Origin of the sequence: Cohnella luojiensis, assembly GCF_004564235.1 — a bacterium.
Lineage (GTDB): Bacteria > Bacillota > Bacilli > Paenibacillales > Paenibacillaceae > Cohnella > Cohnella luojiensis.
In genome coordinates this window covers 1-51,704 of record NZ_SOMN01000038.1, presented here as the reverse complement: position 1 = coordinate 51,704, position 51,704 = coordinate 1, and the positions used below count along the sequence as shown (strand labels likewise).

Here is a 51,704-nt window from a genome sequence, read left to right as displayed (position 1 = left end):
GGAACGGTGATGCCTTTCTCGCGCGCTTGTTTAACGATCAGGCCTCCTTCGTTGTACAAGCCGCCGAAGAAGATAAAGTCCGGCTTTTTGCTCAACACTTGGTTCAATACGCCGTTGAAGTCTTTTTCGCCGACGGTAATGCCTTCATAACCGGCAATCGTTGCGCCCAGTCCCTCGGCCGCGGTCTTAAACGCTTCCGCCAATCCTTGACCGTATGAAGTCTTGTCTTGAATAACGAAAATATTTTTCGCGCCGACCGTTTTCACCGCATATTCAGCGCCGGCCGGTCCTTGGAAGTCGTCGCGAGCAACGACCCGGTTCACGACTTTCAACTTACGGTCGGTGACCTCCGTAGCCGTATTAGCCGGGGAAACCATCGGGATTTTGTATTTCTCATAAACAACGGAGGAAGGAATGGAAACTCCGGAGTTCATATGTCCGAGCACGGCTAGAATCGCCTTATCGGCGCCGATCATTTCGGCGTTTGCAACCCCTTTTTTCTGGTCGCCTTGGTCGTCGTATGGAACGAACTGCAGGTCGAAGCCAAGCTTCTTAAATTCTTCTTTCCGTTCGTCGAGCGCCATTTGCCCTCCGAGCTTGATCGCTTCCCCTTGAACCGAGCTTCCTCCTGACAGAGGGGATTGCGATGCGATTTTGATGACGGTCAGATCGCCGCCCGATCCATCGGAATCATTCGTTCCACATGCCGCTAATATACCGATCATAAGTACGGAAATCATAAGTGCCGATAATGTTTTTTTCATCTTCATATAAATCCTCCTAAGTATGAATATACTTCTAGTAGTCGCTTCAGCTTTGTCGGCGACTTTGACGCTGCACTGCCAATGCCCGCTTAACCGGTTTAGAAACTTATCACCTCGACATCTCCAGGTTTGTAATCAATAAAAAATGGACTTCGCGTTAGAAACGGAATTATCATGTAAATCCGACTCTATTCGCGCTGTCCCTTGTACCTGATAGTAATACCCGGATCTGACTTGTCGATTGATGTCACATTATGTAACTAAATATATCAAACACTTAACATAGTATTAATATATTTCGTTAATATTATTATTACATGAGTAAAAATAGGTTTGTCAATGTATTATTTTTGAGATACGCTAAATTAAATGTCATGTTATATAACATGAAACAAAAAAAATGACCCGCAAGAGAGTCACTTTAATAAGTGTCCATCTTACGGGTCTCTTAATTGCGCCTTGAAAAAAGCATCGAATATCGACCGTACCCTTCCCTTTCCAGATCCTCCATCGGGATGAAGCGAATGGAAGCCGAGTTTATGCGGAAATGCAGCAGGGAGGGTTCCGGACCGTCGTGAAATAAGTGTCCCAGATGAGATTTCGATAGTCTCGCTCGCAAGGCCGTTCGCACCTGTCCATCGCTCAAATCCGCTTCCTTACGAATCAAGCCCTCGTCAAGCGGCTTCGAGAAGCTTGGCCATCCGGTGCCGGAATCGAACTTATCTTCGGAACTGAAGAGCGGGTCTCCGTTGACGACGTCAACGTAAAGTCCTTCGCGATCGTTATTCCAATATTCGTTCTGAAATGCGGGCTCGGTTTCGTTATTCTGGGTAACCCTATATTGCAGTTCCGTTAATCGCCGGCGCAATTGTTCTTTGTCCTTCCTATTATTCCAATTACGTCGGGCATAATCATCGCGGCCGGAGCCTTCCCGATAGAGGTTGTACTCTCTCCGATGAGTTTTGTAGTAATTCTGATGGTAATCCTCCGCTGGGTAAAACAGCCCCGCGGGCACGATTTCCGTCACGATCGGACGTTTGAAGCGTCCGCTATCCTGCAGCGCGCGTTTGGAAGCTTCCGCTTTCAAACGCTGTTCCTCGTTATGAACGAAAATCGCAGTACGGTACGAATGGCCACGGTCATGGAATTGTCCCCCTGGATCGGTGGGATCTATCTGCTGCCAGAAGAGTTCAAGCAAGCGCTCGTAAGGGAACAATTCCGGCTGAAACGTAATTTGGACAGCTTCGGCATGCCCCGTCGTTTCGGTGCCTACGTCCTCGTACGTCGGATTTTCCGTGCGTCCGCCCGTATATCCTGAAACGACCGATACGATTCCCGGAAGCTCGTCGAACGGCTTTACCATGCACCAGAAACAACCTCCCGCAAATGTAGCGAGCTGCTTACTCTGATCCGCGTCTTTCAACCTTATCCGCACCTCCTAATTTACTATTTGGTTACTCGCGCCTCGCCAGTTCATGGGCGTCTTTCAGGAGGGCTTTGACCGACTGCAACGTTTGCAAATAATTGGACTCCGTTTTACACAGCTCCGTAAAAATATCTTTCGAAACGTTCATCATTTGTTCCTTTAGAGATATGCCCTTCTCCGTCAGTCCGACTTCTACTTTCCGTTCATCTCCGGTCGATCGCCTTCGGTAAATCAACTCCGCTTCCTGCAGTCTCTTCAATAATGGCGTTAAGGTTCCGGAATCGAGCAGCAATTTGTCGCCGAGCTCCGACACCGTACTGTCGCCGAATTCCCACAGAACGACCATGACCAGATACTGAGGATAGGTTAGTCCGAACTTGTCGAGAACGGGTCGATATAAGCGGGTGATTTCGCGGGAAGCCGCATAGATCGAAAAGCACAGCATATTTTCAAGCTCAAACATCTCTTGCTTCGCTGACATCTCAAGCACCTCCTTGTACCATGCAATGTAGTAGTAAACAACATTATAATTCCTTATTTAATTTTGCACAATTTATTTAGGAGGCTCCTAAGATTACATATTTTCTCAATTCATATTGTACAAAATATAATTGACAGCAATATTGAATGGGGATATACTCATGAAAGTAAGATTGTGAGCAATACAATTTAGCAAAATACATTCATAGAGAGGGAGTAATCGGGATGTCGGTTTACGACCACCAAGTAAGAACGGTCAAAGGCGCAACGAAATCGTTAAACGAGTACAAAGGCAAAGTGTTGCTTATCGTCAACACAGCGAGCAAATGCATGTTCACTTCGCAGTACAAGGAGCTTCAAGGTCTTTATTCGAAATACAAGGACAGCGGGCTCGAAATCCTAGGCTTCCCTACTAACCAATTCGGCAAAGGGGAAAAAGGGACGAACGAAGAAATCCAAAGCTTTTGCGAAATCAATTTCGGAGTCACTTTCCCTCTTTTCGAGAAAATCGAGGTCAATGGAGACAATGCCCATCCGCTTTATCAATATTTGAAAAACGAAGCTCCCGGAGTTCTCGGTTCCAAATCGATCAAGTGGAATTTCACCAAGTTTCTCGTCGATCGCAACGGGAAAGTGCTTAAAAGATTCGGATCGGCCGAAAAGCCTTCCGATCTGGAAAAGGATCTCGCTACATTGCTGTAAAGTTCGCGATTTGATTTAAAGCAGGGAACAAAAAGAGCAATCGGCAGATCCCCTGCCCGATTGCTCTTTTGCTATGAGTGACTTCGACCGCTTGTCAGAAAAAGGTATAATTTCAACTTCAAAACACCATAATAAGGCGAGTTATTTTTCTTAGACAGGTGGTACGTCGTCATATGCTCCCCAATATACATAAGGCTCTAAGAGAGATATCAAAATCAAGCGATTTTGTACAAACAACCATTACGGTACAAGGCAAGCTTCTTCATTTCTCTTACTATGCTTCGCTTATAAACCATGAACAATTCCATCATGATTTACTCTCTTTTATTCAAACCACGAATTGTGAAATTGAAAATTTGGATGATTTAAAGGCTTTAATTCCCATTGAGGAAATCAAGGCCTCATCGGACCTGAAACAAATTTCACTTAGCTTAACCAAAGGTTCAATCTTTCTTCAAATAGATCCCCATCTCAATGAAGGTCTAGTAGTGAACATTGCGGATTTACAACTAGGTCTCCGTACTAATAATGATACTGAAAATGAATACAGCGTAATTGGCCCGAAGGTCGGATTTGTAGAAAATATTGATACCAATATGAATTTACTTAGAAAAGGGCTTGTATCTGAAAAACTTATATTTGAGGAACACACCATTGGTTCTGTTTCAAAGACAAGAGTAGCTATCGCTTATTTAGAGGGTATTACAAATCCTCAGCATGTTAATACGGTAAGGCAAAGACTGTTGGATTTGGATTTCGAGGTGATTTTCGACAGTTCGTTTCTCGACCAAATCATAGCAGACAACTCGAATACTCTCTTCCCTTTATTAATATCCACTGAACGTGTAGACAGAATAAAATACAGCTTGATAAGCGGGCAAGTAGCCATATTAAGCAACGGTTCTCCTTACGTGCTATCAGGACCTACCACCTTATTCGACTTTTTAATATCGCCGGAAGATTATTATTTACCATGGATTTTGGGTTCTTTCTTTCGACTTATTCGTTATTTTGGGGTCGCTTTTTCAATCCTGGCAACCTCCTTTTATGTTGCGATTCTTACTTTTCATTACACCGTCATTCCCAAAGAACTATTAAGCCCGATAATCGAATCCAGAATCAATGTTCCCTTCCTTCCTCTTCTCGAAGTCTTGTTCTTGGAAATAACCATCGAGCTGTTACGCGAAGCAGGGTCCAGATTGCCTACGAAGGTTGGTCAAACGTTGGGAATCGTAGGAGGTATCGTACTTGGGCAAGCAGCGGTGCAAGCCGCTTTAACCAGTAATATTCTGCTCATCATCGTTTCTCTTTCGGCATTGGCTTCCTTTACTACGCCTATCTTTAAAATGTCCAACACGATACGGTTTTTGCGTTTTCCATTGATTGTCTTGGCATCCTTTTGGGGCGGCTTAGGAATAATGATTGGGATCATGTTTATTTTAGGCCATTTAATGCGATTGAAATCATTGGGTTCGCCATATCTTGTTCCCCTGTTTCCTTTTCGTTACAAGGATTACAGCGACAGCTTTATCCGCTCTTCCTTTACCCTTACTTCGAATCGAAATAAGTATTTACGTCCGATCTTGACCAAAAGGTATTCCTTACAAGAAGGTAAAGATATTGGAGATGACTATAATAATGAATAGATTTCTGTATATCCCCGTTCTATTCTTCTGCTGCCTGTTATCCAGTTGCGCGCAAGAACGAATAATTGATCAGATAAGAATCATACAAGCAATTGGCTTAGACATCGAAGGAGAGAACATTAAGATCAGCGCCTCTTATCCTAGTTATAAAAGTGCTTCTCAGAAATCCTTGTTAACCGCGGAGTCGAAATCGATTAACGAAAATTTCACAATTATAACTACAGAGTCATCGCAGCCTGTCGAAATCGGTCAAATGCGGACATTGGTTCTTAGTGAACAATATGCAAGAAAAGGCATCTCGGAAATTGCCGACATCATCAATCAAGAATCCCTTAAAAGCGGCAATGCTACCATTGTAATATCAAAACAAACCGCAAGCTCGATTATATCCGAAACATTTAAAAAACCTCCCTATTTCTTATCGGAACTAATCGAACAAAACATGCACAATGGGAATACCCCTAAGACAAATTATCATTCATTCGTAAACCAGTATTATGGAGAAGGTCAAGATGTTTATTTACCTGCCATAAAGAAAGATAAGGGCTTATTGCATATGGTCGGAATCGGTGTCTTTAAGGAAGACAAATTAAAGCTTTGGTTAACCAACAAAGAAGGATTATATATTAAACTCCTGAAAGAGAAAGCCTTAACAGGCACATATGAATTCACGACCGGTCAAAAAGAGAAGTATTCCATTATCATTTTATCCGGAAAGAGAAAAATAGCTATGCAAAATGAAAAAGCAGCGATATCCCTTAAATTAACCGTCCAGCTGAGAGAATTTCCGACAAAAATAAACATCTTACAGAAGGAGGTTATATTTGGAATAAAGAAGAAAATCGAGGGTAAACTTGCATCCGAAATCGAAGCCATGCTAGTCCAGCTTCAGAAGAATAACGTCGATACTATCGGCTTTGGAGAGCAATTCAGAAAGCAGAATAGACATTATAACCAGAACGAATTTGATGAAAAAATATACCCGAAAATGGTTTTTGACGTAAATGCGGAAGTTATTATTTTACACTCAGGAGTTGGGCATTAGTGCAGAACCGGGTTAAGGAAAATTACACGATATCCGGATCCTTTGTATTTTTCTTAATCGGCGTTTCCCAAACTCCCGGCATCGTGTTGAATTTTCAAAGTCTAGCCCTTAGGGATGCCGGTCAAGATGCTTGGATATCGATTATCCTAATGGGTTTGAGCCTGCATTTTATTATTTGGATGATTTATAAGATGCTCGGTTATCCCGCTAAAGACGTAATTGACGTACATCGAACGATATTCGGCAACTTCATAGGCAATACCGTTTCACTGCTATTAGTCGGATACTATTTCATATTAGCTTTATTTGTCTTCCGAAATTACATTGAAATCATTCAAGTGTGGGTATTTCCAACTCTTAAGACGTGGGTAGTGGGAGGGGTCTTAATCTGCATCATTTATTATGCGGTATCCGGCGGGTTCAGGATATTAACCGGATATAGTTTTTTCGGGGTTCTTGCCCCAACGGTATTAATCTTTGCCCTTTACTTTCCGATTCGACAAGGCAATCTCAATAATTTATTGCCTGTATTCAATCACTCTTTTCTTGATTTGCTTAAAGCATCTAAATCTTCTAGCTTTATTTTCTTCGGAATTGAAACTTTGCTTATTTACTTCCCCTTCTTAAAATTACCCGAAAAAAACGTAAAGTGGGCGCATTTCGCCTTGCTCTTCACTACATTCAAACATACGTCAGTGATTATCGTAACCCTTATGTATTTTAGTCAGGGACTGCTGAAACATTCGTTGTGGCCGACTTTGGGGATGACGAAAATTATAGAATTATCCTTCATTGAAAGGTTTGAATATCTTTTTATTTTCATGTGGCTAACGGTTATCATCCCTGCAATTTGCATTCCCATTTGGTGCTGCACGAGAATTATGAAAAGAGTTGCTAAACTTAAACCCCGGTTGTCTTTGCCTTTCTTACTGGCAATCCTTTTCATCGCCGCGCTGATGTTCAACGAACGTATAAAGATCGATGCATTTGAAAAATTCTTAATCGAGATGGGATTTTATTTTATCTTTGTCTACATCCCGTTCCTCTTTATCATTTATGTTATTAGAGCTAAGATTGGACTTAAACGGAAATAAGGGCTGCCACATGACAGCCCCTAAAGGATTTATGTTACCTCTACTCTTAAAGCTTCTTGTCATCGACACCGCTCAACCAATTGTCTATGTCCCCCATGACGGATACGACACAGCCATCTTCGAACGGCGAAATAAGACCAGCCACCTTGACGAGTTCCAGGAACGACTTGCTACCGCCTTGCTGGCATAATTTCAAATAATCGGCCCAAGCGGCTTTGTAGTCTTCGTTCATCCGCTTCCAGAACTGGAACGCGCAGATTTGCGCCAGGGTATAATCGATGTAATAAAACGGCGAGCGAAAAATATGCTGCTGCTTCTGCCAGAAACCTCCGCGTTCCAGGTAGTCGTTTTCGTCGTATTTGCGGTGCGGCAGGTATTTCTTCTCGATTTGGCGCCATGCTGCTTTGCGCTCGTCCGGCGTCGCTTCCGGATTGTCATAGACAAAATGCTGGAATTCATCTACCGAAACGCCATACGGAATGAATTGCAGCGAGCCCGCCAGATGATTGAAACGGTATTTATCAGTATCCTCTTTAAAGAACAGTTCCATCCACGGCCAAGTGAAAAACTCCATGCTCATCGAATGGATTTCGCATGCCTCGTAAGTCGGGAACCCGTATTCCGGCACGTCGTAGTGGCGGCTCTCGAATACTTGGAAGGCATGACCTACTTCGTGCGTCAATACGTCGATGTCACCCGAAGTACCGTTGAAGTTGGAGAAAATGAACGGGGATTTGTAATCCGCCAAATAAGTGCAATAGCCGCCGCTCTGCTTGCCTTTCTTGCTGACCAGATCCATTAATCCGTTATCCTGCATGAAGGTGAAGAATTTATCGGTCTCCGGAGACAATTCCCGGTACATCTTAGCGCCGTTCTCCACGATCCAGTCGGGATCGCCTTTAGGCGTAGCGTTGCCGGTTTTGAAGCTGAACCCTTCGTCGAAATATTGTAATTGGTCGACGTCGATTCGGCTGCGTTGACGCTCTTTGAGCTTGGTGGTCACCGGTACCATATATTGAGCCACTTGATCGCGAAAATTTCGAACCATCTCGGCATTGTAATCCGTACGGTTCATCCGTGCATATCCAAGTTCTACGAAATTACGGTAGCCCAGCTTCTTGGCGATTTTGGTACGCACTTTGACCAGATCGTCATAAATTTGGTCCAATACGGGTTCATGCCCCGCCAGGAATTGATATTTGGCATCCGATGCCCGATGCCTCATCTCCCTGTCGGTCGACAACTCAAACGGAGTCAACTGAGCGAGCGTCCGTTCTTCTCCTTCGAACGGAATTTTCGCGGACGCGATGAGCTGGCTGTACTTCGTTGACAATTTGTTTTCTTGCTGCAGATCTTCAATAATTTCCGGGCTGAAAGTCTTGAGCGACATTTCCGCAAGCCGGAAAAGTTGCGCCCCCCATTCAGCCTCGAGCTCCTGACGGAATTTCGACTGGGTTAACGCACGATAGTAATCCGTTATGTACTCTTGAATGACAGGATTGGTTTCGTCGAAATAATCTTGCTCGGCCTTATAGAATTCGTCTCTAGTATCTACGGAATGGCGAATGGAGACCAGCGTCTCTTGCGTATTGTACTCGTTGCGCAATTTATTGATAGACACTATCGCTTGGTTTTTCTGTTCGACGTTTTCCGCTTGGTTGAACGACTCTATCAGTTCCTTAAACCTCTGTTCGATCTTTTTCGCATCTGGACGTTCATAGCGATACTCATTGAATAACATGAATCCGACCATCCTCTCTATTCTTGTTCAAGTTTGAACCCCCGTTACAACGGAAAATGACAAGCCGCTTGCCGATCATCGCCTGCCGGCTCCAGAAGCGGTTCTTCGATCCTGCACTTCTCTTGGACGAATGGGCATCGGGTATGGAATCGGCACCCTGACGGCGGGTTGGCCGGGGAAGGCACTTCCCCTTCCAGGATGATCCGTTCCGTCATCCGATGCGGCGTCGGCTTGGGAATCGCGGAAAGCAGCACCTTCGTGTACGGATGCCTCGGATGAGCAAATAAGTCCTCGGTTCGTGCGATCTCTACCATTTTACCCATGTACATGACGCCGATGCGGTCCGAAATATGCCGAACGACATTCAGTCCATGCGCGATGAACAGATACGTCAAACCAAGTTCCTTCTGAAGCTTCTGCAGCAGATTTAGCACCTGGGATTGTACGGATACGTCCAGTGCCGAAACTGCTTCATCCGCCACGACAAATTTCGGATTAAGCGCGATGGCTCTGGCGATGCCGACCCGCTGGCGCTGCCCACCGGAGAACTCATGGGGGTAACGGTTGCGGCGGGAGACGTCCAACCCGACAAGCTCCATCAGCTCCACGACTCGGGCGTCCACATCCTTCGCAGACATCCTGCGGTGCGTGCGGAGCGGTTCCGCAATAATATCCTTGACCAGAAACCGCGGATTCAGGGATCCAAAAGGGTCTTGAAAGATAATCTGCATCTCCTGGCGGAGTTTGCGCAAATCCGAGGAACCGACCTCTTGAATGTTCTGTCCCTCGAAACGAATATCCCCGTCCGTCGCTCTCTTGAGCTTCAGCAGGACGCGGGCCAATGTGGATTTGCCGCAGCCGGATTCTCCGACCAATCCGAAGGTCTCCCCCGCACGGATCCCGAAAGAAACGTCATCGACGGCTTTCACTTGGCCGACTACCCGGTTGAACAGCCCGGTTTTGATCGGGAAGTACTTTTTGACATGTTTGGCTTCTAGCAAGTACTCATGGGTCACGGCTGCGTCACCTCCGGCCTTGTTCCGATCGTCACCTTGGCTTCCCTGTTGTTCGGCTTGGCGGGCCTCGGATCGTCCGCTCCCGTATCGTCCAGCCAACAGGCGGCTTTGTGTCCTGTCAACGATTGGCTGAGCGGCGGTTCATTGGTCCGACATACGTCCATCGCATAAGTACAGCGGGGATGAAACCGGCAACCCGAAGGAATCTTGCTCATGGGAGGGATCGACCCTGTGATCGTATACAATTCCCCTCCTCGTTCCCCTTCCAGTCCGGGAATCGACTTCAGCAATCCTATTGTATAAGGATGGCGTGGGCGCTCGAAAATTTCCGCCACCGTCCCTTCCTCTACGACGGCTCCGGCATACATGACCGCGATGCGGTCGGCGACTTCGGCCGCAACGCCCATGTCGTGGGTAATAAGAAGCATGGACATCCGGAATTCCTTCTTCAGTTGCAGGAGAAGTTCCAAGATCTGGGCCTGAACTGTCACATCGAGCGCAGTTGTCGGTTCGTCGGCTATGAGTAGTTCGGGGTTGCAGGCAAGCGCCATGGCAATGACGACCCTCTGGCACATGCCGCCGGACATTTCGTACGGATATTGCCGCGCCCGGATTTCGGGATCGGGCATTCTCACCCGCCGCAGCATTTCCACGCTTTGCCTCCAAGCTTCTTTGGAGGTCAATTTCTTATGGGTCCGCAGCGATTCGGCGATTTGCTCGCCGACCGTGAAGACGGGATTCAAAGCGGACATGGGATCCTGAAAAATCATCGTTATCCGGTTTCCGCGAATATTCAGCATATCCTGCTGCCGCATACCGATCAAGTCCTGCCCGTTAAAAAGCACTTCGCCCTCCGTGATGATGCCGCCTGCATAATCGATCAACCGCATGACCGACAAGGCGGTTACGCTTTTGCCGCTTCCGGATTCTCCGACGACGCAGAGGGTCTTTCCTTTCTCCAAATCGAGCGAAACCCGGTCGGTTGCCTTGACCATGCCTTGGTCCGTCAGAAAGCCGGTCGTCAAATTCCGGATTTCGAGAATTTTTTCCGCCATTGGTCCAGCCTCCTTCGGGGAATCGTCGTTTTCCTAGGATCCATTGCGTCCCGAATTCCGTCGCCGATGAAGTTGACGGCCAGTACGACAATCAAGATACATAGACCGGGATACAGGGCTTGCAGGGGATCGGTCAGCATGAATTCCTGGGCATTGCTCAGCATCAGGCCCCAGCTCGTATTCGGAGTCTGTATTCCCAACCCCAGGTAGGAAAGGGCCGATTCGCTCAGAATCGCGCCGCCCACCATCAAGGTTGCGGTTACGATAATCGGAGCCGAAGAATTGCGAAGCAGATGTCCGAAGATGATGCGCCAGTCGGAGACCCCGATCGCCTTGGCCGCTTCCACATATTGCATCTCCCGCAGCTGCAGGTAGTTTCCGCGAACGAGCCGCGCCACTCCCATCCAGCTGGTGAGCGCGAGAATCCAAATCATATACGACGCCTTCGATCCGAAAATGGCTAAAATCAAAATATTAAGAAACAAAGTGGGAATAGAGTACATGACATCCACCAAACGCATGGCGATCGTGTCCACCCACCCGCCGAAATAACCGGAAAGCGCGCCGATCAGCGTGCCGATGACAACGGATACGAAGGCAACGGAGAAACCGACCGTAAGGGAAATCCGACTGCTGTACAGCAGCCTGGAGAAAATGTCCCGCCCTAGTTCGTCCGTACCGAGCAAGTGGCCTTCCGAACCGGCCGGCAGGTTCGGGAACATCATATCGATCCGCGTCGGATCGTAAGGAGCAATCCAATGAGCCAATAACGCCGCCAATATAAAGAATATTAAGATCACAAGGCCAGTGACCGCGAAAGGATTATGCATGAATTTCTTCGCCGATGTCTTCCAAGGTCCCGACGGCGGCGGTTCTACGGCCGGAGATGGCATTCCCATCGGTATGCCTTGTGCCGTTTTGTCGTTGAAGCCGGATGCGGCCGGTTGAACTTTGCTATCGCTCATGCTGCAGATCCGCCTCCCCGTCCGTACTGAACACGAGGATCAACCACGGCGTAAAGAATATCCGCTACCAGGTTGCCGATGACCACCAAGACGGAAACGACCAGCGTGATGGACATGAGCACGGAGTACTCGCGCGAGACGGCCATTTCCACGAACAGACGGCCCATTCCGGGCCAGTTGAAAACACTTTCCGTTAGAGCGGCTCCGCCTACTAGAATAGGCAGATCGATGCCCAAGATGGTAATGATGGGGATCAGCGCGTTACGGAGAGCGTGGCGGAAGACCACTTTACGTTCCTTCAGGCCTTTGGCTCGAGCCGTACGGATGTAATCCTGGTTCAGCACCTCAAGCATGCTGGCACGGGAATATTTAACGTAACCGGCCAAAAAGCCGAGAGATAGCACCGTGACGGGAAGAACCAGATGCAGCATTAAATTGCCGATGTCGCCTTGCTTGTCCATATCGTACATATCCGACAAAGGCAATATATCGAGCTTCATGGCAAACGTTTGCTGCAAAATAATGCCGAACCAGAACGTCGGCATTGCAAACCCGAGATAGGAAATGAAGTTGGAGGTCTGATCGGAAAACCCGTATTCCTTGGTACTGTTATATATCCCCCAGGGTATGGCGATGATCAAGGATAATAACCAGGCTGCCGCCATCAAAATCATCGTGTTTTTCACGGTGGGCCAGAGAATGTCGCCTACGGGAATATGGTTTTTGAAGGTATGGCCCAGATCCCCCTGCAACAAACCTCCAATCCATTTGAGATACTGTATGTAAACCTTCTGATCCAGCCCCAAATTATGCGCTTGAATCTGGGCAGCTTCCGGGGATAATCCCGGAGCCAGAAATACCTGAGTAGGACCGCCTGGAGCCGCATGGATCAAGGCAAATGTCAGAATGGTAATCAGGAAAAGCACCAGTACGGATTGCAGCACGCGACGTATCAAATATTCGGTCATCCGGCGTCCCCCTATCACTAGTACAGGGGAAGGGCCAGAAGGACCTTCCCCTGAATCAGTTGATTATGATATTGTTAGCTTACTTGCTTTCTACCCACCAGTTGATGGCATGGAACAGGTAGCCGTATGCCAGGGACGATTCCGGCGCGTCTTCTTCCGCCCATTTGATCTTGGAAGTATTGACGGCTTGGGGCAGGCCGTACTGATACAAGAATACGTAAGGCAGGTCGACGGAAATCTTCGCGCCGATTTCATGATAGATCTCGGTGCGCGCCGCTTGATCGACGGTAAGCTGTCCTTTGACCCACAGCTCGTCGATTTCCTTGTTTACGTACCAGCCGCCGTTTTGACCGGCCGGCGGGAAGTATTTGGAGGAGAAAATGCTTTCGGCATCCGGATCCGGGTTGCTGAGGGACCATGCCAGCAATATGGCCGGGAATTTGCCCGGGGTGATGTTCTGGTCGATCCAGGTCGCGAAGTCGATGCCTTTCGGATTCACTTCGATACCTACGTCTTTCAGGTTTTGCTGGATGATTGCTGCAACTTGCTCGCGACGGCTATTGCCGGAATTGTACTGAAGCTCGAAGGAGAAACGGTGTCCGTCCTTCTCCAGAATTCCGTCTTTGCCCGGCTTCCACCCGTCTTCCGCCAACAACGCTTTCGCTTTCTCGGCGTCATAGGTGTAGTTGGTTGCTTTATCGCCAGGATCTGCCCAACTGCCCGGCAGGAATGGGGTGTTCATCAGGCCGCCGGAACCCTTGAGCACATTGTCCACCATGCCTTGGCGGTTGACGGCGTGCGCAATGGCTTGACGGGTTTTCTGGCCTTTGAACGGAGAGTATTTATCCGGGAAATTCTCGTCCTTGAAGTTGAACTGAATGTACTCGTAAGTAGGACCCGGTTCCAGAATGACTTCGATTCCTTCTTTTGCCTTCAGAGGTTCGATTTGCGTCAGCGGAACGGCTTGCGTCATGTCGACGTCGCCTTTCATCAGCGCTTGAACTTCGGTATTTTGGTCCGCGTAGATCTTATAGATGATCGTATCGATGTGCGGTTTCTTTTCTCCCCAGTAGTTAGGGTTTTTGTTCAGAGTGATATGTTGTCCTTGTTTCCATTCAGAGAACATCCAAGGACCGCTGGTTACCGTTTTGGCCGGATCGACGCCGAACGGATGCGTTTTAAGGTCCTTCGCAGGTACATCCTTCAGGATATGAGCCGGAGTGATGGATGCGAAGAGAGAGAATTGAAACGGTGCATAGACCTGCTTCAGCTTGATCTCGATCGTTTGATCGTCGATCTTGTTGATAGCTTCGATCTTGTCGTATTGGCTGATGCCGGGTGCGCCGACGTCCGGATTGCGGACCGTGTCGAAGGTGAATATCACGTCATCCGCCGTAATCGGCTGCCCATCGCTCCATTTGGCCGTGTTTTTCAATTTAATCGTGTATGTTTTGTTGTCATCGCTGATGTTCGGAAGTTCTGCCGCGATGGACCAAGGCTCGGCTACAAGGTTTGCATTTCTGTCCAGGTCGTACAGCTTGGCGAATACGAGGGCATCGATGTCCCCGGATGCCGTGTCGTTAATGAAGATCGGGTTGACGGATACGATGTCGGAGAAAGTGCTGATGGTCATGGTTCCGCCGTCTTTTGGCCCTTCAGAAGGGCTGCTGGAAGGGGGTGCGGATGGAGACTCGCTGGCTGACGCGGTAGGTGAAGCGCTGGGTGACTCCGAAGGTGAAGCCGAATCCGACGGCTTGTTATTCGAACACCCCGCAATCAATACGGCTGCAAGCGCAAAAACGGTAAAACTCGAGACCCACTTGTTCTTTCTCACTCATTCATCCTCCTCGCATTTTGTGTAGCAAATAATGGTATAAGCGCAAGGCGCTTTTTTGAAGCATAACTAATTTTCAGAATAATCGCAAAATCTTTTTTCTTCGTCTTTCTCGTAATCCCGTAGGCCTAATTTATATTTATTAACTTTTATTAATATTCATAACCTCGTGGATTGTGGCCGCTATTCTAGTTCGAGTAAATACGACAAATTACATTAACTGGAATATGTTTATCGTTACCTTGCCCTCCTATCAAAAACCACAACAAAAAGAGAGGCTCTCGCCTCTTTTTTCGTCGTAACTATTTAGAAAAAAATGATTTCTCATGCAAACAAGAATGAAAACGCTTCATAAGAGAATACGATAGTTGATGTCGAATTTTCCCGCATAGTTTGAGCCTCAATATCATGAAGAAGGTATAATCATACAATTGATTTTTTTAATAAATTTTTTCTAAAGACGTCTCATAAGCTCAACAATTTTGCGACAAATCGTTGATTAAATATTTCAGATAATTCATCCATTACCGTTAAATAGACGAGTCCATTGCCTTCAAGTTTTGGAGAGTTCCCCAAAGGTACCGTTCTCTTTATTAATTGAGCATAAAGCTCTCGCTCCGTGAGATTTCGTTCGAAGCTTGTATTGACAAGAGCTTTTATCAGAGCCATTGCACCGGCAACATGCGGAGTAGCCATGGAAGTTCCGCTTAAAGTTGCATATTTTCCATTTAAGTAGGTTGATATAATTTTCTCGCCTGGGCCCACTAAGTCTACTTCATTGTTTGAATTCGTAAAATCGGAAGAGCGTCTCTCCAAGTCGATTGCGCCTACGCTTATCACTTCATTATAACAACCTGGATAATCGAACTCATCGGTTGAATCAACGCCGTCACCTTGATTGCCTGCCGCGCAAATCACGAGAATGTTGTGGGAAACGGCTTTTTGAATGGCTTCATGCAGTTCTTGACGATCTTCCGGACCGCCAAGCGACATAGAGATGATGTCCGCTTTTTGTTCTATTGCATAGTTAATCCCATTAATAATCCATTCGTATTGACCGGACCCGTTTTTATCAAGAACCTTGATAATGAGCAGATTGGCTTCAGGGGCTACACCTACGACGCCATTATTGTTCTTCGTTGCGGCGATCGTCCCGGCAACATGGGTACCATGGCCATTGTAATCCTGGAATACGTCAATTTTCCCTCCATCATCGTCCGTAAAATTTCTTCCGCCGACAATCCGTTCTTTCAAGTCAGGGTGAGTAATGTCGCAGCCCGTGTCCAATATGGCAACCGTTATGCTCTTCCCTTTTGTTTGATCCCAGATTTTGGGGGCCTGAATCATTTCCACCCCTTTTGGAACTTCATTGACCTTGTCGGCCAGTTCAAGCACTTGAAACGGAATCACATGTACTTTTCGCTCCATTTTTATTCCCTCCTATAGGATTAGATATATAAATTGAAGCTGAACAGTGATGTACCTAATATTCTAACAATTCTGAATTTGATATGACAGTTACCTTTGGAATGTGCCAAAAGATATATTTTTCTCACCTCGAAATCATCTCTGCTCTTGAGACTCTTTAGATTCCGGGTTGAAAATCGAAGAGGCATACTTGGCTAGGCGTACGCTGATTTCCGATCGCAATGCCTCTCGCACAATTCCGAATTTATCTTCGTATCCTCTGCAGACATAGCGATGGTAGATAATTCCGTCCGCCGTCTCGTCATCGAATACTTTAATGTTTCGATTCTTCAGTTCGCGCCGAAGCGTAAACAGTTCCTTGCTAATTCTGTCCATCACGAGTTGGATAAATTGTTCGAAGTACCTTTTGTATAAATTCGGAACCCTTCTTGCTTCCTGCAGGCTCTTGTTGCTCATCGTAAGCATATGCGGGAGCATGATTAAGTCGCGGATCATCTTAAGCTCCTCCGTTGTCGCACGTCCCGTCAGCGCTTTATTATGACGATCCTGATATTGCTCCTGATGCTCGGTTAGCAGCATCTTTGATTTCCAACGTTCGTTTCCGTCAAGTTTTGTCATTTGTAGTGTCCCCCGATTTGCTCAGACCGCTCTCTTGCTACTCCGGAAGATAATAGCGACGAGGCTCGCATAAGTGCATGACTTCCGTAACGGTCTTTTATTTCATCCGTAGCCCGTTCAATGTCGTAAGCTTCGGCACGATCTTCAAAAAGCGTAAGTTGATAGGTCTTGTCATCGGAAAGCTGCGTCAACGAGATATATAGATGACTTAACGGCAGTCCGCGCCAATGCTCCACGAATAGCTGCCGAGCCGCCGCCGCGACTTCATGCGTAAGCGATGTCGGCTGTTGCAACGTCATTTGTCGTCCAAACCCCGATGAGCGTTCCCCGTCCGTTTCGGCAGCGCCTACGGAAACAACCCGACCTTGATAGCCGAGCCTGCGCGCCCTCCTGCATACCTCAACGACCAGCTCAAGAAGGACGACTTCGATATCCGGCAGTTTGCGGTAAAGACTGCTGCGCAGCGCCTTGCCGTGACTAACCGATTTCAGGTTTCCGCGTATGGACGCCACAACCGGGCTCGGATCGATCCCGCGCGCCGTCTGCCAGTAATATTCCGCCTGGATATCGCTCTGTTTCCCCATTCGTTGCTTCATTCTCCTTTTGAAATCGGCAAGCGGCATTCTCGCAATGTCTCCGATCGTGTTCAGTCCCATATACATAAAATGCTTGGTCATACGAGATCCGACCATAAACATATGATGGACGGGAAGCGGCCACAGATCGGATTCCATATTCTCATACCCGAGTTTGAAAATACCGTCGCTCCGTTTCTTGGCGAAGTTATCCGTTGCCATTTTAGCGAGAATTTTCGTTGGGCCGATACCTACTCTAGACCAGACTCCCGTCGACAGAAGGATGCGAGACTGGATGGATTGAGCGATTTCGGCAGGAGAACCAAAAGTCGCGATGGATCCCGTCACGTCCAAAAACTGCTCATCGATTGAATAGGGCTCGACTTGGTCAGTGATTGACTCGAATATTTCCGTGATCAAAAGCGATATCGTGATATAACGTTGCATCCTTGGTCGTATGACGATTAGATCCGGACATTTAGCAAGAGCCTCCCCTATTCTCTCCGCCGTCGTAACTCCCTTCGACTTTGCGATCGGACAGGCTGCCAGGATGATGCCGGACTTTCTTTCCGGATCTCCGACCGCTACCGGTTTGTCATGATACTCCGGGTGTGCGGCTTTTTCAACGGATGCGTAAAAGGATTGGCCGTCGACTAAAAAAATGGTACGTTCAGGAGGCATGTCGAGTCACCGGCCAAGTCGCAAGAATGCGACCGATATCAAACTGCCGAGGTACTCGTTTTTCGATGTCGTACGCATTAATCGGGAGATGCCTTTTCACGAGTTTAACCAAATCCTTCCCCTCCATAGGAACGTTTGTTCTTATATCATATTACGAACAATTGTTCCCGTGCAAGTGGGAAATTATCCTGCTTGTATTATTCCCAGTGATCCGCCGTAGACTTTTATCCCCTTGTCATGCGTTCTCCCGGTTCCAATACGGCGACTTCTACCCGAACGGTTTCCGGATATTTAATTCCGCTTCCCGTATTCAGGGCAATGACGGTTTCACCCGCTTTAATCCATCCGCTTTCCCTTAATCTTCGTGCCGCCGAGAATGTTGCCGCGCCTTCTGGACATACGAATGCCCCTTCCAAACGAGCGATTTTCTTCTGCTCCTCCAGCAGCGAGGCATCATCGATGGCAATCGCACAGCCGCCTGATTCGTAAATGTCTTTGAGCACAAGAAAATCACCCAATGCTTTCGGTACGTTAATGCCAAAGGCCGCAGTCTTCGAATCCTCCCAAAACTGGGATTCAGCCTTTCCTGCCTCCCATGCCTTAACGATCGGGGCACAGCCCTCCGCCTGTACCGCTACTAGGCGTGGAAGCTTCTCTTCAATCCAACCGAGTTCAATAAGCTCCTTCAGCGCTTTATATATCCCGATTAACCCCACGCCGCCGCCCGTAGGATACAAGATCACGTCAGGTACTGTCCAATTGAGCTGTTCTATAATCTCCAGCCCCATCGTTTTCTTCCCCTCGATCCGATAAGGCTCCTTCAAAGTCGAAGCATCGAACAAGTCGTGCTCCTTGACGGCTTGAGCTACTATTTTTCCCGCGTCGCTGATCAATCCATTAACCAGGTTAAGATTAGCACCGGAAATCGCGCATTCATTGCGGGTAATGACGGGAGCTCCTACAGGCATCACGATAGAGGCTTTGATGCCAGCTCTAGCGGCATATAACGACCAAGCCGCGCCGGCGTTGCCGTTGGTAGGCATGGCCAGCTCCCGAACCGCCAATTCCTTGGCCTTGGATACTCCGACAGCCGCTCCGCGCGCCTTAAAACTTCCTGTCGGTATGATGCCTTCGTCTTTCATCCAAAGATGGTCGATTCCCATTGACAACCCCATTCGATCCATTCGCAAGAGCGGAGTCATTCCTTCGCCTAACGTTACGATGTTCTTCGGATCGATAACGGGAAGAAGCTCATGGTATCTCCATAAATCGTTGGATCGTCCTACAAGACTCGCGAGCGTCCAATTCTTTTTAAGCTTCGGCAAATCGTAATCGACTAATAGTGGAGATCCGCACGCGCACAGCTGCTGGATTTCAACGAATCCGTATTCCTTTTGACATTTGGGGCAATGAAGATGACTAATATAACTGAATTCCATTAATGTAACCTTCCTTTATTCAAGATAGGCGGCCATCCTCATATCAAGCAACATGATTCGATCTGCCGATACTGCCGTTGAGTAAGAATTTGTCGGTAGCGGAGTCGTAAAAATAATCCAGGTTTCGTTCACCTTGTTCCAGAGTTACGCCTGCTACAAGATGGTTACGATAATACTATTCAAAACCTATTTTGATTAATGAACTTTCGGTTCCCGTTCTTCTCTTCGCTAGTTTTAGGATGTGCACTACGATTAGTCCGACACCAAAAATGCCTGCCAATAGCAGGGCAAGCAGCAGCTTTAGAAAGTTGTCCGATGTATATTGACCGTCGATTGACCGTACGAATTGGAACAGAACCAAAAGGCTTGCAGCAGCTCCAAAGATCATGTACCTTCCTCTGCGATAGCGGATTGCCTGTATATAGGAAATCAAAATCAATGCGAAGATAATGATTGCAATAAACCGGTTATGTACGAGAGAGTCGTTGGTTCCAAACACGAGACCCGTTGTATCCGTTAACGAAAAGTACCATTCCACATCCGGAAGTCGGTCCAGCCGAGCCTGATAGGTCCTCGCGTCTTGCTGAGTGAGCGGGATATTGGAATGAACTCGATAATGGCGAGCCGGCAAATGAATAGACAACTCCGCCTTAGTGTCGCCGTTCCAATAGGCAGCCGGAGTCAAATAGTACAGTTGCGTGATGACCTCGTTGACCGTCCCGATTCGATGAGCGCCTCCGTAAGCTGTATATTGCATGGAGACCTTTTGTGTTTCAGTAGGTTCAAACGACAGTTCAAACGAATGTCCGTTAACCGATTGTCTATTCGAACCGGAATAACGGTCACTATAGGTCATGGGTTTCCCGCTAACCGGCTCCACGAAATCTTTTTTCACTTCGGGATCCCAACCGTTGATTTGTACGTCTGCCACGAAAGAAGCCTCGACTTTCCGTTCTCCCTCATGTACTTGCAGGGATTCATCTTGGAAAGCAGGCGTGATGAACATCATCTGTATTTCTGTTTTCCGTTCAAGCGTGTTCTTCAGCACGTATTCTATGTTGACTGTCGGGTGAGCCAGTTCTTCGTCAAAATGGAAGCTCACCTGTTCGCGAATGAGACTAATTCCAGAAACAGGATCGAACCGCAGAGGACCGTCGCCCGGTGGGGGCCAAGAGACCGGTCCGCCGTTGGCGTTGGCAAGAGAAGAAAACAAAATGGAGACTATTCCCAATACGATAAACAGAGCCACTAAGCGAAATCCGTTCATTAGATAATCAGTCCCTTGGTTACAATTTTCCAGTTCACGTAACTGTTCGTTCTCGGATTACGAATTAAACAACGGGACATACTTTTTATGGCAGCCATTGGTTGCGAATGTTTGGAACGTACAGAAGGGAGCACATTTACATGTCTCGCCAAAAGACAAATAATAAGGGCAAAAAATCGCAAAATCCCGGAAACAATCACGATTCTGCAGTCCCGGGTTCGACCAACAAAAAATAAGTTTGGGAAATTCCCAAAATGTTGCGGAGGTAATAGCTATGCCATCAAGCCGGAATCATCAAGGGGCGCATGGGATCGGACAAGCTGAAGAACAATTGAATCAGCAGGCAAATGCGGCGGATGCCATCCAAGGCGGAAGTGAAACGGATCGCGAAATTGCTAAGGCGGCGAACCGCGATGCGCATACCTCGCTAGACGATCATCGATAGTAAAGAACGAGGGATTTAGTAATTGCAGGCTGCCGAGCTTTTCGGCAGCCTAGGTATAACAATCTCTGGCGTCGAATAACTGGTATTTTTAGTCACCATATATAAGATACCATGATATGGATGTATTTGTACCGGATTTACAATCTGCCCTTTTGTTCAATAAAAAGAGCAGGCTGCCGTGGCAACCTACTCGTGTTTTCAAGGTAAATTTTACTTTTCGTCAAATTCCTTAATAGGAAGTCCTTCATCTTTCCAAGCTTTCGTTCCACCATCAAGAATGTAAACGTCCGTAAATCCCATGTCCTTGAGGGTTTTAGCACCAAATGAGGCTATGGCTCCAACATTACAAGCCGTAATAATCGGTCTAGTACGGTCTTGTAAACGTTGGTCGCGATAACTTTCAGGAAGTACTTGGTCTGCTCTAACTGCCAGCATTCCGACCGATATTGGTATTGCCCCAGCGATAATTCCCGTCTCTCGAATGTTCCAAGCATCACGCACATCAACTATTAAAGTGTTTGGATTATCCTCTATCATTTTTTGTGCCTCTTCTGGGGTGACTAATGGGATGTTTTCCTTTGCCTCACTAACTAACTGACCGAAGGTCTTTGCCATTTTATACACACTACTTTCCTGTTTTTATAAATGCCACTTTTATTTATATTCTTATCACAGGTAAGTATGACGATGTCCGTAAGCTGAACAGGCCACCGATGTCGGCAGCCTGTTGTTTCATACACATCCACTCTTTTATGTATGGAATCTATTCTTTTCCAACCATTCTCCCGCAAAATCAACACCTGTTTTCATATTAAATAATCTACATTCTGCATTTCCAATTTCACCCAATGTAACGTTGCTAGTTTCTTCGAATGCTTTTCCAATCTGCTCAAAATCCTGATCGGAATCATAAGCATAATCTTCAAACCATTTCCAAACTCTTTTATTATTTTCTATTATTGCAGTTCCCATCTTTTTTCTTGGCATTTTTTCATTTAACGCTTCAGCAAGATGAAAGCTTGTGCAAGAATCATAGTTGACGCCTAATAAAAGAACTTTTGCGTTTAATTCATACAATTTACCTAAAGGAGTATTCCTCCCAAATTGAGGTGTTAACTGATGATTATCTGTAATCACGTTTGCATATTTTCCACTTGCAGAAAAAGATACTTGCGGATGGTTGGACCTAATGGATTCTGGTAAGGTCCTAAATAACTCAGCGATACATCCCATGCCCCTAGTTGGCGAAAGGTCTACATCAAAGCCAGGCATGCTTTCATATATCTTTTCTATCCATTCCTTCGGGACGGGAGGATTACGCCATTCAGCTGGATCGGAAATTCCGCCGCTATGTGCGGGCATTACTAAAGTCCCGCTCTTACCTACAGCTTGCTTAAGAGCCATTAATACAGCCTGAGCACCTCCACAAACCCACCCTAAGCTTGAAAGAGAAGAATGTACTATTAATATATCCCCCTCTCTGACTCCAAGTTTAAATAAATCATTATATACGGAATCTATATCATTCATTTTCTTTGATAATTCGATTGTTCTTTGTTCGCTCATTAATCTCATCACCTTCATTTGATCTTCTTATCGCATCTTAACCCACGTGATTTCGACTAGACGGTCTTGCTCAAGTCTCAAAAAACGCCCGTAATGCGGATAACGTTGTACCTCACTTTGAGTCTCGAATTTATAAATTGTCTCTCAATGCCTCCTATACTTTCCACTGAAACCACCGGCCGTGGCCATCTGTTACTGCCAGCGTTTCCTTGTGTCCTTTCCCGTCTACATAGTAATCAAGATGGAGGTCTAGATCCCACATATTATTATAGAGGTGGAAAACGTCCCTTTCTTCACCGAGGTTTTGAATATGCTCACTTAATTTTATCTTAGCCTCGTGAGGTATCTGGTTGGCCACATGGGTATGAAAAACGCATATTGTTGAATCCTTAGTAATCTTCGATGCAATATTCGGAAGTAAAGACACGCCATCTTCCTCAACTAACTCTAAGGGTTGCTTTTCTAAACATAAAGCGGCTTTTTCAAAATAGGAAATCCGTTCTTTATGTTCTGGCCAAATTAACGCTTTCAGCCAAAGAAAATCTTCAGGATCATTTAGGTCATTTATGTGCAGATCTACACCGATCCTGGATGTTACTGGTGGGCTATGCTCAAGAAGGAATGGAATATTATCGCCTCTAATTTCAGCCGTAATCTCTAAAGCCGATTGTTCATTTCCGTACTTTTTGTTTGATTTATACGAGTAACTGTATTTATCCCAAAGGAGTTGCAATCCGGCACTTGTTCCTATTTCGATGAGAGCTAACGGTTTTTGCGATATTTTATGAATGTAGCAAAAGCTAGGGTACAAGTAAGAACAGCGTCTCACTTCGTTTGTTTGTACAAGCTTGTTTTCTAGAATCCGAATAATCTCATTTTCGTATTGCTTACAAAAATCCCTGAAATAATTAATTGCTGCCGATGAAGGTCGTGGTTCACCTACAATGCTTGCGTAATACTCAGCTAATTCGTGTTCTATCCCCCCTAATAGTAGATAGTGAACCGCACCCAATAAGAGGTTAGGAACAGGCTGTCCTGGTCTCGAATAAGCCGCTAGTTTAAGTAACTTCGGGTCATTGGCTATGTTTCCTGCAAGCTGCCCATATAGACTGCTGGAATCCTTACATTCCCTTTCAGCAAAAACCCTAAAACGCTCCGAAAGTACGTTCCTTTCCAAACCACACACCACCTTTTCTCAATTAGTGGTATGATAACATGAGTTTTTGATAAATATTAATCCATCATTTCTGTACGACATATAGAAAATATTTATCGGTAAAAAATTCAAGACAGGAAGAAAGATCAAATTTTCACGGTTAGTTTGATATGAAAGAAATGCTATTGTTGTTTCAATGCAATATCCTTATAAGTAATGTATTCTAAGGGTTCAATTTCCTGATATACCCTTATTTGATTCACATCAAATGTTGGATAAGGCATTAGTAATCTCTGCGCTTCTATTGCCATTTCATTAAGCTCATTTGAGTTCATACCAAAATAAGTCTTACCCAAAGTTAGATGAGGTACAAAGTCCTCAAGTTCGAAATACTTCTTAATTAGACTATCTGAAGGATTTATTAGTCTAACTATTTTATTATGTAGTTGATATAACTCTTGCGATTGCATGCTTAAATATACAACATAGTCGCCGAAAAATTTTGGTTCTGTCAGTGTAATCCGAAAAGATGGGAAATCCCTACACAGTGTTTCTAAATCATCTAGCCATCTTTTGTCTGGAGTTAATCCCCCTTGTGCTTTTAGAGTGATATGAGGCTCTACAACATTAATAAAACCATTGCTTTCCCAGTTTTTTTGAAAGGAAATGATTTTCTCTTTATAATCCAACGGTGGCACAATCCCTATGAAGTACTGCATTCTCTTCCTCCATTCCTCTTCCACTATTTCTTGGCATGAAACCCTGGCGAGCACAGAACGACTGACGTCTCGATCTGCCGCTCCGGTACATTCCAATATTTCCGAAGCAAGTTCCTCTTCTCGTCCGCATTTGCAAGACCAAAGCCATTCTTTAAATAAAACGAGATTGCCCAAGTTGCTGCTTCCCATGTACCGATCAAGATTGGCTTATCCGTAAGCTTTGTAATATGTATCAACAGCTTGGTTCCGATACCACCTTGGCGTTGATCTGTTCGAACATACGCGTGCCGAATCAAGGCAACCTCGCCTTTATCCTGAATTCCCATAACACCACAAAGCTCTCCATCATCTTCAAATCCCCAGAAGATGACGCCTTCCTCAATCTCTTGAATGAGTTCATCCCTTCTCATGTACGGTTCATGATACCGATCCTCCGGAATGACGCCTTGGTACGCCTTAGCTGCATCGTTAATAATCCGGTAAATGCCGTCCTCATCCTTCTTCTCGCACAATCGAATCATTCTACTCGACTCCTTAATTTCATTTGTTTTCAAGCCACTGTTCAAATTGCCGGTTGCATTCAGTATGAATGAACCGTAGCAGCTCCACTAAGTCTTTTAGTCGAGTCGCTTGTGACGAATATAGAGGCATTGGTTTCCGCCGTTTTATTGCGATCGCTTCTCTTATCAACTCATGCCATCGTTCTGGCAATTTTTTAAGTCCATATTCGCCCGCACCGATTTTGCTTGTGATATCCCGTTCCTCAATCGTGTAGAGTTGTCTCAGCATTCCAAGAGTACACCATTCAACTGCATCGTCTAATTGTTCTACCTCAGAGTGATTTTGTATGGCAATCGTTTCAAGTTTGCTCTCTAACCGATCTATCCAGCTAGTCCAATAAGTATTCATGTTGTTTATAACGTATTTTAACAATTCGTCCAGTGACGTGTCATATTCGAAGGGCAAATCATCCCCAAAGACACAAATTCCATGCTTTCGAAGAACCCACAACGTAATCGGATTTATATCTGCTCCTGTACCGTTAGTATGAATTTTTTTATTGTAATACGAAGCATAAACAGGGATATCTGTGTAGGATTTGCCAAGATCCTCTCTGCAAATATACGAGCCCATGATGTCCGTACCAGGAATTGCCTTTTCAACTTCTTCATGCACATCAGAAATTGCCTGTACTTCTAACTGGGTTAGGGGGCGTCTGATTAAAACTAGAAAGTCAATGTCGCTAGAATCTTCAATGTACGCCCCAAGTGCAGTTGAACCATAGACATAAACTGTTTCTAAGTTGTCTGCCAATTGAGTATGCAATGCACTGCATAACTCTCGCATAGTTAAGTCAACGCCAATAGGCAACATATTCCGTATCCTTCCGTATTTACGGTGGGGAAACAACAAATTTATAGGACAAGTGTACAAATCATTATTTACTCGTAATGTTCAATATTTTCAACGGGAGCCCATTCTGGGACAGTGTTCTTGCTGCTTTCAATATTTTCTATAGTAGAGAAAACATACCCGACAGGAAAACCGTTGTCCTTAACAACGATTACCTGACTATCTATCGCACTTTCATAGCTTTTTTTCATTCTAGTGTCAAAGTTCATTGCGTCAAAGATCTCTGGCCCAATTGTAGCCATTGATTTTTGAAATGCCATTAGTTCGTTGCACAGCTCTCTACACTGCTCAATATTTCCATCCTTAATAATAGTTATGTTTTCCATATCTTTACACCTTACACTTAAATAAATATCATATTTATGAATGTTTGAACAGCTTCAACCCCCTCAAATGACAAAAGCATATCGAATATTATATTAAGATAGGCAAATTTTAACTAAACGAGAAGGATGATGCATCATGACGAAAATAGCAGCGAAAAAACTAAATTTCCAAAGCGAGATTGAAGATTTAAGCTTAATGGCTGCATATCGCCTCAAAGTAACTGATAACCAAAAACTACAAGAGGAAATAGTTAGGTTGCGTATCGAACTGAACGAACTTAGCGGAAGACTTATAGATGCGGAAGATGAAGCTAACAAGTACAAAGAAATGTATCTTGCGCTTCGTCAGGGTCATTATTTGCTTATTCCAAATCCCTCTCCCCAATAGCCCTAAAGACTAAAAGCAGCATTCTGGAGGTACCGGCAATGAGATCGTTCGTGGATTTGTTGCTCATCCGTAACACCTAACTCGCGGAGACTATCGATCAAAGATATCGAAATCTGGCATATTTTTCGCAGTTCATTGATAACGTAGGTTTTTCCCGATCCACTAGAACCTGTTACGATCAAGTCCATTTTTCGCTCAATAAAACGTTCTTTCGTGAGTACGTGCATCAGCTCACCATTACATTCTTCGTTATCGCTTGTCAGCCCCGCAAGTATGCGGTCAAACTCAAAGCCTAGCTTCTCGAAAATTTTCAACGACGCCTTGTTCCTTGGATCAGCCTTGGCGTATAGTCGATCGAGTCCAATAACATCAAATGCGTATGCAGTCAACGCTGAAGAAGCTTCAGTTGCGTAGCCGTTACCCCAATAGTCACGACCAATCAAATAGTACAATTCTTTGTCAGTTACACTAAAATCAAGTACCCCTACACCGCACCATCCTATAAAGTCTCCTGTTGATTTGCTACGAATCGCGAACGAATATTATAACGGCATATATCGAAAGGTGTACTGTAGCTGTTCATCAACCACTTGAACACTCTTTTATAATCTTCAAACGTTAAGACACTTAAATGCATGTAAGTGAACAACTCCGAATTTTGCATTAGTTCAAAAGATTCCGTCATGTCGCTTTAATGTAAGGACGAATGATAAGGCGTTCTGTTTCTAAGCGCATCGTTGATAAGGCTGTTTCCATCTTTTTGGATCCTCCTAGTCTGTAATTGCCAAATGATTCAGACTGTTATCCAGATTTTAAATATCTTCTTCCCATCTATTAAATCATGTGAAGTATGCACCTTAATTTTTGAATTGTTGAAGCTTGCCCATGTCGGAAGATGCTCGAATAAATATGCGTAAACTTTATAATCTGGAGTCGCGTACCCAACGTTAACTCTTAGACCCCCTCCAAAGTCAGGATAAAGTGAATCCGCCCATTGATAAACTTCCCAATCGGAGTCCATTATTCTATTAGCTTCCTTGTATTTCTCATTAATCCATTCAATGTCCATTCGTAACCCCTAAAGTTGAAAATAACTGCTCATTTTTAACTTCAATTACATACTCCATGTACACAAAATCTCTACCACTATTATTTTCATACCATTTATTTACTCTTTGTACATGTTCAATGTCACTCCTGACATTGGATTCTATTTCTTTATACCTTTCATAGCTGTCATACTCCCAAATAGCGAATATTTCAGTGGTCGTATCCGTATTAGGAGCCATCCATCTTCCCACTAATCGAGAGCCATGTTTAACTTGATTAGGTAAATTAGTTTAAAAGGGACCAGCCGAAGCGCTCCTACGATCCAGCTGGTGTGACCATCTGCTATTCTTCTTCAAACAACCGTTCGCCTTTATGCAGCCTCTGGGCAATTTTAGCTGTATGTGGGAGCTCGCGCGCGGTTGGTGCGTGTGCCGCCAAATATCGGGTGCAAGCAAGCAGCATCGTTTCTTTGGCCTTCTCCGCAAATGAGCCTGCCGCCGCTTGCCAGCGGTCGTATTCGGCCACTGCGGCTTCATACATTTGGAAAGAATGGAATTCCGCATCCTCCCGCAACAGCGCATGGCCAAGCGTGTTAAGCAGCGCTCCCGGCTCACCACCGCCATGAATGTAGTCCATCACCCATTGCGCGGCCGGTCCGATCTGCTGGCGCAAATCAAGCAAATCGAGCAGTTCCTGATGGTTGGCCGACGCGGCTGAGCCGGACGGCTTCGGACGTGCGGCTGTCGGCACGTTTAAGAAACGGTCAAGATATACGCTGACGGCTCCGTGAAAAATCGCCCGCTGCAGCAGCGGCTCATCCGATTGCAGCAGCCTTTCATGCACGGCGTGAGCATAAGTGAACGTATGGAGTACTGCAATCCAATCGCCGAAATCGTTCTGCGTATGGAAACGAACGATCCGTTCCGCGGCGGCCAAAGCAACGAGCTGCGCCAATTGCGCCGGAGCCGTTCCCGCGATGAGCAGGTCGCGCAGCAAAGCGATCGTCTGCTCCGGAGTATCGCTCAGCAACTGCTGCAGCAATTGCTCTTCCGTATCAGCAGATAGCCTCGCATTCTTAGACCCCCCGGCGAGCTTCGCCTGCGCCGCATTCTGCTCCAGCTCGTTGACCACTTGCTTGATCGGCTCTACGAGGTTCAGCGGCGCCTGCCACTGGTGAAGCTCCTCGCTCCGTGTCGGACGAGCCATCATCGGTACGAGCGAAGTTAAAATCCTCTCCTTTTGCGACACCTCCGCCCAATCCAGCGCCTCAAAAGCTTTGCTGTGGAAATCGAACATATGCCCGCCGTCCAAGTAAAAGTGATCTGTTGCGGCGACAAGCATCATTTCCGACAGCCGCTTCGTATCAATGCCTTTCATAATGGCGGTGATCAGCACTTTCTCAGCGCCCTGCGTATCCCGCACCTCTATGCAACTGCGATACCACTCGGTCAACCGATCGAACGGCACGTCCGCCGTCGGCAGCGCCGACAGCAAGTGACGGGTTCCTCTACCCGAGCTGCCTCGAGCGACATGGACAAGGCCTTGGTACAAGGCGAGTATTTTGCCGTTCTTGTCCAGCTTGTCGACGCTTTGCGTCATCGCGGTAAGAATCGTAAGTCCGGCGTTCCAGCCCGTACCATATGTCGTGCCGAATTCAATGCCAATGCGGGCGATGTCCTGCTCCGGCACTCCCGCTTCGATCAGTCCGACGACCGCTTTCGCGATGACGATGCCGATATTTTGCTCGAGTCCTTCTTTCAGTCTATGCTTATATTTTTCCGTACCTTCCGTTCTTCTGGAAACCGGATTTACCCACACTTCGCCGCCGTCGACCCGTACTTCATACGACGGAACATCGTCCGCCCACGGATCAAGCGTACCCCCGCTGCAGATGTCAAACCGGGCATGATGCCAATGGCACGTCAAAATCCCGTCGCACAAGCTCCCCATATGGAGCGGAAAGCCTAAATGCGGGCAGCGGTTGTCCACCGCGTATACTTGGTCTTCATGATAAAAAACAGCGATACCGCCTCGTATAACCTTTGCGGTCTCTTGTTTAAGCGCTTCCAAATTACCTGCTGAAATCCAGTTTAAACTGACACTCATCGATAGAGCCTCCTTTATTTTTTTTCTGGACAAGCTGGTCGACTATATGACGACCGATGTTACCTGTTGCTCCCGTTACTAATATAGTCATCGTTTATCCTCCTCACCTATTTTTTTTAGCGTAACATATCTTTATATACTTATTCAATATTTATGTATGTTAAGTGCAATGAATTTAGACGTAAGGAAACGTAGTTATGTAACATATCGAGCTCACGGATATTCTTATTCTGAAAGTAAGATTCTGTACAGCTTATAGCCAGTCTCCAGTGGAATGCCACGCCCGTCTGTAGTGTGCTAATGAACAGAAAGTGTTGAATAACAGGCAAACGCCGGTAAAAAAATAACCCCCGCCTAATAACAAAGCGGGAATTGCGTGCAAATATTACAAATAAGAGTTACGTAAATACGTACGGCTGAAGCTTCCGATATTACTGAAGTACGTTTTTTGAAAAAATAAAGATAACCTCTTTAGCGTTATGTTTTTTGCGCATTTCTTCCTGCGTGATCTTACCATTCTCATAGTCTTTTATTGGAATTCTTTCGTATTCTTCATGATGGGGACCCTTTGCTACTAATTCATAGGGCAAAAATCCATTTTTCATATAAAAATGTTCAACTTTCGGATCATCGGCAGCGCCGAGATCCATTTTTCTATAGCCTTTAGATTTGACCGCTTCTTCAAATTTCGCGATCAGCTTTGAACCGATTCCGGTTCTCAAATAATTTTTTGTCTCTTCATGACTAACGGCAATGCCTTGCAGATTAATAGATGAGTCATCTTTATGCGAAGGGTGCCCGTAGCATATTCCGACTAATTCATCTACCATAAACGCTGCTAGGTATAAATCATGATTTATTTCGATTCTGTTTACGAAATCATTAAAGCTCTCTTGATCCAAATATTCACACTGAAAAGCATGAACTCGTGCATACTCTTCCTTATTAATCGATCGTATGTCTAACGAACGCAAGCCATCAAAATAAGCTGTTACAAAAACGGCAGGCGAATTCCAATAAATGGTCATCTCATTCGTGGAGTAACTATCTTCGTGATCGACAAAGCATTTGGCCGGCGGCAATCCTTGGAGTGTCCGCTTCGCGTACTCATCCTGCAAGTTGCGATTAGGTCCGCCGGCTACCATGCCCGGGACAGGTTCAAGGATGCCATCGCCAACAGATGGACGATGATGCGGATTCATTACGGCATCGCTTCCGATACCCGTTACATAACTGAGGCCCATAGAGTTCAAACCGAGAAGATAGTGCAGATGATTCAACGCTGCATCTCCATACTTGTCATCCCCGGTAAACTGCTTCGTGATGATCAGATGCATCGCCTGATTCATCAGGACCATATTGCTTCCCCAGATGTATTGATCCGGCGCCAAAGTGATCTGGTATCCGTCGCTATCGCATCTGGCTCTTAACTTATCTGCTTGTTCATGCCAGCCTCTCATCAGCTTTTGATAGGTTGCGTGGTTTGAATGGTCATGCCCGCCAAGCAAATAAGACAGCGTTCCGTAACCGGCAGTATCCGCCCAACCGAGTTCGTAGAGCAGTAAGTCAGGCTGTTCTAACGCCGATAGAAACGCGTCATGATAGACTGCTCGACCTGTGGTCCGGAACAGTTCCGCACTGGCCCAATACTTCTCGTCGCCTAAGACGGTGTCGCCATATTCGCCGGTATGGATATCCGGAGGATTTATAAATCCTCCGGATGTAGGGTTTTCGCAAATCCAATTCCATGCCTTTTCTGCAGCTTTCAGACACTCTTCCGCAAATGAAGCGTCAAACATACGATACAACCTTGAAGCCATTGCCATTACGGCCGCGAAAGTCGCAGTAGCCGCATAGGAATGGGGAGAGAAGACTAGCTCCGCCGTATCGTCTTCCGGCATTACACTGAGCCCCGGGAATGATTTCGTTGTTACTTTATGATAGACGGCACCATCAGAAGAGCGCTGCATTCTGAAAAGAAACTCCAGCTCGTAACGTACCTCGTTCAATATATCCGGCACACCGTTGCCGGACTCCGGAATATTCATCGTCCGTTCGAACGGAGAAGGAAAGAACTCGTAAGTAAGCATCAAATCTGCGACAGCCTTCGCGGCAGCCACCGTGTATTTCCCATAATCGCCAGCATCATGCCAGCCGCCGGACGACGGGAGCAGCTCCGAATTGTTTCCGTGAACAGAGCCATGTGCCTGATGGCATGCTTTGTGCGACCAAACCCCTGCGTAGCGGATTTCCAAGTCCATTCCGCAGCGCTGGAAATAAAAACTTTTTAACAAAGCGTCTGTAACGTCATTATAAACATCTTGCGCTACGATAAATGGGTAGGATCTTCCTATTTCAGGAATACGTACCACGTAGGTACCGTCGGCACGTAATTCAGAGAACTCCCCCCGAAATACGTTTTCCCCGCTGGAAGTACCCGCAATCGGTCCTGTTAATTCACCGGTAAATGCAAGGCTGCCATTTGTCTCGTCAACAATCTCAAACCGCTCGCAAGCATCGGTAACAATAAAATACTTGGGATCAGATGGACGATAGCCAACCTGATTTACATGAATCCGTCGATTTGCCAGTGTCACGAACACATCTCCTCTTCTATTTAAACCGCCGGATTATCTATGTTTCCCATACCATTCTTTCAGAACCCGTTCCGCTTTCTTGCCGTATATATCAAATCCGACATTGGATTTAGCCGCTTCCTGGTCATAGAGCTTTACGCTCCAGTCCCACCAGAAAAATCCGGCAAACCACGTTTCTTCCCAGAACACCTTTAAGACCGAGCTGTAGAAGTTAGCTTGTTCCTCTTCATTAAATGGAAGCTCCTTGTGCATAAAATCCCAGGGCATCGTTGCGCATCCCAATGCGCTTCGGCAGCCTATTTCCATGAAAATGACCGGAATGCCCAACTTCTCATGAAGCAAAGCCATTTTGTCGCGCACCGGCAGCCAGTTTGCAATCATTGCCTCCTCACTGTCTCCAGGCTGATTAGCTACCGGGTAATAAGCGCTCGTACCGATCAGGTCCACTTGGTCGAACCACTTGATTCGTTCTTCCGAACCGTGGTTCGCATTATAAACGATCGGACCGTCGTAAAGTTGTCGAATCTGTTCGATCAGTCGCGTCCAATGCTCATCTTTAGGTTCTGTCTTGACCATTTCACAGCCTATGCAGAACATCTCGCAGTTCAATTCCTGAGCAAGCTCAGCGTAATGGCACAGAAAATTGCCGTACGAGCGAAACCACGCGTCCCAATAAGGCTCGGCCCCTGCTTCTTCGGGAAATCCGATATGCGCCCTCCAGATCCCGTCCTTGGAATTGACTACCGGCTTAAGACATACTTTGAGTCCGAGCGCTTTGGCCTCCTTTACTGCATGTTCGATATCCCGGTCCGTCATGGTCAATCCGTAATCAAATGGAATCTCTGTCGAGTAAACGTTATTTTGTAAAGTATAAAAGGATAATGCGATCCATTCGCTGCCGGTCTCTTTCAGCTTTCGGAGAGAATCAATTGCATAGGGCTGCCTGTAGGAACCGCGGGAACTGTTCCATCCATATGTCATACCTTTGATGAACAAATCATTGGGCAACGCGTTTCTCTCCTTTAGGGTGTTATTCAGGTAATGGATAACTTTCTAGGTCGGGCAGCTCGTCGCGCGTCACCGTGAATGCGTGGTGATATACCTTCTGCAGCATATCCCGTTCTGTATACTGCTCGGACACTACCGCAAAGCCGTCGTTGTCCTGCTTCTGCACGAATGTGCCATACCAAGTGCAGTTCCAAGCCCAGAGAGCTCCGTCCGCAAGCATGCTATCAGGATCGGGAAGCGGTCCGTTCTCCGATAGTGCAATGATTTTGGTTGCTGAGGTATAATCAAGAGCCTGGCGGAATCGCTTTACATTCGAGCTGTAATTCTTCTCCGGCGAGTAAATATCTTCACCGATGATGTCGACGAATTCGTCGCCGGGATACCAGTCCTTATGCTGGCCGTTCCAAACCCAAATCAGGTTATGAAGTTCATGCTTATTTGTCATCCGTTCATACATGAGCTTCCACAACTTTATACATGGCTCCGCGCCTTTAGCACCCCACCAGAACCAAGCGCCGGAAGCCTCATGCAGCGGCCTCCATAGGACTGGCACGCCTGCATCCCTTAACTTGGCCAAAAGAGCTGAAATAACATCGATATCACGAAGCAGCAATGCGTAGTCCTCAGATGTCGGATCGTCCATTGCATGCGAAATATCGAATGTCGTTGCAGTAGTATAGAAACCCCGGTGCCAACCGTTGTCAGGCTGTTGGTCGATCAGATCCTTAGGCGCGTTCCAATGCCAGCAAAAAGTTACGATACCGCCGTCTTCCCACCATTTTAGCGCAAGCTCCGTATCGGTCCCGACCGTCCCCCATTCCACTCGGGAGGGGGAATCGTTCATGAAATCGAAGCCGCCGATTGCCGGATATTTACCTGTTTCGTTATGAATGACGTCCATCTCGGGCGTTGAGAGCACGCCGATTTGTTGCCCTGTCAGCATTCGTTTCCCGTAGGTGTCACACAAATAGGCCATAAGCCGTTTGGCGCAATCGTCGGCGTGCTTGTTGATTAGTTTGGGTTCTACTTGCAATCGGCGATTCCAAGCGATATTCGCCATACTCCATCTCCCCTTCGATTGTTCATATTTGCTTGTCCCCTCACGCGGCCATTAACCGACCACGCCTGTGCGCTCTACGCTCTCTACGAAGAACCTCTGTACGAAGAGATACATAATAATGAGCGGTGCAATCGCCAGCAATATGCCCGTGTCGACAATCATAGAAACAAGGTTCGGGTCAACTTTCACGTTCGATCCGGCGCCAACGCCGAGAATACCCGGCAAGTATTGGTTCGCATCTGCCGGCAGAGAAGCAACCTTAATGGCCATGAGATTGCTTTGGCTCATAAACAGCGATGTGTAGAACGTATCGTTATACTGCCAAACAAAAGCAAAAAGCGTTACGGTGATCAAAGGAGGAATTGCATTAGGCAGCATGATCGTAAAGAAGGTTCGGAACCCCCCCGCTCCGTCGATGAGCGCCGCTTCCTCTATTTCCCCAGGCATGCCGCGGAAAAATTGCCGGAAAATATAAATGTACAATCCGGATTTCAACCCATTGGCAAGCGCTGCCGTGATGAGAGACGGCCCATACGTATTCAGCATGTTGATACCGTCTTTACCTGTGACCAGATTCATCAAACCTAAGACGTCAAAGCTGCGAAAATGTAAATACATGGGCACCATCAGCGTGCTTGATGGAATCAATATCGTCAAAATGACGAACGTAAACAGAATATTTCTTCCCGGGAATGAGAACCTCGCGAAACCGTAGCCTGCAAGCGCGCAAGATGCGGCCTGAAGAAGTGTCGTCGAAGCTGCGAAAAGCAGCGTGTTCTTCAGTAGCGGCCAGTAATCCAATACGCCCATCGCCAGACGTATATTCTCTGTCGAAAAATGAACGGGAATCATGTAAATCGTCGGGTTGTAGATGTCTACCTTGTCCTTGATGGCAACTGAAATCTGCTGAATGAGCGGGTAAATGATGACAAACGAGATCCCGATGATCAGGATGTAACGAAATAGCGCCCACAGCAGTTCGATCGATTTGTTTCGTGCTTTTTGCATACGCACGACAACAACCTCGTTATCCATAAGTGATACTTTCAAGCTATTCCCCTCCTTCTCGATCAGTTATAGTAGAACACTTTTCTGGAGACCAGGATGCCGACGACAATGAGAACGATACTGATGACAAGCGTGTATATCCAGGACATCGAGGCGCTTAAACCGAAATTTTGCGCCTGAAACGCTGTTGTGTAAATCGTTCTTGTCAGTTGGCTTTCAGTAAACGAGTCAATAATCGTATAGATGATGTTCGTTAGAATCAATGGACTAACCATCGGAAATGTAATCTTCCAGAACGTTTCGTATGGCGTAGCGCCTTCCATCTTTGCTACTTCGTACATCGTCACCGGAACAGACTGAAGCGCCGCAAGGAAGATTAGAATTTGGACGCCGGAGCTGCTGATGATTTCATAGATTCGTTGCACGGCATCCACGATATACTCGATGAATATATCGGGCAGACCCGCTTGAGCGAGCATAAATACGAGCGAGAGCGGGTCGAATCCGTTTTGGGCAAGTCCCAGTTCCTGCGCGACCTCCGAACTGCCCGTAAGTTGAATTAACCCGGAAGACTGGGCAGAAGCGACGGCTCCCGAAGCCAGAATAACGGGAAGAAAAAATATAGCTCTGGCAATAGGGCGCCCTTTGAATTTCGAATTCAGCAACGTGGCCGTAAACAAGCTGAAGAATAAGATCATCGGTACGTTCCATGCCATCTCCGACAAGGATTGGGTAAGAATCCGGTTGTAGTTCGGATCTACGAAGAGAGCATCTTTAAAGTTTTTCAACCCGATGAAGTCGAGTGTATACCCGCCTGGAGCCACCTTCAGCTCGCTAAAGCTGAAACGCAGCGATTGTATAAGCGGCGTCGCGAATAGAAATACGAAGCCAAGCAGCCACGGCGTAATAAATGCGACTCCGAGAAATGCGCGTTTTTGCTTCAAGGTTAATCGTCTTATGTTCACTGGTTGTCACCGCCTACCGAAAAATTTTTCGCATCGATCTGAACTCCGTTAACGGTGACAGGCTTTTCCGTATAGTTCACATAAACGGAAGTTCCGTTATCGTAACGCACCTGGGCAACGCCGGGTTCGTGCTGGATATGTTCGATGATCGATTTGGATTGCAAGCCAGCCAGCGCTTTGTTGACTTTACTGTATAGCCCGGCAGCTTCTTTGAGCCATTCCGAATAATGCGTGGAAAATAGCGATTCGTAAGACGTAAACTTCAGCTTAGAGGATGATTCGTACGACCAATAGAAGTGCGGTGCAGCGCCATACTCTATCGAACGCAGCATATGGTAAGTCAGATCTTGATTGTCATCCAAGTTGATAGGTGAGCCGGAATAATCCTTGTAACCATGTATGACCATTTCATAGAATGGAATTTCTTGATCCGTAATGCTGAAACCGCTTGAGGCCATCGGCACGTCGATCAACTGATCTGCATATTTCAGCGCATAAGCATTGCCTCCGGAAAGCATGATGTTCGTATAGCTATTTTCCAGCTTGCCAAGCTGCTCCGTTACAATGTTCTTCGCGACATCACGGAAAACAACGCGGCTCACCCGGTAGTCGGCCTGCAGCAAATCACCCAAATCACGGAGTGAGACGGATTCTAAACCATAGTTATTGTAGCTGTCGATGAACCGATCGACGAAATATGGAAGCTTCACCGGAGAAAGCAAGTAGAATGAGCCAAGCGATATATCCATCGCATTGAATGCACGATTGATAGGCGACAGCTTGGCTTGTTCGCGCGTAATGAAGCGCGCCGCATCGGAGGCCGGTTTAAAGTCCCTGTTCTCGCGAAGCACGTGTTGGAACGCGACATCCGGATACAAGTTGCCGCCCATCGATTGAAGCTGCTCTGACAGCTTCTTAAGATCTGCTTTGCTGCCCAGCTCGCTATCCAGTTTTACATTTTTCGGAATCTTATGATCGATTCCTTCATTAAACCAGCCCATATAACGCATTTGAACATTGGAAACGCCGGCTTCTTTCATCTGCTCAGCAATTTGTCCGGCTTGTTCAAAGGTGGTCATCGGCATCAGCCCCTTGTAAGGAATGCCCAGGAACGACTTGCGTTTGTCCACTGCACCCAGCACGTCAAGATAGAAAGGCAGTTCGTCGTCTGCTTTCTTAGGCTTAAGAACGCCTTCCTGAACCAACTTCTCGCGGTACAGCTTCGCCATGCCAGAGTAATTCGCATCGCTTCCGGACAAGAAGTTATACCGGACCTGAAGATCTCCTTCGAAACGATCATCGGTCAGGAGCTGAATCTCGTCTGCCTTGTTGCCTTTGTAGAGCTCAAGCACATCTTCTCCGCGAATGGCAAAACTAGCATAAGCGCTGTTATAAGAGTTTTTCCTGCCGCTGATATCGGCGTTGATACTGGCAATGCCTTCGCCTTTCTCGATCGAAGCGAACCAGGCATCGTCACCGGATTTCAATCCGAATACCGGAAGCCGCACGGATTCGGATACTTGACCGCGGCGACGGGAGTTGTTGTTCTCGTCTTCGCCGTAAACGCGTTGCGCGTAGACCTCTTCGCCTATTTTCCCGTTGTTTAGTTCAATCAAGCTTCCGGAACCGTCCGGTACGAGCATATAGCCTTTTTCATCAGTACCGGCTGCGCCGAAGAAATCGAGCAGTTCCAGCGTGCGGATTTGATAGCCTTTGCTTTCCTTTATCTCGTTCACAGGCACATGGATGAGCAGTGAATCGCCGGAGACTCGGTACTCCATCGGAATAATAAAATTTGGACGGCTCGCTCCCGCCGCGGCAGACAAGCCGTTCTCTTGATTGTCCACCGCCAAATCCTGTGCCGTATAGCCTGCTTTCGCGAAGGCATCGAGCATTCTGCTCAGAACCAGTGCTCTGGAAACCGCTGTATCGAGCCTCTCCAGCACTTCCGGATTGTCATCAAGCGGAAAGTAACGGTTGCCTACGTATTTCGCCGTCGCTTCATCGAGCTTGCTGTACACTTTCTCTTCCATGCGCTTCTTGCTGATTCTTTTTGGCAGCGCATCGATACCGAGAGACGTATCACCTATCGTATACGTAATCCGAATGCCGTTCTCAATGCCCTCCGCCTTGAACTGCTTACGCTGAATACTATCCGTAAAGTTCGTGATAGTTCCAAGCGTCCCTATGGAATCTCTGTAGTTGATGGATACTTGAGCGGCAAGCCGGTCCTTCTCGAAAGGCGACGCTTTGGCGTCTGCTCCCAGATCGGCCGGATTGCTGCGCCATACTTTACCGCTGCTCCGATTGAGCACGGCTATCTCGGTCGTGTCCGGGTTGAAATATAGCGCCAGCGCATCAGATTGCGCTGCGAGCTTCATGCCATTAACGGCAGCATCGCTATCCGGTAGATAAGTAAGATCCGTAGCCGCAGCCGGCTTTATGTCTGTTTGCGCATATGCGCTCACCTCGACCGCCGGCGCTCCTTTCGTTGACAGGCTGTAAGCGAAAGCCGAGATACCAACAATCCCGATACAGGCCAGCGCCGCATACCATTTCGTTCGATTTTTCAAGGGTGCGGCCTCCTTTAAGTACGGAATATGATTTCGCGATAAACATCGTAAATGAACCAGTAAATTTGCAGGCCCAAGCTGAATGCCAGCGTACCGAGAAAGACGACGAATCCCATCGCTACGACCGTAAGCGCTAGGGTGAGAACGGCTTTGGCAGGCGTATATTGGTGTACGGTCATGATTCCGATGAACAGCAGCAGGATAAACCAGATACTGGCTACGCTGTTTAGCAGCCAATAGAAAGCTGTCTCCTCTTGCGTTATAAATCGGCTTATGAATGTAATCGGCAGGTTGATAAGCACGATCGGCAGCAGCGCATAGCCGGTTGCCATAACAATTTCCTTGAACTTGCCTTCGCCTTCCATTAGCGTCGTTATGGACCAATTCGCTACGCAGAAAAGAAAGAACGGAAGCACCGTAAACTGAAGATCGTCAAGACTGTTTAGCCCTCTTGGATCAACGAAATTGACCAGAAAGCCTGCAAATTGCTTCTGCAAAATGACAGTCAAAACAAGCATCAACAGAATCGCTAAGGAAACTCTGACTTTCCCCTTGCTCTCGAATTTCATATCCCAGAATCCGTCGAACGGATGCAAGATGAGATGGAGCGGAAACTTAATAAAATCCTGCTTCACGTTTCCCAGTCCTCCTTCTTATAACTTGTCGAGCAATGCGGTACGCGATAAACGCGGTTACGAGGGATAACAACACCGTCATGAATGAACCAAAATGCTCCTTCATCACTTCCCGGCGATACCGTTTGTATGCAACGGAAAAGTCTTTGCGACTCATGCCGAGCTTGAAATATTCCATCGCTTCTTTGTTTTTCTTCTCCATCAGCAGCGACTTGCCGATACCCAGATAGGCGATCTCATAGTTGGTATTCAAGCGGAGTACTTGTTCCCACAATTTTACGGCTTCCGTATCGTTTCCGTTATAATGCTGAATCGTTGCTTTCCGTACTAAGTTGCCGAACTCCGTAGGACGAAAGACGGCGATATTGTTTTTACCCCTGTCGAGCACGGCGAGCTTATCGCCGATCCGTTCCACGGCGACCGGCGTATTGAATACGCCAAGCTGATTACCCCTGCCTCCGAAAACATATAACAAATCGCCTTCATCATTGTAAGTGAACAGTCGCGCGCGATTCGAATCCAGCGCGACGTACATGCCTCCGTCAAGCACCTTGATGTCGGTGAGTTTCGAGGGACCCGAGTTATTGCCGAACCTCCGGAAACGTATTTCGCCTTTGACCGGCCAGTAGCCGAACCGTTTAAGAACATCCTGACCGGACGGATTCAAACGTTTAATCGTCTTATCCGAGGTCATATCGACTGCAGTCGCGTATACGAATCCTTTGCTGTCGATATCAACGCTGGCGAACTCAGTTGGAATAAACAATTCCATCTGCCGCTTTTGCGCATTCGTAGATAACGATCTCCAGATCCGGTCCCAGATACTTGGAGATACATTAATCGTGCCTACATAACCCATAAACATGCTTTTATCATCAAATTGCATGATTCCTTCAAATACACCGCGGGCGACTACGAAAATTCTGTCCGCTTTGTCAACCGTTACTTTAAGAGGGAAAAACTTAAAGCCGCTCGGTAAAATATCCGATTTCGGATTCTCGATCATTTTAATCAGCTTGCCGTCGTTCGAAAGCACGACTACGCGATTATGGTCGGTATCTGCGACGTAGATCTCTTTCTTCTCGGATACGAACAGCCCTTCCGGTGCTGCGAATCCATCTTCCTTGCCGTTATTATCAAACGATGTTATGACTTGCAAGACTTTTAAATTACTGTCCAACACAACCACGCGCGCATTGCCGCTGTCCAGTATATAAATGATGCCGTCCTGCGTTACGTACATATCGTTGGGCTGATTAAAATCACCGACACCCAAGCTGCTGCCGGAAATGGAATAGTCCGGCAGGTAGGGGGCGGGCAGCGGCGCGGGATCCCCATAGAAATCGTAATTATAAGCTTCATACGGCGCGGCTGCCGATGCGGACGGCACGACGATAGTCGTCGCAAGCGTTAAAATCGCTGCAAGCAGGAGCACTCTCTTTCTTTGCACGCTTCCACCCCCTCTAGTCTTTCATGCCGGACGTCGACATCGTTTCGATAATACGGCTTTGCGAGAATATGAACAGCGCGATCGGCACGCTCATTAAGATCAAAGCGACAGCCGAGCCGACGCCGGCACGTGCTATCCCGCCGAAAATTATTTGATTGGACGCGTAGTGGAGCGTTTTCAGCTGTTCACTATAAATGAACCCGTTGCCATCTGTGCCCCACAGCATTTGAAACAACAGGATAACCAACGTCAGCCATGCAGGCTTGACATTCGGCATAACGATTTGCCAGAAAATACGATATTCGTTTGCACCGTCGATTTTTGCCGATTCGAGCAACGCGTCAGGAATTTGTTCCATGAACTGTTTCATCAAATAGAGGCCAAGCGAAAAAGCGAACGCCGGCACAATCACAGCCCAATACGTATCGATGAAACCGATCCATGACATTATCATGTAGTTCGGAATCGCCGTTACCTGCGGCGTAAACATCAGCGACAGGACAACGATCGTAAAAATAATCTTGCTGCCCGGAAAACGATGTTTGGCGAGCGGATAAGCCGCGGCGGAAGCCAAGAGAACATGACCGACAACTCCCATGCCGGTAATGAAAAAAGTATTAAAAATATACCGAGAGAATGGCACCCAGGATTGTCCTAGCAGCGTCATCAAATCGATGAAATTACTCGAGGTCGGGTTCCGAACGAACAATGTCGGCGGGAACAAAAATATTTCATCGAGCGGCTTAAACGCCGCATTAATCGCGTATACGAGCGGCAGCGCCATAAAGGCGGCAACGACAGCCAGAAAAACAGACATAAAGAACGTCCCCGCAAAGGAGCGGTTAACGCGTTTTTTGTGAAGTGATAGCGCGATCTTCATGTTATTAATTCCCCACCCTCCTGAGAAGTCGTTGAACGACCAGATTCGAACCCAGCATCAGGGTGAACAGGATGGTCGCGATCGCGGAAGCGTAACCCATCTCGAATCGAATCGTACCGAAGTCGATAAGGTGCGTTACGATTGTTTCAGCAGCGTAGTTAACGCTCGGGAAGCCGGCTAGATAGATCGAGACATCCGCAATAGCCAGAGATGCCGTAATCTGAATGACCGCTCCGAACATAAGCTGCGGCTTCATCGATGGCAGCGTAATGTACCATAGCTCTTGCCAACGGTTCTTAATGCCATCGACGGCACCGGCTTCATAAAGCGTCCTGTCTACCGTCTGAAGACCCGCGATGAAGGCAAGGAAACCAGTGCCCAAACTCAGCCACAATTGAACGAGAATAATAATAGGCATAATGTACTTTTCCGTCTTCAGCCATAGGATCGGATCAAGAATGGCTCCCATATTAATCAAGAATCCATTTGCGATACCGTAGCGGTCGCCCGAGAAGATCATCTGCCAGAGGAAATATACGTTCCCGGAGATGGAAGGAGCATAGAACACAAGCGTCATGAATGCACGCATCTTCGGACGAAAATCGTTAATGATCCATGCAAACACGAAACAAGCTATAAAACTTAGCGGTCCGGTAATTACCGCAAAGAGGATCGTGTTCTTGATTGCAATCAAGAACACGTCGTCTTCCAGGAACAGGCGGGAATAATTCTGCCACCCGATAAAGCGCGGAAATTCCAGCATATTGAAATACGTAAAACTGATGAAGATGGACATTATCACAGGCAAAACAGTAAATATTGCGAAGAGCAGCATGTAAGGCGACATCAATAGATAAGAATGCTTATGTGCCTTCATCTCCTGCCATTTGGCAGCCCACCATCTCGGAGTGCTCGTTGAAGTTTTACCGGCAATCGTCAAAGGTCGTTGATTCGGTATGTTGATATTTGACATTTGGACCCCTCCTTTATTCCGGCAGGCCGAATTCTTTGCGTTTCGCGTGAATTTCCTCATGGATATATTGCACGTAATCAAGGATCGCTTCTCGCGCCTCCGTATTCGCACTTACAACTACTTTTAAGAATGCGTTCTGCAGATGCCGTCCGGTGAAGTAACCTCCCGGAACCTCCGGAATACCGCGTACCCATTCAAACTCTTCCTTCAGGCTTTCATAATCGGCTAAAGGCCAAGGCAGGCTATCCAACGCTTTGATGTTTGCGGTCGGATAACGCGCGGATGCACCCATAAGCGCTTCCATTTCCCGTCCGTAATTCGTTTGCGCCTCTTTGCCGGTCCACCATTTCATGAATTGCCAAGCGGCATCTTTGTCTTTGGCGCCATTAAGCATCAGCGTGCCGCTTCCGGTACTGGGCGTATCTCTCCGAATCGTGCCGTCTTGTTGTTTCGTTCCGGGTATTGGAACGAATCCCCACATGCCACGAATTTCCGGTGCGAATACCGAGAGTTGGTTGTAAGTCGTATAATCCACGATACCGATCGGCATTTCGCCGGTCCGGAAGCGATTAGCGAAATCAAACTCGCGCTCCAGTTTGTAATCGCTATAGAAGTCCGTCCACGTTTTGAACGTTTCCACGCCGATTCGGGAATCCAAATCGGACTCTTTCCCGTCGTTGCGGTAAAATTGTCCGCCGTTCTGCATGAGCAAAGTAGCAAAGATTGGATTCGGGGGAATGTTCTGGCCCGGAACCGGGACAGACGTCGCCGGTGCCGAAATCGGCATGCCAAGTTGCATGTGGTTTTTGTTCAATACGGCCAAAAGCTTGTAAACGTCATCCCATGTCTGAGGAACTTCAAGTCCCAGCTCTTTCAGGATATCCTTACGGTAGAAGAGCATATTGAACGTTTGCGTTTCCGGAAGCGCGTAAACGCCTTTTTGATAGGAGAACGGAACAAGCGCGCTTGGACGGAACCATTGTGCTACATCTTGATAATCAGGAAATTGCGTAAGGTCGGCCGCAGCTTTACGCATCGCGTAGTTAACCGGAATATCGATTCCGATCTGCATCGCCACATCCGGACCTCTACCTGCCAGCGTCGCCGGCAGCAGCGTATTCATCTGAACTAGCTTCAAGTTCACGTTGATGCCTGTTTCAGGCGTGAATGTTTCGTCGATCATTGCTTTCAGCGTGTTCGCCTGGTCGCGGCCGCTGCCGATCCATACGGTAATCGAACGTTGATTATTCTTTTCGGAGGCGTTGCCGATTTGGTTGTAATCAATGACGAACGAATAATTGAATGTAGCGAACTCATGCTTGAGCCCCGCGAAGAAACCGTCTCCGGAAGCCGGAAACTTCTTATCCGGAGAAGCTACGTAGATTTCATCGATTTGCAGCGGCATCTCAATCGCCTTTTGCAACCATGTGCCAAGACCGCCGGTGTTGGTCTTGAAAGCGACGAGACGGCGCGGAATGGTATCCGGATTATCGATTAACTCGCCAAGCTGAAGCGACATCGTTTTCAGCAATGCTTCGGAATCGCTGCTGCCGCCTGACAGTCTGCGCAATTCCTTGCTGACGGCCGTAAGTCTCTCCTGTTCCGACTTGAACGTCTCAAGCAGATTCGGAACTTGTTGGTCCACGCGATAGTCGCGGAACTTGTCCGGGGAAGCACCGGTAATCATTATGATTTTGCGATACATGGCGTTGAGATTAAAAAGACTGTCTTTAACCTCGCGAATTAGCGGAGCAAACTCGCCAAGCGTGTCTTCTAGTCGGATTATGTTCTTGCCTTTCTTAAGCTCGAACAAATACGGCTCATCCCCACCCATTACGTCGATTCGGTATCCGCTCTCGTAACGGAACGGAACCTGTTCCGCTTCCTGGAACGGCACTTCGCCGTTTATTAAGAGACGGCGTGTCGAGTATAAGCCGCGAACGAATTGTTGCTTTACCTTCATCCCGATTTTGTAGAGCCCGGTTTCGGGAACATCAACTTCCCACTCGATCCATTGACCCGGTATGCGCCAGTTGTAGCCGCCGATTGTATTCACCCGTATCAGCTTGGGACTGTAGGGAGTAACGGTTGCGCTGGCTCGTTCGGTCTGAGGATACAGCGTCGGAGACGACTTCGCTCTTGCATCTTCGCCCTGAACCGTAATCATCTGGCCGGCTGTTTCCTTCAAACCATCTATATGAAAGCGCTTAAATGTATCTTCATATGTAGCAGGACGTTTCACTTGAAACAGCTTCAACTGCCTGATAACCATCGGCTCACGCTGCGAAACGAATGATAGCGTATGCGTTCCGGAAGTCAAATAAAATCGGAACGGATCCGCATAATAACCGTTAGAATCTTCCAGCAGATCCTCGCGCCACTCCGGTCTCTCGAACTGCTGCGGGCGCAGATCATTACCGCGATTGTCACGCTTTATTTGGTCGAGCTCATTATCCCAAACGCGGTCGAACTGCAAATATTCCGCTTCCTCGAACGGTAATTCTCCATCAATCAATAGCGACCGTTCAATGCTTGAACTTTTTCCTTCAATCGGATAATACTGAACCGAGATATTGTAAAAACCCGCTTCTGCGACATTGATCGTCCAATCAACGCGCCCTTGCTCGCCTGTCTTGAGCGAGACGCCGCTCTTGCCTTCGAAATGATCGATTTTCTCGATTCCTTCTCCTTCTGCCTTCGCGTATTCGGAAGCTTCCACGATAATTTCCCGGTCAGCGAAAACAGCATTTTTATTTTTCGCTAAATACTCCGAGTAATCACCTCGTCCTTGTTGCAGCGATTTCCATGAACCGTCCGTGAACGTTTGCTTTTCTCCTGCACCACTCGCGTTATCGGCATCCATCCGGGACCAGAACAAGAGCAATCCGGCCGCAATGACGACACCCACCGCCGATAACGTCCATTTCTTCAGTCTTATTTTCCCTTTCAACGTCAGCCCTCCTATGCGGCGACTTGATCTGCGGACCTATCAATATTTAGTTACCTAACAAAAACGAAAAAATGTTAGGTTATCATTATCAATTTGTTTGTATGAAGCTTTTGGGTTTATTTATAGAAAAAGGGGCAGACCGGTAAGATCGGCAGCCCCTCCCCTTCAATATCCATGCTGCTTATTGCAACTTATCAAGCGCTGCTTGGCCGGCTTGTTTGTATTTCTCGAGCGTTGCCGTGACGGATTGGTTCTTAATAATGATATCGTCCATAATCGGGAAGAACGGGAAATCGGCAATGCCTTCTTCAAGAGAAAGTCGGCCAGTACCACTAACGTGTTCGATTACCATCTTGATGTCGGCTTCGTTCTTAAAGCGGGATTCGAGCCAGTCTTGACCTAGATATTCTTCTGTTGGAGGAATATCTTGCAGTTCCTCGAAAATTTGATAAACGATTTGCGGTTCTTTAACTCCTTTTGGAATAAAGTAGCCGTTCTGAGCCGTATTCGCGAATGTGCTCTTACCATCGCCTTGCGGACCGGCCGGGTTCGGCACGATGCCGACTTCAAACGTAAGATCGCCCATATTCCAATCGTAGTTGATGGACATTGCAACGTCGCCGTCTTTGAACGTGTTCGTTTCATTCCAGTCCATTTTATTGCCGGTTTTTACTTTTACGACGTTCTCGACGTTATAGATACGATTGACAAACTCGAGTGCTTCAGTCAACTTCGGATCGGTTAAGCCAAGAGACAGGTCAGAGTCGTTTACGAAGAGTGCACCATTCGTTACTCCTATGTGACGAGCTGCATCGGCTGGCCAACCGGAGTAACCCCAAGTATCGTTCTTGCCATCATTGTTCGTGTCGGTCGTTGCTTGCTTTGCGATTTCCAAGAATTTATCCCAGGTCCATTGTCCGTTCATGTATAGCTCTTGCGGATCAGGAAGTCCTAACTTCTTGATCAGGTCGCGGTTGTAGTACATTCCGACAGCACTGACAAAAGGCGTATTGAATGAATATTCCGCTCCTGCGATCGCAGGCAGTTTCATGATATGCTTCTGTTCATTATTGATATCGCTTGTTGCTAGCGTAAAGTCATTAAGCGGGAGTACTAGACCTTGTTTAACCGGAGAGATCGAGCGTTTGAACTCCATAATGGAGATGTCCGCAATCGGCTCGCCTGCAAGCACTGCGGTTGTGAACTTATCCATGTATTGTTCGAACGGGATGTTCACGAATTCGATTTTACAATTGTATTTTTTTTCGAGCTCTGCAATCTTTGCAAGGGACGCTTTCTCGCCTGCAGTCTCACCCTTCGGCTTGCCATCCCACCACATGGAGATTTTAATGACGCGGCCTCCGAGATCCACAGGAGCTGGAGTCGGTTCAGGTGCCGGATCGGTCGTTGCAGCTTCGTTTGTATTTGACTCGGTTGTTACAGCTGAGTTGCTCGCAGTGCTGCTATTGCTGCTGTTGTTACTGTTGCCTCCTCCGCACGCTGTTAGAGTAAGCATTAACGCGACAAGCAAGATTGTAAGTGCTTTCATTTTTTTCATTGCAAAACAACCTCCCATTTGTTTTTCTTGCCGCACTTCAGAACACAGCCTTCCGGTTTACGGATTCCGTACTACCGTTCTTTCTCAACCGGGAACGTTTTCAAATCTCTACTTTACTTAATTACATCACCACCGATAGGCTAAGTATTTCATAACCACATGCCAATCATAGCATCCACTTCTAAAAATAGTCAATTTGATTTTAGTTAAATTGCCAATATTTTTTTGTTGTATTGTTATTTTTATTATTATTTTGTTATGTTGTGTTTTTATGATAATGCTGAAACACAAAACCAGCTAATGGTTTGTCAATTCCGTCTTTGTTGATGGATGAAAAGTTGTTATAATATTGGGAGGCATACCAAATAAACCTCCTCTTTGTGGAAGTTTATGGATATCTAAGTTTTATACGGTGTAGGGCAACCCATTCTTATAGCGTAGACGTGATGTAGTAACTTGTTGGCGCAAGCAATCACGGCTACTTTATGGGGTTTGCCCTCACTTTTTTTCTTATCATAATACTCCCTCAAGCGGGGGTTATACCCTGCACGTAATCCACAGACTACTGCCAAAGCAGCACGTCTCAATAATTGTGAAGCATTCCCAACCTCAGCTACGATAGACGTTGCCAGCTTCATACCAACACCGTTGGTCTCGACCATAAGGTACATTTCTCCTTAAGAACGCTTGAACAACAGACATTCCTTTTGCTATATCAATGCTTCTTCGGGCTAATCGAATATTCATGCACCTTATCGGTGTTCAGAATCGTTAGCTCGTAAGTAATCAATCCTTCGGATGCTGAGAAGTGAGCGTAATCATAATCGTTAAAAGCACGAATGACCGGAACAGCTGCTCCGTTCGCTTTTAACGTATAGTTTGTAGAAGTTTGATATTTGGTTCCCTGTGTATAGGGAAATACCTCAGCATCTGCCGCGGTGGAAGCCGCTACAGAAATTGACGCTACCGGAGCAATTAAGAATACGAAAGATAGAACAACGATAAGAAAGGTAGATACTCTTCTTTGTAGCTTTTTCATTTTATTAATATCCTCCTTCGTGTTAGTGCATGCAATATTAGCATAGAACACAATTACATCATTCGTAATGAGGCAAACCACAGCTTAAGGGCAGGTAATCCCACATGTAACAAAAAAAAGCAAGAATCTATTAGAAGCCCATGGTTTGACCCAAAGTATGTCACGAAGCTCTAAAGAAAGATATTGATGACTACATCTATTTTTATAATAACGATCGTTTACAGGCGAAACTAAACAGCCTTAGTCCGATGGAAGTTCGAACCAAGGCTGCCTAAGTATTTTATTCTACTGTCTACTTAACGGGGTGCAGTCCACTTATAGGACAGCCCCTTAGCTTCGGGATTGCACGATCAGTTTGCCGATTCATCATCTGGAAGGGAATGAGCAAAGTTGTCCCGAATGATAATGTCGCCGTAAATCAATTTTTTTTCATAAGCCGAGCTTGGATTGAGAATTCGCCACAACATTTGATCGACGGCCCTCATACCGAGCAATTCCATGTTCACATTGACCGTTCCGAGTATCGGATAATTGTCGCAAGTGTTGTCAAAGCCCGTCACGGCGCACTGGGAAGGCACATTAATTTGAAGTTTATTCAGCTCTTCGATCAAATATCGCGCATTAACGTCGTGAGCGCAAACAAATACTTCCGGAAGTTCTCCAAGGGTTATCTTGGAAAACAAGAGGTACATATCATTGGCATCCGGGCTGATTAGCTGCGGGTCTTGATTCAATTCGATTTGGTAACTTTCGAGCGTCGTCCGAAAGGCCAGCCATCTCTCGAAATAACTCGGGGCGTCCTTTATGCTGCCTACAAATTGAAATTTGCGATAACCTTTGCTGATCAGCTTCGTCATCAGTTCTTGCATGCAGTTGAAATTGTCCGTGAAAATAGTATCGCAATGAAGGGCTGGGTCACTGTGATCAATCATTACGACGGGAATGTTCATCCGTTTGATATCCAGAAGAATCTGCGTCGATACGGTTCCAATCGTAATAACACCCTGAATTGCTTCCGGCTTGAGAAGCGAGAAAACATGCTCGCCAGAAGGCTCAGTCAGTGTAATAATATCCAGTCCTCTTTGACTCAGCCTCGTATTGACGCCGTCAAACACAGGCCCCCAATAAACGGAATCCTTGTTCTGATAACGCACGTTCGGGAACATCACGACAATCGTTCCGCTCCGCTTCACGTCCTCATGATCGTACAGCTCGCCAGCAAATCGGATCGGTTCATGATTTTTGAAGTATCCGAGCTGGCCCGCCACTTTCATGATCATTTCCCTCGTTCGTTCACTCACGCCGCTCTTTCCAGATAATGCGCGCGATACTGCAAACTTGGAAACTCCTGCAAAATCGGCGATTTCCTGGATTTTCACTTTTCCTCTCATTCAAACCCGTCCATTCTATTTATGTCATCTTTCATCCATCCGCTTTGCCCCAAGGGAAAGAGGCCGCAAAATGATATGGTCTTCTTCGAGTCGAAGCAGCACTTAATCGGCATCCTTCGCACCGACCGCTTCCAAATAATGTTCAGGCACTTGTAGATGAATCCGCTTCATTTCAACCTAATCATAGCAAACTGTTAGCTAAACGTAAATTGATAGTTTGTTGTTGTTATTGTTTAGTTTGTTTTAAACCTAATTACTATAACGAAATAATAAATCGGTCTCTAGACGGAGCGATCTTTCGTTCTGCCAATAAACCCGCTTCGCCTTCGCTGCTAAGCAACCGGTTCGTGCAAGTGATTTTGATGTCCACGTTGTTTTTGCAAATCGGCATTTGGGTGCGAAATATCGCCACCCTGTTTTACGTCAAAGAAATGACTAATGACGACGCGTTCGCCGTTTCGCTCATCTCCGTCGCGGAGATCGCGCCGATCTTCGTATTTTCGTTTATCGGAGGGACGTTCGCAGACCGCTGGCGGCCGAAAAGGACGATGGTATGGTGCGACGTGTTAAGCGCGGCTTCTATTCTCGCAGTGCTGTTCGCAATGGCGAACGGTTCGTGGAAAGCGGTATTTTTTGCGACTTTAGTCTCGGCGATATTATCCCAATTTTCGCAACCCGCCGGCATGAAGCTATTCAAGCTGCATGTGCCTGAACATTTAGTGCAAAAGGGCATGTCGGTGTATCAAACGTTGTTCGCGGCATTTATGATTTTCGGACCGGTCGTCGGCACGTTCGTTTACCAGAACTATGGCATCGAGACGGCAATCGGCGTAATGGGCGTTGCCTTTCTGTTGTCGGTTGTTTCACTGGCCTTCCTTCCGCGCGATCGGCAAGACGAAGGGGAGAAACAAAAGTCGAAAGTGTTGGAAGACTTTAAGGCGGGGGTCAGCTATGTATGGTCCAGCATTATTCTCCGTAAACTCGGCAGCGCGTTCATTGCCGCTGGGCTCGCCCTCGGCCTTATTCAGCCGCTCGGCATCTTCCTCATTACGGAGCGGCTTGGGAAGACGGAGGATTATTTGCAGTGGTTCCTATTGGTCAACGGCGTAGCGATGATTATCGGCGGCGTGCTGGCGATGAGCTTTTCCAGCAAAATATCGCCGCAGAAGCTTCTGGCGTTCGGCATGACGGTAAACAGCTTGGCGTTCATCGCCATGGGGTTCTCGACGGATTACTGGGTGACATTGGGGCTGCAGTTCATCAGCGGCATCGTGTTTCCATGCATAAATATCGGGATCAATACGATGATTATGAAAAATACGGAGGAATCGTTCATCGGCCGGGTAAACGGCACTCTGACTCCGCTATTCATGGGTTCGATGGTCGTTACGATGATGCTGTCCGGCGTGATGAAAAACGCAATCTCGCTCGTTCCGCTATACGTGATCGCAGGTTTATTCCTCCTCGTGGGCGTGGCGGTTATCGTTCCGCTGTTTAAGTTAAAGGGCGGCATTCAACCCGAACCGGAGAAAGTTGCGGTTAACTAGCTATCAGCGAATAAAGGACTGCCAAATCGGCCAATGTCATTAAGTTAAGGCGCAGGGCCAAAATTAAGAACAAGAGCAGGTTATCTAAAAGATAGCCCGCTCTTTTTTTTGCATGAAAAAATGAAAACAGGACTTGACAAGTAGATGAAAAAGTGTG

At 46.8% G+C, this 51,704-nt stretch carries 45 protein-coding genes and 3 pseudogenes; 8 read left to right on the top strand and 40 right to left on the bottom strand.

Translation table 11 applies throughout. The annotated features are described in order from the left end of the window. The 3 genes from E2980_RS20360 to E2980_RS20350 all read right to left on the bottom strand — a co-directional run. Positions 1–770, bottom strand: a 770-nt coding sequence (locus E2980_RS20360; RefSeq protein WP_135154057.1) for a branched-chain amino acid ABC transporter substrate-binding protein, incomplete at its 3' end; no start/stop codon positions are given. A 442-nt stretch (positions 771–1,212) separates the two neighbouring features. Next, positions 1,213–2,187: a peptide-methionine (S)-S-oxide reductase MsrA gene (msrA, locus tag E2980_RS20355; protein WP_135154056.1), complete on the bottom strand. Its 975-nt coding sequence runs from the start codon at positions 2,185–2,187 to the stop codon at positions 1,213–1,215. A 31-nt stretch (positions 2,188–2,218) separates the two neighbouring features. After that, complete coding sequence (locus tag E2980_RS20350; protein WP_135154055.1) at positions 2,219–2,671, bottom strand: MarR family winged helix-turn-helix transcriptional regulator; 453 nt, start codon at positions 2,669–2,671, stop codon at positions 2,219–2,221. 224 nt (positions 2,672–2,895) lie between these two features. Between E2980_RS20350 and E2980_RS20345 the strand changes: the two genes are divergently transcribed. From E2980_RS20345 to E2980_RS20330, 4 genes are all read left to right on the top strand, one after another. Continuing rightward, positions 2,896–3,372 carry a glutathione peroxidase gene (locus E2980_RS20345; RefSeq protein WP_135154054.1) on the top strand — a complete coding sequence of 159 codons (477 nt, stop codon included), beginning with the start codon at positions 2,896–2,898 and terminating at the stop codon, positions 3,370–3,372. Positions 3,373–3,545: 173 nt separating this feature from the next. Beyond that, the gene (locus tag E2980_RS20340; protein ID WP_135154065.1) at positions 3,546–5,018 is read left to right on the top strand and encodes a spore germination protein; all 1,473 of its coding nucleotides are present in this window, start codon (positions 3,546–3,548) and stop codon (positions 5,016–5,018) included. Beyond that, on the top strand, positions 5,011–6,063 hold the full coding sequence (locus E2980_RS20335; protein ID WP_167747203.1) for a Ger(x)C family spore germination protein: 1,053 nt from the start codon (positions 5,011–5,013) through the stop codon (positions 6,061–6,063). Before E2980_RS20340 ends, E2980_RS20335 begins: the two co-directional genes overlap by 8 nt. After that, a complete protein-coding gene (locus E2980_RS20330; protein WP_135154052.1) occupies positions 6,063–7,157 on the top strand; it encodes a GerAB/ArcD/ProY family transporter in 1,095 nt (364 codons plus the stop codon). The genes E2980_RS20335 and E2980_RS20330 overlap by 1 nt, the downstream gene beginning before the upstream one ends. A gap of 46 nt (positions 7,158–7,203) precedes the next feature. Here the strand turns inward: E2980_RS20330 and E2980_RS20325 are convergent, their stop codons facing one another. The 11 genes from E2980_RS20325 to E2980_RS20275 form a co-directional block, all read right to left on the bottom strand. Then, on the bottom strand, positions 7,204–8,898 hold the full coding sequence (locus tag E2980_RS20325) for a M3 family oligoendopeptidase (protein ID WP_135154051.1): 1,695 nt from the start codon (positions 8,896–8,898) through the stop codon (positions 7,204–7,206). 44 nt (positions 8,899–8,942) lie between these two features. Next, positions 8,943–9,914: an ABC transporter ATP-binding protein gene (locus E2980_RS20320; RefSeq protein ID WP_135154050.1), complete on the bottom strand. Its 972-nt coding sequence runs from the start codon at positions 9,912–9,914 to the stop codon at positions 8,943–8,945. Beyond that, complete coding sequence (locus E2980_RS20315; protein WP_135154049.1) at positions 9,911–10,969, bottom strand: ABC transporter ATP-binding protein; 1,059 nt, start codon at positions 10,967–10,969, stop codon at positions 9,911–9,913. Before E2980_RS20315 ends, E2980_RS20320 begins: the two co-directional genes overlap by 4 nt. After that, positions 10,936–11,868, bottom strand: a complete 933-nt coding sequence (locus tag E2980_RS20310; RefSeq protein ID WP_135154064.1) for an ABC transporter permease — start codon at positions 11,866–11,868, stop codon at positions 10,936–10,938. The genes E2980_RS20315 and E2980_RS20310 overlap by 34 nt, the downstream gene beginning before the upstream one ends. Positions 11,869–11,930: 62 nt before the next feature. Next, positions 11,931–12,902: an ABC transporter permease gene (locus tag E2980_RS20305; protein ID WP_135154048.1), complete on the bottom strand. Its 972-nt coding sequence runs from the start codon at positions 12,900–12,902 to the stop codon at positions 11,931–11,933. Between the two features lie 79 nt (positions 12,903–12,981). Continuing rightward, the gene (locus E2980_RS20300) at positions 12,982–14,736 is read right to left on the bottom strand and encodes a peptide-binding protein (RefSeq protein ID WP_240703117.1); all 1,755 of its coding nucleotides are present in this window, start codon (positions 14,734–14,736) and stop codon (positions 12,982–12,984) included. 465 nt (positions 14,737–15,201) lie between these two features. Further along, positions 15,202–16,164: a S8 family peptidase gene (locus E2980_RS20295; RefSeq protein WP_135154047.1), complete on the bottom strand. Its 963-nt coding sequence runs from the start codon at positions 16,162–16,164 to the stop codon at positions 15,202–15,204. Between the two features lie 135 nt (positions 16,165–16,299). Beyond that, positions 16,300–16,782 (bottom strand): YhjD family protein, encoded by a 483-nt coding sequence (locus tag E2980_RS20290; RefSeq protein WP_135154046.1) that lies wholly within the window; start codon positions 16,780–16,782, stop codon positions 16,300–16,302. Beyond that, positions 16,779–18,038 (bottom strand): DNA polymerase IV, encoded by a 1,260-nt coding sequence (locus E2980_RS20285; RefSeq protein ID WP_135154045.1) that lies wholly within the window; start codon positions 18,036–18,038, stop codon positions 16,779–16,781. Before E2980_RS20285 ends, E2980_RS20290 begins: the two co-directional genes overlap by 4 nt. Positions 18,039–18,262: 224 nt before the next feature. Further along, positions 18,263–19,477, bottom strand: a complete 1,215-nt coding sequence (locus E2980_RS20280; RefSeq protein WP_135154044.1) for a threonine synthase — start codon at positions 19,475–19,477, stop codon at positions 18,263–18,265. A gap of 175 nt (positions 19,478–19,652) precedes the next feature. After that, positions 19,653–20,744, bottom strand: a complete 1,092-nt coding sequence (locus E2980_RS20275) for a hypothetical protein (protein ID WP_167747202.1) — start codon at positions 20,742–20,744, stop codon at positions 19,653–19,655. 274 nt (positions 20,745–21,018) lie between these two features. Between E2980_RS20275 and E2980_RS24370 the strand changes: the two genes are divergently transcribed. Continuing rightward, positions 21,019–21,189, top strand: a complete 171-nt coding sequence (locus E2980_RS24370; protein ID WP_167747201.1) for a hypothetical protein — start codon at positions 21,019–21,021, stop codon at positions 21,187–21,189. Between the two features lie 210 nt (positions 21,190–21,399). Here E2980_RS24370 and E2980_RS20270 read toward each other — a convergent pair whose 3' ends face one another. The 7 genes from E2980_RS20270 to E2980_RS20235 form a co-directional block, all read right to left on the bottom strand. Continuing rightward, a complete protein-coding gene (locus E2980_RS20270; RefSeq protein WP_135154042.1) occupies positions 21,400–21,804 on the bottom strand; it encodes a rhodanese-like domain-containing protein in 405 nt (134 codons plus the stop codon). 135 nt (positions 21,805–21,939) lie between these two features. Next, positions 21,940–22,755, bottom strand: coding sequence for an AAC(3) family N-acetyltransferase (locus tag E2980_RS20265; RefSeq protein ID WP_135154041.1), 816 nt, complete (start codon positions 22,753–22,755; stop codon positions 21,940–21,942). Between the two features lie 154 nt (positions 22,756–22,909). Continuing rightward, the gene (locus tag E2980_RS20255; protein WP_135154040.1) at positions 22,910–23,932 is read right to left on the bottom strand and encodes a DUF2332 domain-containing protein; all 1,023 of its coding nucleotides are present in this window, start codon (positions 23,930–23,932) and stop codon (positions 22,910–22,912) included. A 161-nt stretch (positions 23,933–24,093) separates the two neighbouring features. Beyond that, complete coding sequence (locus E2980_RS20250; protein WP_135154039.1) at positions 24,094–24,630, bottom strand: 2'-5' RNA ligase family protein; 537 nt, start codon at positions 24,628–24,630, stop codon at positions 24,094–24,096. 23 nt (positions 24,631–24,653) lie between these two features. After that, complete coding sequence (locus E2980_RS20245; RefSeq protein WP_135154038.1) at positions 24,654–25,151, bottom strand: GNAT family N-acetyltransferase; 498 nt, start codon at positions 25,149–25,151, stop codon at positions 24,654–24,656. Between the two features lie 19 nt (positions 25,152–25,170). Further along, complete coding sequence (locus E2980_RS20240) at positions 25,171–26,004, bottom strand: nucleotidyltransferase domain-containing protein (RefSeq protein ID WP_135154037.1); 834 nt, start codon at positions 26,002–26,004, stop codon at positions 25,171–25,173. Between the two features lie 68 nt (positions 26,005–26,072). Further along, positions 26,073–26,369: a hypothetical protein gene (locus E2980_RS20235; protein ID WP_205700005.1), complete on the bottom strand. Its 297-nt coding sequence runs from the start codon at positions 26,367–26,369 to the stop codon at positions 26,073–26,075. Positions 26,370–26,505: 136 nt separating this feature from the next. Between E2980_RS20235 and E2980_RS20230 the strand changes: the two genes are divergently transcribed. Then, positions 26,506–26,757 (top strand): hypothetical protein, encoded by a 252-nt coding sequence (locus E2980_RS20230; RefSeq protein ID WP_135154036.1) that lies wholly within the window; start codon positions 26,506–26,508, stop codon positions 26,755–26,757. A gap of 2 nt (positions 26,758–26,759) precedes the next feature. Here the strand turns inward: E2980_RS20230 and E2980_RS20225 are convergent, their stop codons facing one another. From E2980_RS20225 to E2980_RS20135, 18 genes and pseudogenes are all read right to left on the bottom strand, one after another. Further along, positions 26,760–27,260: a GNAT family N-acetyltransferase gene (locus E2980_RS20225; protein WP_240703119.1), complete on the bottom strand. Its 501-nt coding sequence runs from the start codon at positions 27,258–27,260 to the stop codon at positions 26,760–26,762. A 290-nt stretch (positions 27,261–27,550) separates the two neighbouring features. Then, the gene (locus tag E2980_RS20220; RefSeq protein ID WP_135154035.1) at positions 27,551–27,826 is read right to left on the bottom strand and encodes a hypothetical protein; all 276 of its coding nucleotides are present in this window, start codon (positions 27,824–27,826) and stop codon (positions 27,551–27,553) included. Next, positions 27,816–28,097 (bottom strand): annotated as a pseudogene (locus tag E2980_RS20215) (NIPSNAP family protein); the annotation flags it as partial. The gene E2980_RS20220 and the pseudogene E2980_RS20215, both read right to left, overlap by 11 nt. A gap of 52 nt (positions 28,098–28,149) precedes the next feature. Continuing rightward, positions 28,150–29,913 (bottom strand): Rieske (2Fe-2S) protein, encoded by a 1,764-nt coding sequence (locus tag E2980_RS20210; RefSeq protein ID WP_135154034.1) that lies wholly within the window; start codon positions 29,911–29,913, stop codon positions 28,150–28,152. A gap of 431 nt (positions 29,914–30,344) precedes the next feature. Beyond that, positions 30,345–32,510: a GNAT family N-acetyltransferase gene (locus E2980_RS20200; RefSeq protein ID WP_167747200.1), complete on the bottom strand. Its 2,166-nt coding sequence runs from the start codon at positions 32,508–32,510 to the stop codon at positions 30,345–30,347. A 33-nt stretch (positions 32,511–32,543) separates the two neighbouring features. After that, positions 32,544–33,518 carry a glycoside hydrolase family 113 gene (locus E2980_RS20195; RefSeq protein WP_420808666.1) on the bottom strand — a complete coding sequence of 325 codons (975 nt, stop codon included), beginning with the start codon at positions 33,516–33,518 and terminating at the stop codon, positions 32,544–32,546. Positions 33,519–33,540: 22 nt separating this feature from the next. Then, positions 33,541–34,578: a glycosyl hydrolase gene (locus E2980_RS20190; RefSeq protein WP_135154033.1), complete on the bottom strand. Its 1,038-nt coding sequence runs from the start codon at positions 34,576–34,578 to the stop codon at positions 33,541–33,543. A 51-nt stretch (positions 34,579–34,629) separates the two neighbouring features. Further along, entirely contained in the window at positions 34,630–35,613 is a 984-nt protein-coding gene (locus E2980_RS20185; RefSeq protein WP_338080732.1) for a carbohydrate ABC transporter permease, read from the bottom strand. A 35-nt stretch (positions 35,614–35,648) separates the two neighbouring features. Then, entirely contained in the window at positions 35,649–36,551 is a 903-nt protein-coding gene (locus E2980_RS20180; protein ID WP_135154032.1) for a carbohydrate ABC transporter permease, read from the bottom strand. Next, complete coding sequence (locus E2980_RS20175; RefSeq protein ID WP_135154031.1) at positions 36,548–39,124, bottom strand: DUF5696 domain-containing protein; 2,577 nt, start codon at positions 39,122–39,124, stop codon at positions 36,548–36,550. Before E2980_RS20175 ends, E2980_RS20180 begins: the two co-directional genes overlap by 4 nt. Positions 39,125–39,138: 14 nt before the next feature. After that, entirely contained in the window at positions 39,139–39,759 is a 621-nt protein-coding gene (locus E2980_RS20170) for a Yip1 family protein (protein WP_135154030.1), read from the bottom strand. Next, on the bottom strand, positions 39,740–41,209 hold the full coding sequence (locus E2980_RS20165; RefSeq protein WP_135154029.1) for an NHL repeat-containing protein: 1,470 nt from the start codon (positions 41,207–41,209) through the stop codon (positions 39,740–39,742). The genes E2980_RS20170 and E2980_RS20165 overlap by 20 nt, the downstream gene beginning before the upstream one ends. Positions 41,210–41,222: 13 nt before the next feature. After that, entirely contained in the window at positions 41,223–42,089 is an 867-nt protein-coding gene (locus E2980_RS20160; protein ID WP_135154028.1) for a carbohydrate ABC transporter permease, read from the bottom strand. Positions 42,090–42,093: 4 nt separating this feature from the next. Continuing rightward, the gene (locus E2980_RS20155; RefSeq protein ID WP_240703118.1) at positions 42,094–42,966 is read right to left on the bottom strand and encodes a carbohydrate ABC transporter permease; all 873 of its coding nucleotides are present in this window, start codon (positions 42,964–42,966) and stop codon (positions 42,094–42,096) included. 109 nt (positions 42,967–43,075) lie between these two features. Beyond that, on the bottom strand, positions 43,076–46,012 hold the full coding sequence (locus E2980_RS20150) for an extracellular solute-binding protein (RefSeq protein WP_205700004.1): 2,937 nt from the start codon (positions 46,010–46,012) through the stop codon (positions 43,076–43,078). Positions 46,013–46,193: 181 nt separating this feature from the next. Further along, a complete protein-coding gene (locus tag E2980_RS20145) occupies positions 46,194–47,570 on the bottom strand; it encodes an ABC transporter substrate-binding protein (protein ID WP_135154025.1) in 1,377 nt (458 codons plus the stop codon). A 398-nt stretch (positions 47,571–47,968) separates the two neighbouring features. After that, positions 47,969–48,109: pseudogene (locus E2980_RS25205) on the bottom strand (IS110 family RNA-guided transposase); the annotation flags it as partial. 176 nt (positions 48,110–48,285) lie between these two features. Continuing rightward, complete coding sequence (locus E2980_RS20135) at positions 48,286–48,609, bottom strand: hypothetical protein (RefSeq protein ID WP_135154024.1); 324 nt, start codon at positions 48,607–48,609, stop codon at positions 48,286–48,288. Between the two features lie 176 nt (positions 48,610–48,785). On the opposite strand from E2980_RS20135, the pseudogene E2980_RS25200 reads away from it, so the two are divergent. Next, positions 48,786–48,884, top strand: a pseudogene (locus E2980_RS25200) (IS3 family transposase); the annotation flags it as partial. Positions 48,885–48,959: 75 nt separating this feature from the next. On the opposite strand, the gene E2980_RS20125 reads toward E2980_RS25200, so the two are convergent. After that, complete coding sequence (locus tag E2980_RS20125; RefSeq protein WP_135154023.1) at positions 48,960–50,000, bottom strand: LacI family DNA-binding transcriptional regulator; 1,041 nt, start codon at positions 49,998–50,000, stop codon at positions 48,960–48,962. A 293-nt stretch (positions 50,001–50,293) separates the two neighbouring features. On the opposite strand from E2980_RS20125, the gene E2980_RS20120 reads away from it, so the two are divergent. After that, the gene (locus E2980_RS20120) at positions 50,294–51,547 is read left to right on the top strand and encodes an MFS transporter (RefSeq protein ID WP_276322365.1); all 1,254 of its coding nucleotides are present in this window, start codon (positions 50,294–50,296) and stop codon (positions 51,545–51,547) included. The last annotated feature ends 157 nt before the right edge of the window (positions 51,548–51,704 follow it).

What these genes read in the sequence shown, in the direction of transcription:
- E2980_RS20350 (WP_135154055.1), bottom strand. Translation starts at nt 2,671, where the DNA reads ATGTCAGCGAAGCAAGAGATGTTTGAGCTTGAAAATATGCTGTGCTTT.
- E2980_RS20345 (WP_135154054.1), top strand. Translation starts at nt 2,896, where the DNA reads ATGTCGGTTTACGACCACCAAGTAAGAACGGTCAAAGGCGCAACGAAA.
- E2980_RS20340 (WP_135154065.1), top strand. Translation starts at nt 3,546, where the DNA reads ATGCTCCCCAATATACATAAGGCTCTAAGAGAGATATCAAAATCAAGC.
- E2980_RS20335 (WP_167747203.1), top strand. Translation starts at nt 5,011, where the DNA reads ATGAATAGATTTCTGTATATCCCCGTTCTATTCTTCTGCTGCCTGTTA.
- E2980_RS20325 (WP_135154051.1), bottom strand. Translation starts at nt 8,898, where the DNA reads ATGTTATTCAATGAGTATCGCTATGAACGTCCAGATGCGAAAAAGATC.
- E2980_RS20315 (WP_135154049.1), bottom strand. Translation starts at nt 10,969, where the DNA reads ATGGCGGAAAAAATTCTCGAAATCCGGAATTTGACGACCGGCTTTCTG.
- E2980_RS20310 (WP_135154064.1), bottom strand. Translation starts at nt 11,868, where the DNA reads ATGGGAATGCCATCTCCGGCCGTAGAACCGCCGCCGTCGGGACCTTGG.
- E2980_RS20305 (WP_135154048.1), bottom strand. Translation starts at nt 12,902, where the DNA reads ATGACCGAATATTTGATACGTCGCGTGCTGCAATCCGTACTGGTGCTT.
- E2980_RS20295 (WP_135154047.1), bottom strand. Translation starts at nt 16,164, where the DNA reads ATGGAGCGAAAAGTACATGTGATTCCGTTTCAAGTGCTTGAACTGGCC.
- E2980_RS20290 (WP_135154046.1), bottom strand. Translation starts at nt 16,782, where the DNA reads ATGACAAAACTTGACGGAAACGAACGTTGGAAATCAAAGATGCTGCTA.
- E2980_RS20285 (WP_135154045.1), bottom strand. Translation starts at nt 18,038, where the DNA reads ATGCCTCCTGAACGTACCATTTTTTTAGTCGACGGCCAATCCTTTTAC.
- E2980_RS20280 (WP_135154044.1), bottom strand. Translation starts at nt 19,477, where the DNA reads ATGGAATTCAGTTATATTAGTCATCTTCATTGCCCCAAATGTCAAAAG.
- E2980_RS20275 (WP_167747202.1), bottom strand. Translation starts at nt 20,744, where the DNA reads ATGAACGGATTTCGCTTAGTGGCTCTGTTTATCGTATTGGGAATAGTC.
- E2980_RS24370 (WP_167747201.1), top strand. Translation starts at nt 21,019, where the DNA reads ATGCCATCAAGCCGGAATCATCAAGGGGCGCATGGGATCGGACAAGCT.
- E2980_RS20270 (WP_135154042.1), bottom strand. Translation starts at nt 21,804, where the DNA reads ATGGCAAAGACCTTCGGTCAGTTAGTTAGTGAGGCAAAGGAAAACATC.
- E2980_RS20265 (WP_135154041.1), bottom strand. Translation starts at nt 22,755, where the DNA reads ATGAGCGAACAAAGAACAATCGAATTATCAAAGAAAATGAATGATATA.
- E2980_RS20250 (WP_135154039.1), bottom strand. Translation starts at nt 24,630, where the DNA reads ATGCAGTACTTCATAGGGATTGTGCCACCGTTGGATTATAAAGAGAAA.
- E2980_RS20245 (WP_135154038.1), bottom strand. Translation starts at nt 25,151, where the DNA reads ATGATTCGATTGTGCGAGAAGAAGGATGAGGACGGCATTTACCGGATT.
- E2980_RS20240 (WP_135154037.1), bottom strand. Translation starts at nt 26,004, where the DNA reads ATGTTGCCTATTGGCGTTGACTTAACTATGCGAGAGTTATGCAGTGCA.
- E2980_RS20235 (WP_205700005.1), bottom strand. Translation starts at nt 26,369, where the DNA reads ATGGAAAACATAACTATTATTAAGGATGGAAATATTGAGCAGTGTAGA.
- E2980_RS20230 (WP_135154036.1), top strand. Translation starts at nt 26,506, where the DNA reads ATGACGAAAATAGCAGCGAAAAAACTAAATTTCCAAAGCGAGATTGAA.
- E2980_RS20220 (WP_135154035.1), bottom strand. Translation starts at nt 27,826, where the DNA reads ATGGACATTGAATGGATTAATGAGAAATACAAGGAAGCTAATAGAATA.
- E2980_RS20210 (WP_135154034.1), bottom strand. Translation starts at nt 29,913, where the DNA reads ATGAGTGTCAGTTTAAACTGGATTTCAGCAGGTAATTTGGAAGCGCTT.
- E2980_RS20190 (WP_135154033.1), bottom strand. Translation starts at nt 34,578, where the DNA reads ATGGCGAATATCGCTTGGAATCGCCGATTGCAAGTAGAACCCAAACTA.
- E2980_RS20185 (WP_338080732.1), bottom strand. Translation starts at nt 35,613, where the DNA reads ATGGATAACGAGGTTGTTGTCGTGCGTATGCAAAAAGCACGAAACAAA.
- E2980_RS20160 (WP_135154028.1), bottom strand. Translation starts at nt 42,089, where the DNA reads ATGAAGATCGCGCTATCACTTCACAAAAAACGCGTTAACCGCTCCTTT.
- E2980_RS20155 (WP_240703118.1), bottom strand. Translation starts at nt 42,966, where the DNA reads ATGAAGGCACATAAGCATTCTTATCTATTGATGTCGCCTTACATGCTG.
- E2980_RS20145 (WP_135154025.1), bottom strand. Translation starts at nt 47,570, where the DNA reads ATGAAAAAAATGAAAGCACTTACAATCTTGCTTGTCGCGTTAATGCTT.
- E2980_RS20135 (WP_135154024.1), bottom strand. Translation starts at nt 48,609, where the DNA reads ATGAAAAAGCTACAAAGAAGAGTATCTACCTTTCTTATCGTTGTTCTA.
- E2980_RS20125 (WP_135154023.1), bottom strand. Translation starts at nt 50,000, where the DNA reads ATGAGAGGAAAAGTGAAAATCCAGGAAATCGCCGATTTTGCAGGAGTT.